The sequence below is a fragment of the Desulfonema magnum genome (genome assembly GCF_017377395.1).
Classification (GTDB): domain Bacteria; phylum Desulfobacterota; class Desulfobacteria; order Desulfobacterales; family 4be13; genus Desulfonema_C; species Desulfonema_C magnum.
Map to the genome: position 1 here is coordinate 7,151,266 of NZ_CP061800.1, position 57,671 is coordinate 7,208,936.

A 57,671-nucleotide genomic window follows, 5' to 3' on the forward strand; every position below is an offset into this window, starting at 1 on the left:
CATAGAAACGCTTTGCAACTGCGTCCACATAATCATCATCATTACCGAACTTGGGGGCATTCCAGAAATCCAGCCGCATTTCCTCATAGCCTTCCCAGTTCGCGTCCAGCGCGTCCATAAGCTGTGTCATTGTGTATTTTTTGTCATCAAAGACCAGCTTCTGAATGGCCGCGATGGAATCAATCACCACCACGCTGCCGCCAATGAGGTTATGCCAGGGATTGGGAATCTCAGCGAGGTCATTCGCATCCATTCCTTTTTCCACGCATCCGTCATCAATGCTGGAAATAAAGGGACAGCACAGGAACTTGGCTTCCATGACCCGGCCGATATCTTTGGAACGCAGACTCAGTTCAATGCCGAAACGCAGCTGTGTCTTCAGGGCTTCCCATACCTGATCAATACTTGTAAAGTCTCTTCCGTTTCCTGTCCGGGGTCCCAGTTGCATCCCGGTAAAAAAGCTGTCAAAACCGTCGTTCAGCGCCACTTCAAGACATTTGGCCGGATAAATGTCTGATCCGCCTTCGCTTCTTGTCTTCTGGGTTCCTCTTCGTCCTGTGACCCCGGGAGACATACACAGGACCAAAGCCCAGTCCCGAGCGATCTCTTCCGGCACATTAAAGTATTTCATGAGCTGTTCGGTGTTGAGCTCGTCATTTTTAATGGAGGGAAAGCCGAATCCTTTTTTGATGCAGTTGAACACCCGCTGCTTTGTCTCCACCCGTCCTTTTTCATTCCACCGGAATGCAATGGAAGGCTCTGTGGTGACGATGCTCTCTGCCGCGTCAAGGATGACATCGGTACAGTCATTACAGCCATCACTGCCGTCAGAATTGACGCCGCCCAGGGTGAGAATAAAGAGGTCGTTCGAACCGGCAAAGAATTCTCTGAGCTGTCTGCCTTTGGTGCTTCCGTGCTCGGAGACCTTGAGGCGTTCGCACTCCACAATTTCCTGAGCCTGGTCCCTTGTCATGGGCTGGTGGGTTTTGTCAATGACGCTTCTCTGATAGAAAGGCCACAGGACTTTATCTTCTTTGTGACCGTATCCGCTGCTGTACCGTTCAATTGAGTGACAGAGCAGATAGGTAAACCATTTGGACTGCATTGCGTCCCAGAATCCTGTGGGAGGTTCGGCAGGCACTCTCCGACAAATATCGGATATTTCCAGCAGCTCTTTTTTTCTTTCTGAATCGCTTTCAAAATTTTCTGCAATGATTTTGGCCAGACGGCTGTATCGCTGGGCCCAGGCAATAACGGCCTTATCAGCGATGATCATGGCTTTCCACTGATCAATCTGATGCAGCAGCGGAAGATTTTCCGAGGCATTCCAGGGTGAACTCCTCAGCGATTTGTTTGCCTCCTCAATATTTGCTTCAATGATCTCTATTCGCTTATTCAGACCGTCTTCCAAAACCGTTTCATAATTCGGAACAATGCTGCTGAACGCGGTGACAAACATGGGGGGCTGAACCGTAGTGGCCGAATACATGATATCCAATTCTTCTTCTGTGAAATACTGTTCACATCGGCTCTGAATACAGTAAGGGCGCCAATATTCAGCAATAGCCTTCATTTCTTCTTTTTCTGTACAGTACTGACTGTCTGCCATGTCAATGGTGGAGAAATAGGAAAGTTCCGGATACATGGGAAAATAACTGGGATGTTCCGTGTTCGCGCCCACAATCAGTTCGTCTTCCTGAATGTGGATGGTCATTTTTTTCAGAATATTCTCAAGACCCTTTGCCCTTACAATTGCTTTGGGCTGGCCGATACTCTTTCTATGAGCTTCTGTGACATAGCGTGCTCTTTCAACCCCTGCTTTTACAGCGGGATCCACATATTCGCCACCCGCCACATGTTTAAAACGACATCTTTCTTTCAGCCTTGCAGTTCTTTCTGTAATTGGCATAGTATTTCTCCTTGCTTCCCTTGGTTATATGCAGAACATCTCATTCCCGCTGCATTGAAATTGCTTATCTTTTTTGTTCCATTTTGGAACACGCTTCATCGCTTTCAAACACAGGTTTGGATAACCAGAATTTTCCTTTTTCATCCTGTTGTTCCATCACACAGTCGCCTTTACCTTGCTCATAATCAAGATCACCCTCCGGAATCCTGAAAAAAAAGGCACAGTCTGCACATTTGGACATTTTTTTCTCCTTTTATGATAAATGAGGTTAGCGTTTACTAAACTATCTGACGCGTCTGCTTTTTACAAATTCGGATTGTAAAAAAGTCGGACATTTTTTTTCCTGATGTGTCAGAAATCTTAATCAAATTTCATATACTGAATTTCATTCAGTAAAATAAATATAAATAACAACTCGGAAACCCGCTGATTTGTCTGAAGAAATCGAAATTTCGGATTCAGGTGTTTCCGCTGAGATCAGAGAACTGTCTCGCCGAAACAGCCCCCCTGAAGAGGAAATTCCAAATTTTTATACTCTGCTGATAATAGACAAGCCCTGTTTTTGTCAAGCATTTTTATATAATAGTAATCGTTACTATTATATATTTTTTGAAAAATGAAGTATTTTTAAGTAATTCTGTTATTCAAAAAATTAAAATAGAATATGACATGATCAGTTCTGTTTATTGAGTGTAATTTAAACAGATAGCAGGGAATGTTGTCAAGTATTTTTTTAAAAAAAATAAGCCTTTCTCAAAAAAAAACGACTCACAATTCCGTTAACATGCTCTATTTTTGAATTCATTTTTTATTTTCATATACGCGCTTTGAAATAGCCACGGGTATCCTTTTCGGACGCATTTTTTTTCAGATATTAAAGAAATATTTCTGAATAAATTATCTTTTTATCGAATTGTATATTTTAGGTGATATCAAATGAGGGGCATTTGATTAAACCACAGGGACGCTGACAGGTGATTCAGAATTTATTCAGGAAAAATGAACTACATTATATTTAAAGCAAATAGTTGTTCTTTGACAGATTTGTTATCAAATATCCAGGCGAATTTTTTTTGTAAAATAACCTGTATATGCCTCAGTTTTTACTTGACTCCAATATATTTTTTAGTATTCTGTGTTTTGATATCTGTTTGTCATGCCTGCATAAAAAATTATAAACTCCCTTAAATAGCAAGAAATTTCTGTGAAAAACAGTGCTGTGGAAAGGGCTTTCTTATATATCGAATAAAACTCAGAAAATTTTTACAGATGAACAGATATCTTTGACAAGCAAGAATGGTTTTGACCGGGACTACGGAGTTCACAGAAAATCATCAGGCTCAGGGCAGCGCAGGGTCAGAATCGCTATTCAGGCTCAGGTGATGACTATCAGATTTGGAAATTCTGTTAATTTAAGGAGGATATTGTGGGGGAAAATCATAAAAAACAAGTAATTCTTGAATCCGCAAAGGAGATCATTTCCGAGAACGGACTGGTAAAGTCCAATATAGCGGAAATTGCCAAAAATGCGGGAGTCGCTGATTCAATTATCTATCATTATTTTAAAAATAAAGAAGACCTGCTTTTTTGTGTATTAGGTGAACAACTGAAGGCAGTAAGAAAGGAATTGTTGTTTCATTTTGAGGGGATTATGGGACCTGTGTCCAAACTGGGAAAGATGATATGGTTTCATCTGGCTGTGAGTGATCTTAAATATAGCAATGCCAAGATTATGAAAAATCTGCTGTTTGAATGCCGGGCCAATAAAAATTTCTATCATCATGAAGGATATCAGGAGTTAAGGAAATATACAGGTATTATGCTGGGTATCCTGAAAGAGGGGGTCAGTGAAAATTATTTTCGTGATGACCTGAATCTGAATCTTATCAGAGACATGATATTCGGATTATTAGATGAGGAATCTGTCAACTGTCTGGCATCCAAGGAAGTTGAAGAGACCAGCCGGGATTTTGAATCGGTTATGTCATTGGTTCTGGCCATGATTTCCAAAAAAAATCCCAATGCTTCCTCTTTAAGTGAGGAATCTGATAAGACCTCGAAAATACTCAGAGCGGCCATATCTGTGTTCGCTGAAAAGGGGTATAACAAGGCAACCATGCTGGAAATCGCCACCCGGGCCGGGGTGGCAGAGGGAACCATTTATGAATATTTTAAAAATAAAAAAGACCTGCTTTTCTGTATTCCCAAAGAGCAGTTCAGAAAATTCAGAGATTCCCTGGAAAAATTGAATACATCCGAACATCCCGACATTAAGTTCAGACGTATGATTTGTAATCATTTTACTCTGTTTATGTCTGACCAAAAATTTCTGAGAATTTTTTTAACTGATATTAAGCTGAACAAGGAATTTTATACCTCAGAAGCGTATGACTGTTATTCAACCTATTATAATGACATGCTGAATGCTCTTTTGGAGGAAGGGAAAAAAACCGGTGTCTTTCGTTCAAATATTAACAACAGGGTCTTCAGAAACCTTTATATCGGCACATTTACGCATTTGGCTGTGAGATGGTTTCTTCTTGGTAAGACCACGCCCATGGAGATGACAGAAGAATTCGGACAGGTCACGGCGCTTTTATGCCGCGCATTGGCCAGTGATCCTTCTTTATTATGAACTGCCCCTGCCCCTTGGCTGAAACACCGTCTCCGGTACGTTCTGTTTACTGTTCTGACGCAGGTGAATATAATTCAGCGTCGCCCGGCATGACAGGCCGATTGAATCCGCCTCAAATAAATGCAGAAGATCATCAGTTTCTCCAATCTCTTTAAAACAGGGTTTTTATAACCGGAGACCGTAACTTACACCGATGACACAGGATATTTTGTTCTTTTTATGTCATATTTTTTTATACCATTAAAATCTTTATGTTATAGTATTATTATATTATTTTCAAAAAAGTGTTGACAGAGGAATGATCTTATGATTGAATCTGCCTCAAATTGAATTTGACTCAATGTATTCTTCTAATGAAATATATCTTACTATTTTATATAAACATAATCAATCTATTGAATTTATATAGTTTTATAGTATTGAAACAATATCTCGGAATCGTATGAGCAGGCTAAAAATACGATTGAGAGTATAAAATTTTATAAATTGATATAATCCTAAAGTAACTAAGGAAAGGAGAGGCAAATGGCGGAGGGAAAAAAGAAAAAAAAGGAAAAAGAACCGGATATCACTTTTTTTCATCCTGACCTTTTAGAGGTGCCGGAAGATGGTTCACCTCCGTACCTGAAGGGTTACAAATGTAAAAAGTGTGGAAAACTTGATTTCCCCAAATTAAGTCCCTGTCCCACGTGCTGGGGAGAAGAATTCGAAATGATTCCGTTGAGCAGAAAGGGAATCTTGTACAGCTTTGCTGACATCTATATCGGACAGCCCGGGATGGATACCCCCTATATTGTCGGTTACATAGACCTTCCGGAAGAAATAAGGATATTTGCCCAGCTTGACGGAGAAGTGGAAAGCTTCAAATGTGATGAAGAGGTGGAACTGACAACCGGTCCCATCCGAATGAATCAGGACGGCTTACCCATTATCAGCTATAAGTTTAAAAAAGTATCAGCATAGTTTTCGGGAAGGAGTTATTATGAAGCTGCAACGAGAGGTATATATTGCGGGTGTAGGAGAGACCGTATTTGGCAAACATAAATTGGATTATGACGCGCTGGGGCGGCAGGCAGCCTTTCAGGCCATAAAGGGGTCCAACATTGACCGTCCGGATGTGATTCAGAGCGCGTATGTGGGAAACGCTCATAATGGTATTGTCACCGGCCAGACCATTTTAAAAGACCTGGGCATGTGCGGCAAGACACCTGTTATCAACGTGGAAAGTGCCTGTTCAGCAGGAGCCATGGCGGTGCATCTGGCCATCAAGGATGTTGCCACCGGGCTTACGGAAGTGTCCATGGGCGTGGGCGCGGAAAATCATACGCTTCGCAGACAAAGCGGGACAGCCTTCATGCCTGCCATGAATGATATTGAATCGGTTCACGGCGGTGTTATGACCGGAAAATACTCCATGCGGGCCACGCGGTATATGCACGACAGAGGCGCGACCATCGAAGACTTTGCCATGATCACGGTAAAAAACAGAAAACACGCCACCCATAACCCCCATGCGTGGTTCAAAGGTGAGATCAGTGTTGAAGAAGTTGTCAATTCACGGATGGTCGCCTATCCCATGACCCTGCATCAGTGCTGCGGTATTGCCGATGGTGCCGGCGCGGTGGTGGTCTGCTCAAAAGAGATGGTCAGGAAACTGGGGATTGAACAGCCGGTAAAAGTCGCAGGAACAGTTGTCACCTCAGGGCCTTATCACAACGGCCCCAGGGATATCACCGGTGATGATATTACAGAAATGACCAGTGAGATGCTTTATGAAGAATCCGGCATCGGCCCGAAGGAAGTAAATATCCTGGAACTTCATGACGCGTTCACCATTGCCGAACTTCTCTATTACGAATGTATGCAGTTATGTGACAAAGGCGACGGACTGAAATTCCTGAGAGACGGCCAGTCCACTTATGGCGGACAATGTGTGGTCAGCCCCAGGGGCGGAATGCTTTCTTACGGCCATCCCATCGGCGCATCCGGCGCGGCTCAGATTGCAGCGAATGTCAAGCAGCTGAGAGGACAGTGCGGCGGTTATCAGGTGGATCCGGTTCCGAGAGTCGCCATGTCCCATGTCACCGGCGGCGGACTGTCAGGAACAGAACATGCGGCCTGTACCATGCATATGCTGGTCAGAGACTGGTAAAAAAAATGTGTTCAGCAGTATGGGTAACACGGACTGAAACCGAAGGTATCTGGTAATTTATTAAAGTAAGGAGGACGGATTATGGAGATAGTTAAAGATAGGGTTGTGCTTATCTCCGGCGCCACAGACGAAGCCGGTCAGGCAATGAGCCTGAGGTTTGCGAAAAACGGTGCAAAGGTTGTTGTCACGGATACGGATCAGGGAAAAATAGATAATCTCGTATCAAAAATCAAGCAGGAAGGGGCAGAGGCTCTGGGCATTGTTGCCGCTCCTGAAAAAGCTGACGAAGTGAAAAAGGTCGTGAGCGAAGCTGTGTCCAAGTTCGGTAAAATTGACGTGCTTGTGAACAATGTGGATACTTCCGAAGGCAAAGGGATCGCTGACCTTTCAGATGATGACTGGCATAAATCCCTCACCACAAACCTGGACCCGATGTTCTTCTTCTGTCGTGAGGTGATTCCTCAGATGCGTCAGAACAAATATGGGCGGGTAATCAATATGGGAAATCTTGAGTATATCGGATGGCCCGGAAAGGCCAACTATTCAGCCTCCAAATCCGCTATCTTCGGCTTCACCCGATCCCTGGCCCTTGAAGTGGCAAAAGACGATATTACAGTAAACTGCGTGGCAAAAGGCGGTGCGTTTGAATCGCCGGATATGTCCGAAGAAGACGCGGCAAAGCTGGCCAAGGGTATGCCCGTTCAGCGACTTGGTAAATCTGAGGATATTGCCAACGCTGTAGGCTTTTTTGCTTCGGACACCTCTCCGTACGCGACCGGACAGACCTTGTTTGTCTGCGGCGGAAAGAGCATGTATTTTTCCATGTCAATTTAGGAATCCGGCAAATTATCGTTTTTAAGGATTAAGTGGAGGTTAAAAATGGGAATTGAAAACAGGGTTGCCCTCGTCACAGGGTCAGCAAGCGGAATTGGAAAGCAGACCGCCCTGAGGATGGCGGAAAATGGTGCCAAAGTCGTCATTAATGATATTGTCGCTGACAAGGTCAATGAAACAGTTGAAGAATTCAAGCGCCAGGGCTTTGATGCTATCGGAAAAGTGGCTGATATCTGCAATAAATCCTCGGTTGATGAGATGATCAAAGACACGGTGGACACCTTCGGCAGCATTGATATTCTTGTCAACAACGCGGGGATGGAGCGCGCAGGCGCGCTGAGAAAGCTTACAGAGGCGGACTGGGATATCACCATCAATGTCAACCTGAAAGGCGCGTTTTTGTGCAGCCAGGCCGCGCATAATTATATGGTTGAAAGAACCCACGGACGCATTATCAATATTGCATCCCGCGCATGGCTGGGCGGCCCCGGACAGGCCCCTTATGCTTCGGCAAAAGCTGGCGTGGTGGGATTAACGAGAACCCTTGCGCTTGAGCTGGGAAGAAAAGGCATTACCTCAAACTGTATTGCCCCGGGACTGATTGAAACCCCGCTGTGGTATGAGCTTCCTGAAAAGAACAGAAACTTTTTGCTGGGAAAACAGCCCACCGGAAGGCTGGGAGAAGTGGATGATATCGCCAACGCAGTGATGTTTCTTGCAGATGATGAGACTTCTTTCATTACCGGACAGGTTTTGTATGTGTGCGGCGGAAGAAGCCTGTTTTCCGGCTGATATTTCAAAAAGCAGGACAAGCTTTTTCAGTTGCGGACTCATAAAACATAAACCAGAGCTTGTGCTGCTTTTCTGACTGAAAGGAGATTTAAACCAATGGGAAATGATGGGAAATCCTTATCTGATGTGAGGGTGATTGACTTCACAGGAGAACTGGGACCCTACGCAGGAAAGATGTACGCGGGCCTGGGAGCGGATGTAATTCATATCGAGCCGGTCACCGGGAATCCGCTGAGAAATATCGGTCCGTTTTACGAGGGCATTCAGGACAGGGAAAGAGGGCTTCAGTTTCTTTATTATAACGGCGGTAAAAGAGGCATGGCTCTGGATATCAGGCAGGAGAAGGCCAGGGATATCTTCCTCAGACTGTGCAGCACGGCCGATCTTCTGCTGGAAAGTTTCGCACCGGGCTATCTTGACAGTCTGGGGCTTTCTTACGACATATTAAGCGCGGTCAATCCGAAACTGGTTCAGACATCCATTACCCCTTTCGGACAGTTCGGTCCCTACGCGGATTATCCGGGGTGCGATCTGACCTGTTCAGCATTGGGCGGATTTTTATTTCTGGCGGGTATTGACAATGACAAGCCGGTCCGGGCATGCGACAACCAGGCCTATCGGATGGCGGACGCATACGCTGCCGTGGGCAGTTCTATCGCGTTGCTTTTTGCAAAGAAAACAGGCATCGGTCAGTTTGTTGATGTATCAGCTATGGAAGCCACGGGAATGGCCCTTGAAAACGCCGCCCAGTACTGGGATCTCGAGGGAAAAAACCGCAGAGGACGGGGAAAAGAAGCCGGTTCCGCGTCTGTCCATCCGTGCAAAGACGGATTTATTGCCATTGTCGCGATCATGGGCAAGAACAAAGTCATGTGGGATCCCTTTGTGAAATGGATGCAGGATGAGGGGGTCGAAGGATGCGAAGTTTTTGACGATCCCAGATGGATTGAGCCGAGTTACCGATTGTCAGCAGAGGGATATGAAACATTCTGCCGGGTGTTTGAGGGATTTACCATGCAGAATGAAAAACTGGCCCTGTACGAACGAGGTCAGGCTCACCGCGTCGCGATTTCACCTGTAAGCAATGGCAAAGACCTTCTGGAGAATCCCCAACTGAAACACAGCAATTTCTGGCAGACCATACACCATGATAATTTGAACGGAGAAGTGACTTATCCGGGTGCGCCCTACACATTTGGAAATTTAGAATGGCGGTTCGGGAATCCCGCGCCAACCCTTGGTCAGCATTCTGCCGAGATACTGAGAGAACTCGGATACGAGGAAGACGAGATCAATACGTTCGCAAAGGAGGGCATTATATATGTTGGCTAATATGAAAAGAGCCCTTGAGGGGATTGTTGTATGCGATTTTTCATGGGTCGGTGCGGGTCCTATCACAACAAATGTTCTGGGACAGTGCGGCGCGGAGATCATTAAGATTGAAAGCACAAAACGTCCTGATATCCTCAGAAAAGGAGGCCCCTTTAAAGACGGAGTTGCCGAGGGATTGGAACGCAGCGGCTATTTTGCAAACCGGAACCCCAATAAAAAATGTATCTCATTAAACATGAGTCATCCCAAAGCCCGTGATGTCGCGATCCGTTTAATAAAGAAAAGCGATATTATCATTAACAACTTTCGTGTGGGCCAGATGGAAAAATGGAACCTGGGATGGGAGGATGTCAAAGAAATGAATCCTCGCATTATTTATGTGACCATGAGTCTCCAGGGGATCACAGGGCCTCATAAAGCCTATATGGGCTACGGAGTCAATCTGAATGCCTTGTGCGGGCTGACCGAGCGGGCAGGCATGCCCGGGGAAAACCCCTTTGGAACCGGCACAAACTATACAGATCATGTCATGGTCCCGGGTCATACACTGTTCGGCATCATGGCCGCGTTGCTGCAACGCGAGCAGACCGGGGAAGGACAGACCGTGGCGGTATCCCAGTTGGAATCTGCCATCAGCATGAAGCCCACGGATGCCATGGCTTACGCGGGCAGCGGTGAGATTTTAGGGCCTCTGGGATATGGGGATCCTGATGCAGCTCCTCACGGGGTCTATACCACCCTCGGGTACCGGAAATGGATTGCCATCGGTGTTTTCAACGAAGATGAGTGGTTCTCACTTAAAAAAGTGATGGGGAATCCGGAATGGGCCGAAGATGAGAAGTTCTCAACTTTTGCCAGCCGTAAGGAAAATGAGGCAGAACTGAACGCAAATATTGAAGCATGGACCAGAGACAAATACTCAGACTGGCTCATGAAAGAACTGCTTCAAAATGGCGTAAAAGCTGGCGTTGTAAATGACTCCCGAAGTGCTATTGAAGACGATCATATGCGGGAGCGCGGATTCTGGTCCTATCTTGATCATCCTGTTGTGGGTTCCGCACTGTATAACCGGGCCCCCATCATGTTTTCCAAAACACCGATAGAGATGCGGACTGCGGCCCCGTTGCTGGGCGAGCATACCAAAGAAGTTCTGACCGGACTGCTGGAGTACTCAGAGGAAGAAATTGAGCAGCTCACAGCCGAAGATGTGCTGACTTAAAAAGGGTGTTAGGTGTCAGGTGTCAGGTGTTAAGTTTTCTGTCATCCAAAAGCCGGACAGCAAATTCGGAATTTGGAATTTATAATTTATTTGATTAATTAGGGAGTCTTATATATGGATTTTGCAGTTCCTGAAGAATATATGATGCTGAAAGAGGCCATGCGGGAGTTCGTGAAAAGAGAAATGATGCCTCTGGAAAAAACCCTCCTTGAACGGGATATGAGTTTGTGGACCGAGCCGGGCCCGCTGATTCCCAAAGATGACAAAGAGCGGTTGTTGGCAAAGTCAAAAGAATTAGGTTTCTGGGGACTTGAGGTTGAAGAGAAGTTTGGCGGACAGGGCCTGGGAATGCTGGCAAAGACCATGGTCATGGAAGAAATGAGCAAGTGTCTGGTGGGATTTTCTCCTCACGGGTTCATGCTGCCCCCGGATGCGCCCAACCTTTATTATTTGCATGCGTGTTGCCAGGAAAGCCAGCGGGACAAATACTTTGTGCCTTACTGCAATAATGAGCTTGACTCTGCCATGGCAGCCACGGAACCCGGAGCCGGATCCGATGTCAGCGGCCTGAAAACAACCGCGGTCCGTAAGGGAGACAAATGGGTCATCAATGGCACAAAAACTTTTATCAGCAAATGTGACAAATCCAATGTGTTTTTTATTCTGATTGCCGTAACAGACAAAGAGGCTTCCACAAGGGATAAATTTACAGCCTTTATTATTGACAAAGACATGCCCGGGGTGAGAATCGGAAAAGAGATTCCCGTCATCGGCGCGATGCCGACCTGGGACCTGATCCTGGAAGATGTCGAAGTCGGAGATGAGGCGATTTTGGGTGAAGTGGGCAAGGCTTTTATTCCCTTACAGAACCGTTTTGGCGTAAGGCGCATCGAACTGGCATCCCGCTGCACAGGCATGGCCGAAAGACTGATCCAGATGATGATTGACCAGGCCAATACCCGTACCACATTTGGCAAACTTCTGGGCGACCGTCAGACCATACAGAACTGGATCGCGGATTCCACCATGGAGTTGGAAAGTACCCGGCTGCTGCTTTACTATGCCGCGTGGAAATCCGACCAGGGTTACACAGACCTTCGTACCGAAGGCTCCTCCCTCAAAGTGCTGGCAACTGAAATGCTCTCAAAGGTGGCGGACAGAGCAATCCAGATGCACGGCGGCGTAGGGCTTTCAAAAGAACTGGGGATCGAGTATGTGGCCAGAATGGTCAGAATCTGGCGGATATTGGAAGGACCTTCGGAAATCCACAGATGGACCATTGCACGATCATTGTTGCGGGAGAAAAAGCCGTACAATATTTTTATCATGGAAAAAGAGCAATAAAATTGTTAATCGCTGATGTTCAGGATTGTCCTGTCATTCCTACGAAAGGGGGAATCCCTCTTCTCTTTAAGGATTCCTGCTTTCGCAGAAATGACAGGTCCGAAAGCCTGAACATCGGGTAACACAAGGATAAGGAGCATAAAAAATGGGTGTAGATTTCAAAAAAGAGAATCATGTCGCGTACATCACACTGAACCGGCCCGAGGCCATGAATTCTTTAGACCCTGAATCTGTTGACGCATTGTTCAATATTTGGACAGAAGTGAAAAATGATGATGATATCCGGGTGGCTGTACTGACAGGAGCCGGTGAAAAATCCTTTTGCACTGGCACAGATATGAAAAAGACACCGCCGCCCGAAGAGTGTATGGCAGCGATTTATCTTCGGGACGGACAGCCCATTGTTCCGCATATGAAAATGTGGAAGCCTATCATTGCCGCGATTAACGGTTACGCCATTGGCGGCGGACTGGAAATGGCCCTGGCATGTGATCTGAGAATATGCAGTTCCAAGGCGAAATTCGGTCTGACAGAGGTGAAAGTGGCAAGTCTGGCAGGATTGAACGGGACACAGTGCCTCCCTCGCGCAATTCCCCAGGCTGTGGCCATGAAAATGCTTCTCACCGGAGAAATGATTGACTCACAGGAAGCCCATCGGGTCGGACTGGTCAGTGATGTGGTGGAACCGGACGAACTCCTGAATCTGGCCACGAAATATGCGGAGCGAATTGCAAACAACGCACCGTTGAGCGTAAAGGCTGCCAAACAGGCCATCGTCATGGGTCTGGATATGCCGCTTGAAAACGGAATTGCCTTTTCCCATCTGCTCTGGGGTGTGCTGAGAGATACCGAAGATCGGAAGGAAGGATTCAAGGCATTTGGTGAAAAGAGACCTCCGGAGTATAAGGGGAAATAAATTGTTTCCTTTGTTAAAAAGTGTCCGAGTTGTTAGTTGTTAAGTTGTTAGTTGTTAAGTTGTTAAGTGTCTGTGAGTGTCCGGAGGTCTTGTCTGAAACATCCGGACACTTCTTCCTAAAAGAATGGGGGGTTATATGCATATTGCGGTGTTGGCGAAAGTCGTACCCGATTATGAGGTCCCGGCAGGGGATTTTGAGTTATCAGATAATCGGGCGCACAGCAGATACACGAGAATGATGGGACTGTACGATGAAAATGCCATAGAAACAGGTGTACAGTTAAAAGAAAAATATTCAGCCTCGCTGACAATCATATCCTACGGCGCGGAAGACGATATTCCGGTTCTGAGAAAAGCCATTGCAATGGGAGCCGAGAAACTCGTACTGGTTACGGGACAGTCAGATGATGCGTCGGTGATTGCCGCGAATCTCAAAATGGCCATTGACAATCTGGGCGATGTGGATCTGATCCTGGCAGGCCAGCAATCCGCAGATATGGACAGAGGGGTTGTCCATGGCACCTTAGCTGAAATGCTGGGCCTCACCTTCATTCCCCAGGTCAGTAAGATCGAATCTGAGAACGGCGGATGGAAGATCAGCCAGCTTACAGAAACCGGGAGCCGCGACTTGCAGTTCAATGGCAAAGGTGTGTTCTCCATTACCAGTATCCCGGAGAATGTGCCTCGCATCCCCGCGGTTCGGGCTATTTTTGCCGCAAAGAAAAAACCAGTGGAGAAAGTCGCGGAAGTTGAAAGTAATGCCATGGGAATTGAAGAAGTTTCCGTGGAAATCCCAACAATGGATTCGGTATGTGAATTTTTGCCGGTGGAAGATGTGGGAGAAACCGTAAAAACATTACTGACAAAACTGAGGGAGGAGCGATATCTATGAAAACACTTATTGTTGAAATCATTGAACCCAAAAGACTTGGCGAATTGGTTACGGTCAGTAAGGAATTTTGTGACACGCCGGATATCGTTGCGCTCGGGGCGGGAGATGTTCCGGGAGTCTATAACAAAGCGTGGCAGACTGAAGAAACCATATCCGCAAATCTGGTCCCGGCCATTGCCGAACTGATTCAGAAAGAAGAATACCAAGTCGTTCTGTTCAGCGCCTCAACCGTGGGAGCAGGACTTGCCGGACCTGTCGCAGCCAAACTTTCAGCGTCCGTTGTTTCCGAGGTGATCGGCATTGAACCTGATCTTGTGGTCAGGCGTCCCATGTACGGCGGCAAGGCTGTGGCAACATATAAGATTACCGCAACGCCCGCGATTCTCACCATAAGAAGAAAATATTTTGAACCTGCCGAATTGGAAGGAACAACAGCGGCTGAGACGCTGACCATTGCAGAGCCTCTGGTAAGCCTGATTGCGGAAAAGCAGGAAAAATCAGAAGGTGTCCCCCTTGAGGACGCGGAAGTGGTTGTCTCCGGCGGCAGAGGCATGGGCGGCCCGGATAATTTTTCCATGTTGCAGGAGATGGCGGAGATTCTCAAAGGCGCGGTCGGTGCGTCAAGGGGTGCCGTGGATGAAGGCTGGGCTGCTCCGACACTCCAGATCGGTCAGACCGGAAAGATCGTTGCCCCGGGTGTCTATTTCGCAGTCGGAATATCCGGCGCAAGCCAGCATCTGGCAGGTATTGCCAATGCCAAATGTGTGGTGGCGATTAATAAGGATGAGGAAGCCAATATCTTCAAGCGCGCCCGCTTCGGAATCATCGCTGATTATAAGAAGATTATGCCCGCGCTGAATAACGTACTGAGAGAGGAGTAATAAATGGGACGGATTCCCTATTGGAACATCAGCTATGGCATTCTGATTGATGCGTTCGCGATTCCGTTTGTCGCGCTTTTTGTTTATGGGATGTATCGCTGGTGGAAACTGATACGCCAGGGAAGGGCCAGAATCAGGCCGGATTTTCCTGGCAAACTGGGTCCGATATATCTCCGTGCGTTATTTACAAAAGGAATTCTGGGGACAAAAATATATAAGAAGCCCTATACGGGCATCGCCCACGGCTGCCTGTTCTGGGGAATGGTTCTCCTGTTTATCGGGACGGCGCTGGTATTTCTTAATGTTTTGTTTGGTGTGCCTGTCTTCAACGGAATCTTTAACCGCTGGTTTATGTCATTTACGCTTGACCTCGCGGGATTGGCCGCACTGGGCGGACTCCTTTTTCTGCTGATCCGAAGAGGCTTTTTTTCGCCGGAAAGATTAACTGTTCCTAAAGAGCGGAACGGATTCATTTCCATTGTCATTCTGCTGGGACTTATTCTTGTTACCGGTTTTCTGGCCGAGGCAGCCAGAATCGCCTATAACGGAACCGATCCGGGAGCATTTGTGGGGAACTGGCTGGCTCAGAACACGCCGCTTGCCCATCTCGCTGCCGGCAGCATTACCCCGGACGTGATTGCCGGAACCTGGTTTCCGCCGCTGTTCGGAGATACGCAGGGCTGGCTTGTTTTTCATCAGTATATGTGGTGGATGCATGGTCTGCTTGCTCTGGCATTTATTGCATATATTCCGTATTCTCCCTTGGTGCATGTTGTCCTGGCTCCGGTCAATGCGGCCCTCGCGGATCCGCTTCCCGGACCCAAAATGGGCGTGATGGATTTCTCCTCTTTTGAAGACGAAGAGGCTGAAGATACACCGCCGCTGGGCGCGGCCAAGCTCACGGATTTCACTTATAAACGACTGATTGATTATACCACATGCCTCTGGTGCGGAAGATGTCATGAAGTCTGTCCTGCTGCCCAGACAGGAAAAACGCTTTCCCCCAAAGGGGTGATGGTCACACTTGCGGAATACCTGCAACAGGGGAAATTAGAGGACGAATCTTTGGTGGACGCGGTCTCCAGTGACGCGGTATTCAGCTGTACCACATGCGCAGCCTGTATGGAAGCATGTCCGGTCTGCATTAATCAGCCAAAGACCATTATGAAACTGCGGCAGCATCTTATTATGGAACGGTCCGAAATTCCCGAACTCATGGGCAAAGCGCACAGCAGCCTTGAACTGAGACAGCATCCCTTTTTCGGAACCGGTGCGGGCCAGAAAGACTGGCGTAAGGACTTGGAAGTCCCGATCTTTGAAGCCGGAAAAACAGAATATCTCTTGTGGATCGGATGCTCAGTCACATATGAGGAACGCGCCCAGAAGATTGCGCGGGAAATGGTGAACATCCTGGACCATGCCGGCGTTTCTTACGGTATTCTTGAAGAAGCACGCTGTACAGGCGATCCTGCCAAACAAATGGGAAACGAGTTTCTGTTTAACGAACTTGCAGAACAGAATATTGAAGAGTTCTCAGAACTCGGGGTAAAGAAGATTATCACCTTATGTCCCCATTGTTATAACAGTTTTGTCCGTCATTATTCCAAACTGGGCGGTGTATATGAAGTCACGCCGCATTCTGTATTTATAAAAGTGCTGATGGAGTCAGGAAAACTGAACCTTACAAAAAGCACAAAAACGATCTGCTATCACGACCCATGTTACCTGGGAAGGCGGAACAACATCCTTGATGAGCCGCGTGAGGTTGTTTCTTCCATCGGAGAACTTGTTGAGATGCCCAGAAACAGAAGAGAAAGCTTTTGCTGCGGCGGCGGCGGCGGCAACTACTGGGCAGAAGAAGAAGGAACGAGAATCAATCAGGTCAGAACCAGAGAAGCACTTGACACAAACGCTGATGTTATTGCCACAGCCTGCCCCTTTTGTCTTCTCATGATCACCGATGGTTCAAAAAAGTTTACAGAAGAGCAGAAGGCGTTTGACATTGCGGAATTGGTCAGTATGCAGTTGAAGGATGATTAAAAAAAGGTGTTAGGTGTTAAGTGTTAGGTGTTAGGTGTTAGATGGTCGGAGCTTATTTTTCCTAACACCTAACACCTAACACTTTCATAGTTGACAAAGCAACAACTTTTAAGATAATGTTTGTCCGAGCAAAAAGAGGGCAGGGTCTTTCCGTATATAAGAAACACTTTGAATATACAAAAAAATATATGGAAAAAACCCTTGCGCTTCTGTGGATAATCTTTTTCTTGAAGTCTATAATTTAAGATAATTTAAAGCGGAGGCAGATATGGGAAAAAAAGTAGGTGTTTTGTTGTCCGGTTGCGGCGTTTTTGACGGGGCTGAGATACATGAGGCTGTTTTAACCCTTCTTTACCTGGATCAGCAAGGGGCAGAGGCCGTATGTATGGCGCCGGATATCCCTCAGGCCCATGTGATCAATCATCTCACACAGGAAGAAATGAATGAGACGCGGAACGTGCTGGTTGAATCCGCCAGGATTGCAAGAGGTGAGATTAAAAACATAAAAGAAGTAAAGAGCAACGATATTGACGCGCTGATTCTGCCCGGAGGATTCGGGGCAGCGAAAAATCTGAGCGAGTTTGCATTCAAAGGCCCCGAAGGGGAAGTAAATCCCGATGTCAGACAACTGGTCAATGACATGGTGAACGCGGGCAAGCCTGTGGGCGCGCTCTGTATCGCACCGGCCACGCTTGGCATGGCCGTAAAAGAAAAAGCCCCGGAAATGACCATCGGAAAAGAAGAACAGGTCATCGGCGCATTGAACGCCATAGGGGTTAAACATAAAGTCTGCGCGGTGGATGAAATCGCGGTGGATGAAAAAAATAAAATTGTGACAACACCCGCTTATATGCTGGGACCTGGTATAAAAGACGTGGCAAAGGGCATAGAGAAGGTGGTCACACAGATTCTCTCCATGATCTGATAAGGCTTTAGGCTTTATCATCAGATATTTTTTGGCTCATTCCTTTCCGTGCCAACCTGAAACTGGAAACTGGAAACTCGGAACAGCGACATAAGTATATATGAAGCTTCTCTGAACATCCGGATAACCGATTTCAAGTTTCCAGTTTCAACTTTCAAAGGAGAACTCTCGTGGTTGATCCCAATATTCTAAAATCCATTCCATTTTTTGAAGAATTATCAGATGAAATGATTGAAAGACTGGTTTCTGTGGCCCAGCTGCAAAAATATGAAACAGGCGATTATCTGAATAAGAGAAAAAAAGCTGCTGATTATTTTTATATCATTCTGGAAGGCGAAATAAGCCTTCAGATGGAAAGTCTCACAGGCAAAACGGTTCGGCTGGAGACAATTTCAGTGGGAGGAGCCATTGGATTTTCATCCTTAATTGAGATGGAGAAAAAGGCATATCTCAGTGATGCAAAAACGTTGACACCGGTTACAGTGCTGCGTTTCCTGGCCGATGATCTCACACTCCTTTTTTATCAGGACTTTGAACTGGGCTTTCTGATTATGAAAAAAATAGCATTGGTTGCAAAACGCAGACTGATGTACAGAACGCATCCGATACCGAAAGTATAGAAATTTGTCCGGGAGCTTAAAAGTCAGGCACACTGTCAGACAGACTTTTTTCCCGTGTTGCAGTCCTTCCCCGCAGATATTGATCTCATCATCTTTTCCGTCATCATAAACAACAAACCCCGTCTGTCCGTCACCTGAATAAGTACCTAACCATAAGTTTTCGATATATTCCCGGGAAAGAAACCCGGGGTTTTTCCCGGAATGATCCGCCTCCGGTGAGGGAAAAACCCGGGCTTTTCCGCGGTTCACGGAAAAAAAGATGTATAAAAAATTTTTGATCGGGTACTTATCACTCGATGATGTTCAAGTTTTTTGACCCGCTTCGATTAAAAACCCTGTCATTCCTGCGAAAGCAGGAATCCATTCTGGGCAGAGGCCACGCTTCCGGAAGCAGTGGATTCCTGCTTTCGCAGGAATAACAAAAAAACTTGATTATCGAGTATAAAAAATTTTTGATCGGGTACTTATCATTCAACTCACAGGTTCTCTTATGGGACTTACCCCCGAAATCCAGGAAAAAGCGGATGAATTTTTATTTAAGGCTTGCGGCAAACATTGGGATGAAATGACAAAAGATGACTGGATTGACCCAACAATATGGGAGACATTCATGGCTGATACTGTTCGGAATCAGAGGGGGGAGTGTCGCACAAATTACATGCGTCAAAAAAGGCGATGGGGTCTGCCAGTATCATATTACCTGGTAAAAAATAGTGTTTAGTGTTTAGGTGTTATATTCCTGCATAACACTTAAACACTTAAACACTTAAAATCAGACAAAAGAACTTACTTCTTATTTATTCTTGTCTTTATATTCCTGAATGGCCGTGTAAACCCGTTCCGGTGTGAGCGGCAATTCCCAGATTCTCACACCGATGGCGTCATAAACAGCGTTGAGGATGGCGGGGATGGTGGGCATGATCGCACCCTCTCCGACCTCTTTGGCACCAAAAGGTCCGTTGGGTTCATCGCTTTCCACGATGATGGTCTCCATATTGGGCATATCCAGAGCCGTGGGGATTTTGTACTCTGCCAGATCGGAATTAATGACTTTTCCCTTGTCATCAATCTTGACCTCTTCATACATGGCCTCACCCACTCCCATGGAGAGAGACCCGTGCATCTGGCCTTCCACGGATGTGCGGTTGATGGCACGGCCGCAGTCATGTGCGTCGGTCATTTTATCAATCGTGACTTTGCCGGTCCCTTCATCCACGGTGACTTCCACGATCTGTGCGGAACAGCCGTAAGCCGGAGAGGTCCCCACTGCAGCGCCTTTGAACTTGCCGCCAAGCTGCTGCGGTCTGTACTTACCGGTTCCCACGATGCTTCCTTTGGCAAGATACGCGATACGGGATGCTTCTTTAAAGGAGAGTTCGTCTCCCTCTTCCGGATTATCGGTCCAGCCGCGGTGTTCTTTGATGTAACGGACTCGCATTTCACTGAAATCCGGTTTATCTTTTTTGAAGATGACCACGCCCTTCTTGATATCCATATCTTCCGCGGGAATCTTCAGTTCTTCCGAAAGCACCGCCAGCACCTGCTGTTTCACATCTTCGGCTGCTTCCTTCACCGCATGGCCGGTCATGAGGGTCTGCCGGCTGGAATACGCACCCAAGTCAACACCGAAATCTGTGTCACCGGATTCCACTCTCACGCTGTCCAGCGGAATGCCCAGGGCCTCGGCCGCGATCATGGAGAAGGTCGTCTCACATCCCTGGCCGATCTCAGCGCATGCGGTATAAAGCAGGGCTGTTCCTCCGTCCTCGGTCAGTTTGATATAAGCGGTGCTGTGATAGGTCTCAGAGCGATAGATGGGATATCCCGCGCCGGAAACGAAAAACCCGCAGGCCATACCAATGCCTTTACCCTTGGGCAGGCTATTTTTCTTGTTGTTCCAATCAGAACCTTCTCTTACAGCCTCAATACATTCCTTCATCCCCAGGCTGCTCATGTTGAGATCGTTACAGGTGGTGTCTCCCGCAACCATCATATTCTTCAGCCGCATTTCCAGGGGATCCATTTCCAGCTCTTCCGCGATCATATCCAGCTGCTGTTCCCAGCAGGCTCTGGCAGCCACACCACCGTGACCCCGCTGTGCGCCGCAGGCAGGCTTGTTGGTGTAAATCCGGTACCCGTCATATTTCATGTTGGGCATTTTGTAAGGTCCCCCGAGCAGGGAACCTGCGTAATATACTGTGGCAATTCCGAAGCTTGAATATGCGCCGCCGTCCAGATAGCATTGGTGTTCCAGTGCCATGATGGTACCGTCTTTTTTCACACCGGTTTTCATGGTATGTGTGAACTGATGGCGTGCGCGGCCGAACATGAAGACCTGTTCTCTGGAATAGTTCATCTTCACCGGCTTTCCGGTTTTCATGGAAAGGAGACATGAGATGATTTCCATGGGGTTGGTCCCGGCTTTGATGCCGAATCCTGCGCCCACATAAGGCTTGACAACTCTGACTTTTCCCACAGGAAGCTTGAGAACCATGGCCAGAATTCTCTGAACATAATGGGGAACCTGGGTGGAAGTGTACAGCGTCAGGTTGCCCAGAAGATCATAATTGGCAAGACAACCCTGGGTTTCGATAAACGCCGCATCCTGGCGTTTATTCTTAAACGTCGTTTCTTTAATGATGTCGCATTCTTTGAATGCGGCTTCCACGTCCCCGAATTCCTGATGCACTTCCGCACATAAATTTCCGGGATATTTATCGTGAAGCACCGGAGCGCCTTCGGCCATAGCTTCATCAATGGTCAGCACGATGGGAAGGTCCTCATATTCCACTTTTATGAGAGAAACAGCTTCCAAGGCTGTCTCAAGGTCTGTGGCGGCTACTGCGGCAATCTCGTCTCCCACGTATCTTACTTTGTCGTGGCAGAAAATGGTTTCATCATACCGGGCAGGGCTTACGCCGTACTGAACCAGGCCAGCTTCTTTGGAAGTGATAACCGCTTTCACCCCCGGAAGTTTTTCCGCTGCCGACGTATCAATATTAACGATTTTCGCATGGGCCACCGGGCTTTGCAGAATTGCTCCGTACAGCATCCCCGGCATACTCATATCGTCCACAAAAACTGCCCGACCTGTGGCTTTGGCAGGGGCATCCACTTTGGGGGCTCTGCTATTAATCACGTCATATTCGCTCATTTATTTTCTCCTATATCAGTTGATAATTGATAATTGATAATTGATAATTGATAATTAATAATTGATAATTTTCAATTTTCAATTTTCAATTCTTTACTGATTACTTGTTCACTGATTCTACGGCTTCTACGATTTTCTGGTATCCTGTGCATCGGCAGAGGTTTCCTGATATGGCGCTTCGGATTTCAGCTTCGTTCGGGTTGGGATTGCGATCCAGCAGGGTTTTTGCGGAAAGGATCATGCCGGATGTACAGAATCCGCACTGAACCGCGCCCTTTTCCACAAAGGCTTCCTGAACCGGGTCAAGTCCGTCCTCTGTTTCCAAGCCCTCAATGGTCGTGATATTTCTCCCCGCGGCCTGCATGGCCAGCACAAGGCATGAGTTGACTGGTTTCCCGTCCATGATCACTGTACACGAGCCGCAGTCTCCTGTCTCGCATCCCTTTTTGGTCCCGGTCAGGCCGATATCATAACGGATCACGTCCGTCAGGGTCTGATTCGGCTCGACAGCCACTTCATATTCTTTGTCATTAATAGTCAGATTAATGAGTTTTTTCATTTAAATTAATCTCCTTCTGAGAATTTGGGAAGTTGGGAATTTGGTATGTTCGGTAAGTTCGGAAGTTCATTCCCCGGTTTCCCAATTATCCGCGATCTTTTGCTTCTTTCAGGGCAATGCCGAGGGTTCTTTTTGTCAGCACACCGACCATAGCTTTCTTATACTGTGCGGAGCCTCTGAAGTCATCAATAGGGGTACAGTCTCCCATGGCAGCCTCACCGGCCTTTTCAAACAGTTCATCCGAAGGTTTTTCGCCGATGAGAAGTTTTTCAGCAGACGACGCTCTCAGATGCGTCGGGCCTACGCATCCCATCACGACCCGTGCGGACTGAATGGTTCCGTCCGGACCGTCCAAAGCAATATAAGAAGCGACATTTACCAAATTACAATCCTGAGCCTGCCGAATGCCCAAGTTGATATAACCGGCTCCCGCGTGGGGAGGCGGAACATCCACACGGATCTCCGTGAGAATCTCGTCAGGCTGTATTTCGGTCACTCCGGGTCCCTTGAAAAAGCTATCCAGGGAAACTTCTCTCTCACCGGAACTCTTTGTCAGAACCACTTTTGCATCGTAAACCATGAGAGAAGGGGGAAGATCAGCCGCGGGCCGGGCTGTTCCCAAATTTCCGCCAATGGTGGCACGATTTCGCACCAGAGGAGATCCCAGTGCGCGGGCACCTGTCCGCAAAGCACTCAGTTTCTTACCGATTTCTTCCGATTCAGTGATCTCCGCAACCGTAAAACAGGCCCCGATTTTTACGGTGCTGTCTGACAAATCCAGTTTTTTAAGATCGTCAATTCTTGAAAGGGAAACCACATGATTCGGCGATATGACCTTGTGTTTCATGTTGACCATCAGGTCTGTACCGCCCGCAATCAGCCTGGCTTCTGAGCCGAATTCTGCCATCATCTGGCAAGCTTCCGCTATTGTTGCAGGCTCATGAAAATCAAACTTGGGTAAAAGCATTTTTTTCTCCTTGTCTTTTTGTATGAAAATAACGAGTTTTTTTCTGAACTCATTACGGGCATATTAAAAGTTAAGAGGGATAATAGAATTATAGAAAAATTAACCTACCAAATTAATAGCTACAATTTAGCTATTTAGCTATTTTTTGTCAATACAAAAACCATCTGAGCTATATTTTTTTTGTATTTATGAAAAAATTTCTTTTCGTATATATATAAATACAATGAAAACAATATGATATAAAACATTAAGACGTAAAATTACATGACAGACATATCCTTATGAAATAACAAATCTATCAAAATTAATTGGCTCAGATATTACCTCTGTTTATGGGTTCGTATTTATTTTCGAGGAAGCAAAAAAAACTGATTTTATCAGAACGGAAAAAGGGAGTCTGTGACTGTTGTCATAGAAGGGCAAAAAAAATCCGTTTTATTTCTCTGCCACCCTGACAGTGTGACAGTCTCAGCAGAGATGAAAGATTGTTTAATTTCTCCACGAATTTCTCCACCGATTGCAGGAGGGAATGCTGGCCTGCCATGCAACCGAGAATAAGGAAACTATTTTTTTGTGTAAAAAGCAGCTTCTGTATATTTCAGTAAAAAATAAAACTGTTTCATTTTATGGAAATCGTTTTTTTTGAGTAAAATTCAGATATCGGGTATGTCAGTTTTAACTAAAGTTTATCGGCTTTATAATTCTACCTATTGTATTTTCAGTGGGTTACGGACCATATTTCAGGCAATTTTAATGCAAGTTACTTATTTTAAATGATATATTAATATTTGCTTATTTTACGGACAGTTAAATTTGAAACAGCCCCGGATGAAAATCCTGAGATTTTCCTCCGCCTTTTTCGTCCGGCGGACTTCGAATTACTCATACTTTACTTACAACACACGGTGTTTTATAAAAATATCTTTTATTTACAATAACATATTTATGATATGGCAGCAAGTATGAGCAGTAATCATAAAAATTTGTCGGAAAGCCGAAAATTTTCTCTCAGATGTCCGAATTATGCCATGGCTGATCCGATAAAATTTCAACCTTATGATTTAATTATATTAAAAAATAAAAACAAATATTATCAGAAACTTGCATCAAATCTGCCTAAAATATGACCTGTAAATTGTTGATAATACAACAGGTAGAATTAAAAACCTGTTATACTTTAGAGTTTTAAGTACCCGATCAAAAGTTTTTTATACATTTTTTTTCTGCGAACGGCCGAGAAACCCGGCTTTTTCCTTCAGAGCCGGCGAATCATTCCGGAAAAAAAGCCGGGTTTCTTCCCCGGGCAAATATCGAAAACTTATGGTTAGGTACTTATAATTTTCTGGTTAAAAAAAGGTGTGTCCCTCATTTTAGGCGATTTTTTGGAAAAGAACACACCCGGCATATCTCAGTTCAGTTCGCAGTTCAGCGTTTAGGCAGTGTGAGACTGCCTAAACGCTGAACTGCGAATTGAAAAATGTGCGGTGCGGTGCGAGACCGCCTAAACGCGGAACTGCGAACTGAAAAATATGCGGGTGTGTTCTTTCCGGAGATCGCCTAAAACAGGCAATGCGATTATATCAGATTATCGGCAGATTGTTGTCAAAGAGAACCGCTTAATTCAGGTGAAATTAAATCAATGAGTCGGACAGTACCGGGTATATTTTTTATTTGGTGTTCCCTAAGCAGATATGCTTACACTAAGTACCTGGGGTGATGAAAATTAGCTATATTCAGAGAGATTTCTTTTATAAAAATGTTGTGATTTTTGTTCCGTCATATGATTGTGTTTTAAACTGACTTATGATATTATCTGCCAGTTTGTATAAAATAAGAAAAAAAGGAGGGCAAAAAAAATGAGAGATGCGCAAAACGGAGAAAAAATTTATAAAAGCCCCCGAAGAAAGCTGGTCAGATTTTTTGAGAAAAGTCGCGATCAGTGGAAAGAGAAATGCCGTTACGCCAGGGTGAGGAACAAACGTCTCAGCAACAGAGTCCGTTTTCTGGAAAAAGGCAGGGAGAAACTTAAAAATCAGGTGAGATATCTCAGGGCGGAACTTGCCCGGATAAAATCGGAGGAACGGAAAAGAGAGAAAGAGTATGAGACATTGAAAAAAAAAGATGACGGGAAGGCAGATATGCCGGGATATGCCGAGGAGTTTGACATTTTTCCTTCCGGCCACAGTTATTCTGTTGCCCACATTTTCCTCTTTGTCTCTCTGGTTCTGTCATCGGCGACATGTCTCCGGGGCGCGGCCCGCGCCATTGAGATATTCATCTCGTTCCTCCGTCTTCCGATGTCTTCTCCGTCATGGTATTCCGGCAGACTGTGGCTGCTCCGCCTGGGATATTACAAGCTCACAAGACCGAAGACGAAGGCGGCGAAGTGGGTATGGATAGTCGATCACACGATTCAGATCGGAGCGGAGAAGTGTCTGGTGATCCTCGGCATCCCTCTTTCCTCTCTGCCATGCCCCGAAAGATACGTCAGCCATGAGGATGCGGAGCCGATTTCCCTGCTTCCGGTGACAAAATCGGACGGAGAGATCGTCTGGCAACAGCTCGAACATGCCGCGAAAATAACCGGAGTACCGAGAGAAATCATAGCGGATCGCGGAACTGACCTGAAATCGGGAATCGGCAAATTTTGCGGGAAGCATGAGGAAACCTGTTTCATATATGATATAAAGCATAAGACCGCCGCCGTTCTGAAATGCGAACTCGGGAATGACAGTGAATGGTCGGAATTTGCAGCGTCGGCGTCGCAGACGAAGAAGGAAATTCAGCAGACGGCCCTGGCTCCGCTGTCGCCTCCGTCTCAGAGAACAAAATCGCGGTACATGAATACGGATATCCTTATTAACTGGGGACGGAACATGCTCATCTTTTTTGAAAAACAGGAGACGGAGACAAGTGAGGACTATGATCCTGAAAAAGTTGAGGAGAAACTGGGATGGGTGAGAGGTTATGAGAAGCAGATCGGGGAATGGGAGGAAATTCTCCGCCTTGTGAAAACTGCGGAAAGTTTTGTGAGAAAGGAAGGTATCTGTAGCGGAACTGCCCGTGAACTCGGGGAGCTTCCGGATTTTCAGGCCCGCACGGACCGTTCCGAGAAAATACGCAGAGAACTTCTTGTTTTTGTGGCGGATGAGGGACTGAAAGTCAGACCCGGCGAGCGGCTCCTCGGAAGCAGCGAGGTGATCGAATCGGTATTCTGCAAACTGAAAAGGATGGAACAGGATCAGGCAAAAAGCGGTTTCACATCGCTTCTGCTCAGTGTCGCCGCCATGGTTTCCGTGACGACTGCCGAAGTTGTTCAGAAAGCCATGGAAAAAATTCCCACGAAAAAAATTTCCGAATGGTGCGGAAAATTTCTTGGAAAATCCGTTCAGACGAAAAGAAGAGAGGCATTCTCATCTCCCAAAAAAACGGAACAAAAATGGGATCGGTTTCAGGATGCTGCATGAAGCTTCTTTTCATCAGACTAGTTCCGATGCCAGTTCTCTGTTTTTTCGGTCCAGCCATTTCATATTATCCCGATGTTCCTGCGGGCAGCACTTGGCGGGCCATAACGGTAATTTCCGTTCTGCACCTTTCATCAGTTCCCTCTGACACTCCGACACAATCCTCTGAAGCGCGGAAAGGAAGGATTTTCGCACTGCCCTCTGAAGATCATGATTGACAGGCTCGCCGCCGCTCCTGATCTTGGTAATAATATGACAAATCGCGTGATCATTCAGATTTCCCGCCGCGATATCCACAACAAACGCTGCTGCCACACCTGCCGCAGTGATACCGTCCACCATTCTGACACCTCCTTGTTTTTTAAGGGTATTTATCGCTCTTACACATCTGTCTGTATCATCTTTTACAGAATCAGTCAATTATGCAGTATTAATGAAAACTTTGTTGACAGTATTCCAAGTCTGGATATAGCCCCATATTTATCAAACATATCCCGAAGGTTATATGGCTGATATCCAAAACTGGAACACTCCCAAAGTACAGGGAAGAGAGATAAGAAAAGGAAAAAATTCCTCTTCTTATCTTATTTCCCTGTACTTTTGTTCTTGTCTTGTTTCAACAAAAATGCTATTAAGCGTAAAAGGGTAGTGTTCTAAAACTGGACTTGAACCGATATTTCCTAAATTGATTCAAATGGTTAAGATTTTTAGCTCCAGTTTTGGAACACTACCCGTAAAAGTACAGGGAAGTCGGATAAGAAAAGGAAAAAAATTCCCCTTCCTATCTGCTTCCCTGTACAATGCCAGAAACTCTGAACGAAAAATTATCCAAACCCTCATGGGAATGGTTGTCTTTGAAAAGGGAAAACCTGACAAGACTTCATATCGGAAATACAAAATCAGAACCGTCACAAAACAAGATGACTACGCTTATATGGCCGAAGTCCTGAAAACACGGTATGGCAAAGGAGAAAAATCAGACCTCCGGCCCGATCTTCTGCTGGTTGACGACAGCAAGGGGCAGTTGAATATTGCTGTGTCGGTCCTGAAAGAACTGAATATTGAGGGAGAATTTGAGGTGATCGGCATTGCCAAAAAAGCTGAGAAAAACGGAGAAACCGAGGATAAAATTTACAAACCCGGAAGAGCCAATTCTGTAAATATGGCAGAGAAAATGACCTGCTTTTCCTGCTTCAGCGGATAAGAGATGAAGCCCATGGTTACGCGCTTTTCACCGCAAACGCTGCAAGCAAACCGCCATCATTTCCGTTCTTGATACGGTTCCGGGAATCGGCAAAAAACGAAAACAGACGCTCCTTCAACACTTCGGGAACATCCAAAATATTCGGACAGCAACACCCGAAGAAATCAGCAGGCTTTCCGGAGTGAATCACAAGCTGGCGGAAGCGGTGAAAGAAAAATTGAAAACAGAGAATTAAGTACCTAACCCTCGATGTTCAAGTTTTTTTGTCATTCCTGCGAAAGCAGGAATGACAGGCTTTTTATTCGAACCAGGTCAAAAAACTTGATCATCGAGTAACCATAAGTTTTTGATATTTGCACGGGAAAGAAACCCGGCTTTTTCCCCGGAATGATCCGCCGCCCCTGAAGAAAAAAGCCGGATTTCTCCGCTGTTCACAGAAAAAAAATGTATAAAAAACTTTTGGTCGGGTACTTACTTAACTCGATGATCAGGTTTTTTTCTGTCATTCCGTTCGGCGTGAACTCAGACTTCTGCGGACTCAGTCGGATCGTCGGACGAAATGACAGGCTTTTTGTCCGAAATGGGTCAAAAAACTTGATCATCGAGCGTGAAATACTAAATTTGAAAATATGAAAAAAAAACTTCTCATCACCGGTGCCAGCGGTTTTCTGGGCTGGAACATATGTGTGAACGCGGCTTCGGAATGGCATGTGTTCGGCGTGTGCAACACGAATTCTGTAAATGTGGGACGCGTAACGAGTATAAGACTGAATCTCATTGATTATGCGGAACTCAGAAATGTGTTTTCCGATATTCGGCCCGATGCGGTGATACATGCGGCCGCTTATTCCCAGCCGAATTACTGCGAGCGTAATCCTTTGGAAACACGAAAAGTAAATGTTGAAGTTCCGTCAAACATAGCAGGGTTATGCGCTGATTTCAGGGTCCCCTGTGTATTCACCTCGTCTGACCTTGTTTTTGACGGACTGAAACCGCCTTATGCCGAGACAAGCGAGGTAAATCCGATATGCGTGTACGGTGAACAAAAAGCTGAGGCAGAAGAGGCAATGTTGCGGCGTTATCCTGAGACGGCGATATGCCGGATGCCGCTCATGTTCGGATATACAGAAGGGGCAGGCAAAAGTTTTGATCCGCAGATGATACGCACTCTGCTTGAAGGAAAACGCATTCGGCTCTTTTCGGACGAATACCGGACACCAGTGGATTCCGAAAGCGCGGCAAAGGGACTGCTCCTCATGCTCAGTAAAGTGAGAGGAATCATTCATCTGGGCGGGCGCACCCGTATTTCAAGATATGAGATGGGACAGATCGTTGCAAGGCTTCTCAATATTGACAAATCGCTGATCAAACCTGTACTTCAGAACGACATTTCCATGCCTGCGAGGCGTCCTCCGGATGTCTCACTTGTCAGCTCAAAGGCTTATACCATCGGCTATGATCCTCACGATATTGAAGCCGCTTATCAGGAGATACTCATCAGATCAAAATTTTTATCCGGAGTGCAAAAATAGAGCGAAGCGGTTTTTTGCATCACCCGGCTGACCGAATTTTTTTTATCCGGAGTGCAAAAATAGAGCGAAGCGGTTTTTTGCATCACCCGGCTGACCGAAATTTTTTTTTCCGGAGTGCAAAAATAGAGCGAAGCGGTTTTTTGCATCACCCGGCTGACCGAAATTTTTTTTTCCGGAGTGCAAAAATAGAGCAAAGCGGTTTTTTGCATCACCCGGCTGACCGAAATTTTTTTTTCCGGAGTGCAAAAATAGAGCGAAGCGGTTTTTTGCATCACCCGGCTGACCGAAATTTTTTTTTCCGGAGTGCAAAAATAGAGCGAAGCGGTTTTTTGCATCACCCGGCTGACCGAAATTTTTTTTTCCGGAGTGCAAAAATAGAGCAAAGCGGTTTTTTGCATCACCCGGCTGACCGAAATTTTTTTTTCCGGAGTGCAAAAATAGAGCGAAGCGGTTTTTTGCATCACCCGGCTGAACGAAATTTTTCTATCCGGAGTGCAAAAATAGAGCGAAGCGGTTTTTTGCATCACCCGGCTGACCGAATTTTTTTTATCCGGAGTGCAAAAATAGAGCGAAGCGGTTTTTTGCATCACCCGGCTGACCGAAATTTTTTTTTCCGGAGTGCAAAAATAGAGCGAAGCGGTTTTTTGCATCACCCGGCTGACCGAAATTTTTTTTTCCGGAGTGCAAAAATAGAGCAAAGCGGTTTTTTGCATCACCCGGCTGACCGAAATTTTTTTTCCCGGAGTGCAAAAATAAAGCGAAGCCATTTTTTGCATCACCCGGCTGACCGAAATTTTTTTTTCCGGAGTGCAAAAATAGAGCGAAGCGGTTTTTTGCATCACCCGGCTGACCGAAATTTTTTTTTCCGGAGTGCAAAAATAGAGCGAAGCGGTTTTTTGCATCACCCGGCTGACCGAAATTTTTTTTTTCCGGAGTGCAAAAATAGAGCGAAGCGGTTTTTTGCATCACCCGGCTGACCGAAATTTTTTTTCCCGGAGTGCAAAAATAGAGCGAAGCGGTTTTTTGCATCACCCGGCTGACCGAAATTTTTTTTTCCGGAGTGCAAAAATAGAGCGAAGCGGTTTTTTGCAATTTAAGTCTGTCCCTGATAATCATTAAAAGCAAACCCTATGACAGTGACATCATCCTGTCTTTCATTCTCTCCCTGGTATTCATTGAAAGTCTGGAGAAGCATTTCTCCCTGCTTTTCAAAACGCTCCCTGCTGATTTGCTCTGCGAGATTTCTGAAACGTCTGGTGCCGAACCGACGGTTCTTTTCTCCGCCCAGCTGATCAATAAACCCGTCGGTCAGCATATAAAAGCTCATTCCTTGTTCAATACTGATGGTCTGGTTTGTGAAGTTAAAATCTGTATTGGATTTTCGATATCCGAGACTTTGTCTGTCCCCCTTGATAATATGTGATGTATCATTGTGAACATAAACTAAAGGCAGTCTTGCCCCGGCAAATACGAGGGTTTTTTCTTTTGTGTTTACAAGACAAATCGCAGCATCCAGACCATCATCGGAAACAGCATATTCTGTATCCTGCTGGAGAGATGTCTTGACCGTAAAATTCAGTTGTTTAAGGACCTGGGCAGGGTCATGGCACTTTTCGTTTCTTATAATTCTTGTCAGTCCCGAAGACGCTATCATCGTCATAAAAGCTCCGGGAATGCCATGTCCGGTGCAATCGAGAACAGCAATGACAAAACCGTCATCAAAGGAATCCGTGAAAAAAATATCTCCGCTGACGATATCCCTGGGCATCCATACGAAAAAGCTGTCAGGAAGATAAATCTTAATCATGTCCAGGTTTGTGAGCATGGACCGCTGAATCATTTTGGCGTACTGAAGACTGTCCATAATCTTCTTATTGGCTTCCTCGACTTTTTCGAGCGTCTTGTTTAATTCGGCCGTGCGTTTTTCCACCAATTCCTCAAGATGATAATGATGCTCGCTGATGGTTTCCAGCATGTCATTAAAGGCAAATCCCAGTTCCGCTATTTCATCTCCGGAACCAGAGGAGAAACGTGCCTGATCATTTCCGGATTTAATTTCTGTCACAACCTCCGACATCTGCCTGATCGGATTCACAATGGTTTTGGCAATAATATTGATAATGACTAATAGTAAGATAAACGCGATACCTGCGGAAACCAGAAACCAGAGATGCAACGTGTCCCGCAGCCGTTTTCCGGTTGATATTGCCTTTGTTGAAAGTTTTTCCGCACTCTGGGATATATTCGAAAACAGACCTGTCAGCCCCATGCTGATCTCATCCAGTCTTTTGTAAATCAGCCGCATTTCTTTTTCCAGCATGAAATCACGGGTAGCGGAATGTTCGAGATTTGCGAAATCGGATTCCACCCGGGCATTCATAAGGTTTTGCTTCTTAAACTTCTCTTTTAATAATTCAAAGACAGTTCTGAAGGCCTGATATTCCGGATCCCCCCGGTTTTTCTGGTGATTTGCTGTAAATTGTTCGATGCTGCCAAGTAATCTGTAAAAATCAGCCTCGTTGTTCGCCTGAATAACAGAAGCCAGGGCATTATAACTCGAGTCCGTCTGAATCCGGTTTGCCTTCTGATCTGCCTCATACTGCATGAGCTGGTCAAAAGCGTTTTTGTATTCGACAATCAGACGGAATATCTGAAGGGTTTTCCCTGATAACTGCTCTGTAAAAAGTTTCGGATTAAGGAGCAGCAGTCTTTTTTTAATCTTTTCAATGGTGATTCCGAACTGCTTTTCCGCGTTCGGATGGTTCCGGGTGTTAACGACTTTTTCCCAAAACCTCAGCTCCCAGAAATCTTTTTCTAATTTTTTGATATCCTTGTTTATGGTTGCATATACCTGCACAGTTTCCGAACTGGTCCTGAGCTTATTGAGGAATACGGCAAGTTCGGCATATCCGACGCAAACCAGAAGAATCAGAACCCCTACGATAATATGAAATTTCTGTTTTATACTCTTAAACAAAACCATCTTTTTAATCGTCAGTTTTCAACTCTCAGTTTAAGAAATTGGTTTAGTAAAATCTCAATTGCCTTGTTCATTGCTTTTGAATCTTTAAATTTTGAGACAAAAAGCGGCGACCATCTGTAATAAAGCCTGATAAACACTCTTCCCAAATGATAATTCTTTAATATTGTATCTCTGAATTTTCTCAGTGCCAAAACCTCGGGCGATTCACTGTCACCATAAACCATGGTAGCAATATAACAGCATTTTTCTTTCTCATCGGACAATGCCTGCTGATGTTTATCAGCGGAACCGGACGTCCGGAGCGCATTCATTATTTCATGTTCTCTTTTATGATGCAGGAATTCATTATTTTTGTCATATTTTTCTTTTATCTGAGGTGTCATGTCCAGCGTGCCGATGTCTTTCATCACGTTTATTGTCTTTTCATATGCTTTGGTCCGGCTGGCATATGCCATACATAAATCCGACGCATTGTTTGCCACAGCACTGCTTAATTTTAAATACTCAGGGTTGTCTGATCCGAGATATTCTTTGATTATGATCAGTTTATATATACAACGCTCAAACAGATTTTGAACAATAATCGGCAGTTCATGAAGTTCCGAGGCTGAAATTGTCTCTGAAAGGCTGCTTAATTGTTCTGCAATGTCGTCACCAAGGATCTGTATTTCCTTTTGCAGCTCTCTTTCAGACTTTGCTTTTATCCAGGTTTCCATGACTGAGCAATTTTCTTTAATTCTGCTCTTAATTCTTTCACCCGCGGCCACAGATGCGCTGTACATTGCAATTGTTAATGCCTTTTTCCCGGGATAATGAGCCGCACCCTGTTTTATTGATGTATTGAAATAATCAATCGCACATTGGAGTATTTCATTTGCCAGCTGATCAGCAATGATCTGATATTGAAACGCGGACGCTCCCGGATATCCCGCGTTTTGAATATGTCTGAGTTCTTTAAATATCACACGCTTCAGATAAGTCAAATCGTTCCGGGTATTTTTATAAAGCTTTTCCCCGTACTGATCCGAATGAAAGGCATTCTCTGTTCTTTGTTTCCTGATTTTTTCAATTTCGGTTTCAATGCGTCGGATCGGCCTATCTGTAAATTTCCCAGTCAGATAAGAGACAATTTCATCAGGAAAGGACGTGAAACTGTGCAATAATGCCTGTATGGTGATCCTGTCTGTTTTATCCGGATAGTTTTGGAAAAACCGAAATACTTCATCAGCAAAAGACTTGTTTATTTTTTCTTTATCCAAGGAACAGTCCGCCCCTGCGACAGCGCGGACATACGCTTCTGACAGATCATTATTGAATACGTTACCGCCAAGGTTTATCCCTTTTAAAAAAAAATCCTGTTTTATGGGAGACGGGAGATGATCATTCGCGGCCAGTCCCAGATATAACACGAAAAGGTTTCTGATATTTGAATAATTTTCAGAGGATATGTTTCCGACATGAACACATTGCGCCCATACATCTGCGGCTTTTTCAACGTCGCCGTTCTTTAACAAATCAAAAGCCACTTTGTCCGCATTGTTATGTTTCCAGAACCAGAACAGGGCATGAAATATTTTGTTTTCAGGCTGTTCAATACGAGCGGAGGCTTCCCTGATTGTTTCAGGAGTTCTTTGAAAACTCGAAAGAAAAAGAAAATCCGTATCATAAGTTTTGGATTTACCCATCTCAGCAAAAATGGTCAGATCAGATATTCTTTTTGTGATCTCTCTTTCCGAAGCTGTGACAGGCAAACCTAAAATGCGGAAAGGGTTGTTCAGAATAAAATTCATTTCAGAAAGTTACGTTTAGAAATCAAAAAAACAGCCTGCATTTTTGGGGGAGCATTTTTTTCTGGAAAACGCACAAAGGCTAAAAAAAACAGGTCATATTCCCAAATCGGTTTTATAAGCATATTTATTTAATTGTTTAAAATGGTTATATGGATTTATGTCCAAAACTGACACACTGCTGTTATTTTATTACAAATTTAAAATTATGTCAGAATCAGAAAAATTTTGCAAGCATTTTCCATGTGTTGGTTGATTTTTCCCAGCAGTCCTGCCTGTGTTCATGTGCGGGGAAGTCCGTTGAAATGCCCGGCATACGCCTGTCTGAGCAATTCCTCAGTTGCGATGGCTTTTGCGTGTTTACTCGTACAGATAACAAAGGTGATGCGATGGTTCGGCGGTCTTCGGAATGATAAGTACCTGTGCAAAAATTTTTTACACTCATAACCAAATTTTTTTGTCATTCCTGCGAAAGCAGGAATCCATTTCTGGCAGATACCGCACTTCCGGGAGCTATGAGTTCCTACTTTCGCATGAATGACCGGCGGTTATCCCGGAAAGAACCGGGTTTCTTCCCGTGAATATATGGGCTGACGATCTCGTGGTAAAAAAACAGAAAAAGGGTTGGAAAACGTTGTACAGAAAGTGATAAGGATAAAAAGAAACCTGCCCATGAAGGCACATGATATTCGCGATGAGGTATTGTGCGGACTTCTCATTCTGCTATGGCAGGAGCTTACAGATGAGGCAGCGGAATATTTTTCGCAACACGGAGGAGAGCCTGGAGAAGCACACCGGGAGTCTGCAATTTACCACGGATCAGTTCCAAGGCTCAATCACCACTTTGACAGGAATCTCCTTTTCCTCACCGGCTGCCATCCGAACCGCCTGTTCCGCATCTTTGAGAGGAAAACGATGGGTAATCATTTCTTCAAAAGGGTATCGGGCCTGGCAGACCATTTTTATGGCAGCTCGGACAGATTGGAAATTCTGGGAATACGCGCCGAATATTTTTATCTCATTCAGCACCGCGTGATCCAGATTCAGTGTTGCCTTTTTGCCTTTGTAAATGCCGGGCAGCACGACTGTGGCTTTTTTCCCAGCCAGTGAGAGCGCAAGTTCGGCCCCGGCAGGATTTCCGCTGAGGTCCGTAACAACGTCAGCCAGTCTGCCATGGGTCTCATCAGAAATAACTTTCCAGGGATTCTCCTCATCCGCGTTTATCGTTCGGTGCGCTCCGAAACGTCTTGCCATGTCCAGCCTGTCCTTATCCCGTGAGAGGCCAATGACATAAATGGGGTTTGCTCCTGATTCCCTTGCCACAGCGGCTGCCGCGAGTCCCTGCTGGCCCGGGCCGATAATAGCCACCGTATCGCCGACGGATACACCGCCGATCCGCCTTAACCATCGGATGCCATTGCCCAGCACCGCACAAATGAGAACGCCGATCTCAGGTGAGATTTCATCGCCGATTTTATGAACTTTGGCCTGTGGGTGGATATAGAGATATTCACTGTATGCGCCAAACAAATGCGGCGATTCCAGGCATGAGATCATGGATCCGTAGAAATACTTGTTCTCGCATGTTGAATATGCGCCCGTGAGACAGGACTCGCACATTCCGCAGCCAAACGCATATTCAATGACCACACGGTCTCCTTCGGCAACTCCCAAGCGTTTCTGTGCGGTTTTTCCCATCTTGGCGACTCTTCCCACGATTTCATGCCCCATAATAAGAGGAAATGGCCGGGGACCGTGAGTGGGCACACCTCGATAAATTCCGGGATCCGAGCCGCAGACTCCCGCGAGTTCCACCTCAAGCAGACCGTCATTCTCGCCGATTTCCGGCAGATGAAATGTCTGCATCTCCATCTTACGGGGACCTGTGAGTACCATTGCCCGGGAAAATTTCTTCATCTTACCTCCTGATTATGATTTTCGCGCCTGTTGTCTGACTCAGGACTGTCGTGTCGTGGCTGGTAACGTAAAGAAAACACAAAAAAAGTCGCATCTGACGGCTCATTTTTGCGCTCCAAAGTTCGTAGTTCCGCCTTTAGGCGATGACACACCGCCTAAAGGCGGAATTACGAACTGATTTAAATTTGGGGAAATCCCTTATGTGAAAGCAGGTGGTATATGATAGCGGGAATACGCCGGCATAACCTCTCCTGCTTTGAACACCATTCTGGGTTCTAACAAAACTTCGCCGTGCAAAGTCTCGCCATTTGTACCGTCCCTGAAAATATAATTTCCTTTGGTCAGTTCCATCACCGTAATATCAGCAGTCATGCCGGGTTTTAAACTCCCGCGCTTTTTTTCCTCTCCCAGGGCTTTGGCCGGCTGAATGGTGGTCATCTCAATGACCTGATCCAGACTCAGCCCCAGGTGAATGAATTTGGACATCACCACCGCAAGCGACGGCGCTGATGATAAAACCGGTGAACAAAGATCCGTGCTGATGACTGTGGGAATCAGCCCTTTGGAAATGGCATGGCGGGCAACGGTGAAACTGAAATGGTTGAGTCCGTGGCTTGAATCAAGTATCACCCCACGTTTCCGGGCCGCCTCAAGTTCGGGATAAACCGTTCCGTCCGCTAAGATCATGCCGCCCGGCTCCCATGTAAGATAATGACTGAGAATATCTCCCTTCTCAAGCAGTGAAACTGCTGCACGCGAGAAATCATCCATCTTATCGTCGCTGACCCGGGGCCTGGTTTCGCCCACATGCATCATAAGGGGAAGATTGGCATCGCTCGCCAGTTTTTTCGCAAGCTCTATTCCTTTTATCCCGGGTCCGTGAGCCAGGGGTTCGACGGCCCTGACCTTAACGCCCCTGATAATATCCTTGTTCGCTGAGATCACGTCCCGGGCTTCTTCAATATCTGTATCGTTTTCAGTACGAATTTCAGGGAGTCTGATCAGCCCCGCGCTTGCCAGATTCAGAAAACACAAAATATCTGTGTTCGCGGGATTAACGATGAACAGACGCATGGCCTCGAAATTTGCTGATCCTGCGGTTCCCGCGTCACCTAAAAGAGTGACACCTGATTTTAATCCGATCTCCTCTTCCGGAACCCCGATACTGGCAAACCCTGCGGCCGGATGACAATGAAGGTCTATAAGCCCCGGAGTGATAATTTTGCCCTCCATATCAAACACCGTCATCATCTCCGTGTCAGAGACATCCTCTCCCACCGAGAGGATTTTTCCGTCACGGATCACTACGGAGCCTTTTTGGTGAATCTTTTGAGACGGATCAATAATCAGGCCATTTTTCAGGAGTATTTGCGATATGCCTTTGCACATTTTATAATTTCCTGTTGAACTGAAGCATCTCTCTTGTCAATTCTCAATTCTCAATTTAGTTGAAGCCTCTCTCTGACTTCGTCGGGTGTCGCGGGCTCTTTTTCCAAGAGGCGGAGAATGGTTACGGCTTTCTCCACCAATGGTTTGTTGCCGGAGGCTCGTCTATTCTTTTCCATGTACAGGTTATCCTCCAGCCCCACGCGTACATTTCCCCCCAGAAGTGCGGACTGAGTCATCATGGGAAATGAGGCTGCTCCGATACTGAAGGCTCCCCATATCGCATCCTGAGGCAGGGACTGTTTCATACTGATCATATTTTGCGGCGTTGCAGGCGCGCCCCATTTGATGCCCAGGCAGAGTTGAAAAAGGGGCGGCCCTTGAACGATTCCTGTTTTCAGAAGATGATTGGCGATTTCGATATCTCCCAAATCAAAAATCTCCATCTCAGGTTTGACACCGGCCTTTTGGATTTGTTCCGCCATTTGTTCCACATGCGGCAGGCAGTTGACAAACACATGGGAGCCGAAATTGACAGAACCGAGATCCAGGGAACATATCTCAGGCTTTAATCGCACCACATGATCAATGCGTTTTTGCGGCGAACATAAGGTGGACTCCGGCGCAAAGCCTACGGGTTCCTGATCATCCGGGGCAAAACGGGCCCCGGCTCCTGTGGTGAGGTTGAGAATCATGTCCGAGCGGTCCCGGATGCGCTGAACCACTTCTTCGTAAAGCTCAAAAGCCATGGACGGCCTCCCTGTGTCCACATCCCGGACATGAATGTGGGCAACAGATGCGCCGGCCTCATAAGCCTCAAGCGCGCTGTTGGCGATTTCCTCCGGTGTTATGGGAAGGGAAGAAACAGAGCGATCTCCGAATGAACCGGTGACCGCGGCCGTGATAACGATTTTATTTGAATTCATAAATGATGTTCCATTCTAAACTGAGCGATCAGTTTCCGATTTTCGCTTTCCGGATGTTATGAGGAAACAGCATCTTGTCTCTGACTCCGGAGTGCCAAACTTGCAGTTTGGCAAGATTTCACTCCGGAGTGCCGAACTTGCAGTTTGGCAAGATTTCACTCCGGCGTGCCAAACTTGCAGTTTGGCAAGATTTCACTCCGGCGTGCCAAACTTGCAGTTTGGCAAGATTTCACTCCGGCGTGCCGAACTTGCAGTTTGGCAAAATTTCACTCCGGCGTGCCGAACTTTCAGTTTGGCAAAATTTCACTCCGGAGTGCCAAACTTGAAGTTTGGCAAAATTTCACTCCGGAGTGCCAAACTTGCAGTTTGGCAAAATTTCACTCCGGAGTGCCAAACTTGCAGTTTGGCAAAATTTCACTCCGGAGTGCCAAACTTGCAGTTTGGCAAGATTTCACTCCGGCGTGCCAAACTTGCAGTTTGGCAAGATTTCACTCCGGCGTGCCAAACTTGCAGTTTGGCACTCCGGATAATCTTTTTCTTAAAGCCTATAAGAGCTGAAAAGTGATCGCTCATCTGTAAGATCAAATTTCCGGAATTTTCAGCACTTAGGCAGTCTTTATGGACATACTGAAATTATGTAAAGCCTCCCCCAAATCCTTTATAATCAGTCAATTATCAGTTATCTTCTTCATCAAGCTTAAAAAGCTTTCGTGTCATATCAAGATAAGCGGACTTATCCCCGTGACATTCGTTGCCATTCTTTAAAAAAAGCGTGGGATTATGGAGGATTTTATTGATAAGCGCATCCGTCATTCTGCTGATGGCCTGGCAGTCATGCTCTGGCAGATGACTTAAAGAATTCAGAGTTTTTTGCACCTCTGTTTTTGCAATGGCATCTATTTTGTTTCTTAGCGCAACAATGGTCGGCACCGCTTCCAGGCTCTCATGCCACTGATGATAACTGATCACAGCTTCATCAATGATTCTCTCGGCTTTGATCGCTTCCCTGTTGCGGTCCTCAATGTTTTCTTCGATCACGCCTTTTAAATCATCAATGTCATAAACATAAGCATTGGACAGCCGGTTGATTCCCGGGTCAATATCACGGGGAACGGCAATATCAATAAAAAAAAGCGGACGGTTTTTTCTGACACGCATACGCCCTTTTACCTGGTCATGTCTGATAACGTAGTCCGCGGCCCCTGTTGAACTGATGATAATATCCGCAAGTTTGAGATATTCTGTAATCTCTTCAAACCGGATGGCTTTGCCATTGAATTTTTTTGCAAGCCCCAGGCCGCGTTCAAAGGTTCTGTTGGCGACAAAGATATCACCGGCCCTGTTTCGGATCAGGTGTTCCACTGCAAGCTCGGCCATTTCGCCTGCCCCGATCAGCAGCACTTTTTTTCCTTCAAGCGTGCCGAAAATTTTACGTCCCAGTTCAATGGCCGCATAACTGATTGAAACCGCATGATCTCCGATGCCGGTTTCTGTCCTGACCCGTTTTGCCACAGAAAATGTTTTATGCAGCAGCCGGTTTAAAACAACACCGGATGTTTTGGTCAAAGTGGCCGTCCGATAAGCATCTTTTATCTGTCCCAGGATCTGAGGTTCTCCCACCATCATCGAATCCAGGCTGGACGCAACCCTGAAGAGATGCCTCACAGCTTCGTCCCCGTTATGGATGTAAAGGCTCCCTTCAAATTCATTAACAGGTATGTTCTTGAATTCGGAAATATAGGTTCTGGCTGCTTCCACGGCATCGGGGGCGCTCTCTGTCGTTATAAGAATTTCCACACGATTACAGGTCGAAAGAATAATGGATTCTATAATAGAGGGGTGTTCCTGAAAGGCTTGCAGTGCGACAGCAGTTTCATCTTTTGAGAACGCAAGGCATTCCCTGATTTCCACCGGCGCTGTTTTATGATTTAATCCCAATAATACAATATCGAACATAAGTCAGCTATTAGTTGTCAGTGGTCAGTGACCACTGTTTTTACCATTTTGTAAATTCTCCATGGTGCCCTTCCAAAAGAAAATTGACGCCAAAGAAAGTAAATAAAAGGACTGCAAATCCGATGATAGCCATAATTGCCGATTTGCGGCCCCGCCATCCCAACACAAGGCGTTCATGGAGCAAAACCGCATACAAAAGCCATGTGATGCCGGACCATACTTCTTTGGGATCCCAGCTCCATAATCTGCCCCAGACCAGTTTGGCATATACAAAACCGGTAATAAGCCCCAGCGAGAGCAGGGTGAAACCTGTCGCAATACAGGCATAGCCTGTGCTGTCAATCAGCTCCAGCGAAGGAAGACGTTTGAAAAAAAAACCATGATTTTTGTTTTTTATCGCATTTTCCTGAATAAGATACAGCACTCCGGCACCGCAGGCCAGGGCAAATGAGGCCTCGCCGATAAAAATAATCATCACATGAAGGATAAGCCAGAAACTGTTAAAGATATTTTTGACCTGTGACGGTTCCCTCGGCAACTGAGATGAAATGACTATCACAAGGGTTGCAAGCGGGGCAGCGTATATGCCAAGTACTTTCAGGTTGAATTTATACTGGACCATAAGAAAAACACCGGCAATGGTCCATCCGACCAGCAAAAGGGTTTCATGAAGATTATGAACAGGGAGAAGTCCTGATGTTGCAAATTCGTAACCAATGAACACTGAATGGCAGACGAAGCCGACTCCCAGCAGACAGAACCCTGATCTGTGCAGATAATTTTTCTGAAGAAAAAGGTATGAAAAATATGCTGCCGTACTTAGCATATAAAATAAAATCGTAAAAATAATGATAAGTTCCACTGATCATACTCTGTTTGCAGGTATGGAGATATATCCGATGACGGATAAATCTGTACTTACCCCACTTTTTTTGTTAGTGATTCAAATTCATATCCCTTGCCAAGAACCTGAACAAGCAGATGGTCTGTTTCTTCTTTTTTGCCGTCCCGAATCATTTCAAGCAGGCCCTTTTTTATCAGCTTTTCAAAAACAGGCTTATGGTCGTCGGGCGCGTGATGATCTTGTATTAAAAGTTTTTTCCGTATGGCTCCCATCAGATGAAGAAACTCAGCATATTCCTCTCCGAACTGTTTTTCAAGATCTTCCCGCAGTTTTTTCGCAAAAGCCGGACTTTTTCCGGAAGTGGAAATGGAAAGAATCAGATCTCCCTGGCTGACAACAGACGGAAGAATAAAATTACAGGCTTCGGGACGGTCAGCAATATTGCACAGTTTGTTCATCCGTTCCGCATCAACATGGATCCGCCAGTTCAATTCTTCTTTGTCTGTCGCGCCGATAACAAGGAACGTCCCGACAAGATCGGCTGTCTGGTAATGCCGTTTTTTTAATGTGATTGATTTGCTGTCGGCAAGTTCTATGAGTTTTTTTGTGGCCTCAGGGCTGACAACTGTCACCATGGCGCCGCACTCCAAAAGTGTCATCACTTTCCGAGTGCCCACTTTTCCGCCCCCCACCACCAGACATCTTCGACTTTGTACATCAAGGTTTACAGGGTAGTATTTCATATTGGTTCGATTCATTTTGTTATTTCATTGTTGCCTGCTGACCATCCGGCCTGCTGATGACCTTAAACCGTTCCGAGGGAATCATCAGCTTAACAAATGGTTATTTTCATCATATCCTCTGCCAAAGCCAACTGTCCGGTATAGGTTTTACGACATTCTTTTTCAATATCCGCGTGTTCACATTCAGGATAAAAATGGGTAAGCATCAGTCTTTTCACATTTGCCTGTGTCGCAATCTCACCGGCCAGACACGGTGTCAGATGCCCTCTGACCTTCAAGTTATCCGGCAGCGCGGATTCGCAAATAAAAAGTTCCGCATCCCGGGCCAGTTTTATAAGATTTTCGCTGAAATCCGTATCCCCGGAATAAACAACCGATATTCCGCCTGAACTGCTGATTTTGTAGGCAAGGCTTTCTTCGTTGTGTTCCACGGGAGCGGATTCCACTGTGAAATCATTAAATTTGTAGCGATCAAAAGCCCTGTTGTCAAGTTCGATAATCTTAAAAAATTCCGGATCAGGTTCTATCCAATGACCATAGACGTTTTTCAGTTTGTTATAAAATTGGAAAAATCCCTTTCCTGCCACAATGGTAAGTGAGGTTTTCCGCTGTTTTCCTCCGGAGTATTTGTTGGAAAACAAAAACGGGACCAGCTCACCTGAGTGGTCAGGATGAAAATGGCTGAGAAAAATAAAGGCAATATCAAAAATTGTGGTATCTGCTTTCAGAAGCTGTCTCATGGTTCCGGGGCCCACATCAAACAGCAGCTTTGTTTTGCCGATTTCCATCAGGGCAGCGCATGCGCTCCGTGTGAGCGAAGGAACGCAAGTGCCTGAGCCAAGTATGGTGACAGATATTTCCTTTTTCGTATCCAAACTCATCAATATTGTTTCTCTTTTTTTCCATCTGCCGGCAATGGCCTGACAGGCTGAAACAGCAGTTTCTGCTGAAAATATACGCTACAGATCAGTATCAGAAAAACAGCATATCAGCCAATGGTATGCACCACCTCGGAAGCCGGAACAAGCCGGACCTTTTTCCTGAGCAGCGGCAGCATCTCATGCAAAATCTGATAGGTCACCATATGGGGATGTCCTATTCCCACGGCCTCACCGTAATTATTGGCAACACGGATCAGGTGTTTTATTTGCCTGCGGATGACATCCGGATGCTGAATATGATCCAGAAACACATCTCTTTGTGCAAAAGGAACCTGTAATAAACGGGCTGAGGATTTACAAATGCTGTCCATTGTTGTGAAACTGTCAATAAAAAAAAGTCCTCTTTTCTTCAGCACAGATAAAATCTGATACATCTGATTTGAGACAGTGGTCATCCTGGATCCCATGTGATTATTGACACCTTTGATAAAAGGAACCGTGTTCAGGTTTTTTTCAAGCTGGCTCACGATCTGCTCCGGCGACATTGAGGTAAGCAGCGCTCCCGGTCCGGGGTCAACCACGGGATATTCCATGGGTTCCATGGGCAGATGGAGCATGATATCGTTTCCCTTTGCTCTGGCCATCCTGATAATTTTTTTCTGAAACGGGCTGTAAGGGAAAATGGAAAATGTGATGGCCGCGTCAAGATCAATAAATTTTTTAGCGATAACGCTGTCATATCCCATGTCATCTATGATAATAGCCACTTTGGGCAAAAGAGGACCTGGTTTGGGAATCCGTGTCCGGGGAACAACCGCCTCTTTGGGATAGATTTCAAATGTCGGCGTGTTGTGAGCCAAGGGTTCTTTTTTAGCATAAAATGAACAATGGGAAATATATCCCAGAAGAACAGCCAGCAACAGCAAAAGCGGCAATCCCGGGACAAACCTTTTAAAACAGGTTCTTAAAACAGGTTTTTTTTCTGTCCCTTCTTTTTTTTCAGCCATTTGAAATTATGAGTACTCATCATTTTTCAGCTAATAACCAAGTTCCGCCAAAATAATTCTGACGGGTAATATACCAGACCTGCGAGGTTTTGAAAACCTCGCAGATCATCGAAAACAACTCATCAGAGTCAGTACGATCACGCACTAATAACGACTTTCCTTGAAAATACCATAACCGACCAGTATCTCAAGCGCACGCATAATCTGGTTGTCTTCCTGAAGTCCTTCGATGTTAAGAGGCCCATACCTGTAGTCAGTTTTACGCTTCTTTGACTTCTTTTTACCCCCGTCCTCTTTATCATCAGGTTCAGATTCTGTCCCCTCTGTTTCTTCCTCCTCAGGATATGCTTCAAGATGGTTTTTGAGATCTTTTTCTTTCAGCAGGCCATCTTCCTCCTCGCCATTTTCCTCCTCTTCTATGAACCTGGTTTTTACTTCAATATCAGGCTCAATGCCCTGGGCCTGGATAGAACGTTCATTGGGGGTGTAATATCTGGCAATTGTGAATTTAAGGCCATAGCCATCCCGTAAGGTTTCCACCGTCTGGACAGAGCCTTTGCCAAAAGAGGTTGTTCCGAGTATGACGGCCCGCTTATGATCCTGCAACGCGCCGGCAACAATCTCTGATGCGCTGGCACTTCCGCCGTTAATCAGGGTGACAATGGGATAATTGCGTTTGTGTCTGTCGCGACGTGCCTTAAAAACCTTTGTATGTTTTTTCAGCCTGCCTTTGATAGAAACAATGGTTCCCTTTTCAAGAAAAAGGTCCGAAACCCGGATGGCCTGGTTAAGCAGCCCGCCCGGATTGTCCCGAAGATCAAGAATAAGCCCTTTTAACGGGGTATTCCCTGACTCAAGTTTATCCAAAGCTGCTTTGAGGTCTTCAGCTGTGTTTTCCTGGAAATTGGTAATTCGGACATACCCGTATCCGGGTTTTAACACAAGATGCTTCACACTTTCAATGGGAATATTATCCCGAATCAGATTGAAATCTATGGGTTTGGCCTCTCCTTTCCGAACAATGGTGATGGTCACCGGCTCTCCTTCGGGGCCTCTCATCTTCTTCACAGCTTCCCACAGCATCATATCCTTGGTTGACTCACCATCCACCTTGATAATAATATCCCCGGCCTGGACCCCTGCTTTGTAGGCAGGTGTTCCCTCAATGGGCGAAATGACTGTAAGAACCCCCTTTTGCATGGTGATGACAATGCCGATGCCGCCAAATTCACCTTTGGTATCAATCTGCAATTCTTCAAAGGCTTCCGGCGGAAGCAACTGGGAATGGGGATCAAGGCTGCTGACCATTCCCTGGACCGCCTTTTGTATCAGCTCTTTTGTGTCAACCGGGTCAACATAATTTTTTTCAACCAGTTCAATCACGTCGGAAAATATTTTAAGGCCCTTGTAAGTCTCATCATCGGCCGAAAGATCGCGGTAAAAGCCTGACCCTACGGTACAAAATAATACGGCAATTCCCACCACCAGCCAAAGCCTGAAATGTTGTCTTTTTTTTCGAACCATCCTGTTTCTCCTTGTATTTATTGAATATTGAATATCTGAAATTGAAAACTGACGCTTCAGAAGACAAACTTATATCTTAGCCTGTTCATTGTCAATTGTCAATGCTTCCTTACGCATTGCTCATCCTTTTTTAAGCCATTTCATAGGATCTATTGCTTTTCCGTAATGGCGCACTTCAAAATGCAATCCGGCCCCTTTTACAGAACCTGTGTCTCCCACAGTGGCGATCACCTCCCCTGTTTCTGCATGGTCTCCCTCTTTTTTAAAAATATCTTCGATATGCGCGTAAAGGGTGTAATAATGATCTCCGTGATCAATGATGATCATGTTGCCGTATCCTTTAAGCCAGCCGGAATAAATGACCTCTCCCTCACATACCGCCTGAACAGGCTTTCCTTTTTCTGACTGAATGTCAATCCCTTTTTGAAAATTCTTCACATTAAACTCAGGATGTTTGTACGGGCCGAAAAAAGAAATGATCTTGCCGTTAACAGGCATTTTTAGTGAGCCTTTGAAAGAAGGGAATTTTCCCGATGAGATGGTCTGGGATGGTCTGATTTTGTCTGGTTTTTTTAATCGCCGAGTTTTCCGAACCAGCAGACGTTGAATTTTCTGGTCCAGGTCCTTTGCAGATGCTTTTAAAGACTTAATGGAAGCCAGTGTCAGTGATTTTTTTTCACGGATATTCGCAAGGAGTTTTGAGCGTTCGGCTTTTTTACGGGACATTATACGGACTTGTTTCTGATGAGCAGCTTCAAGAGAGAGCTTTTCTTTTTTCTGGGCGTTCAGATGGTCCAGCACATGCTGAAGGTCGGCTTTGTCTTCTGCAAGCGTTTCCAACAGATGCTTATCATACGCAAGAATCCGTTCCAGGCTTGTTTTGCGTTGAAAAAAGTCAGTTACGGAATTTGCGGACGCGAGCAGATGGATTTTGCCCAGATAGCTGAGTTTATAAAGGGCAGTCACGCGCCGGGATGCGTAATCTTCCCTGATTCTAATTTGTTCCATAAGCTTCCGGGAGGCCTCTGTGGTCTTATTTATTTTGTTTTCCAATCCGGTCAGTTCGGATTGAAGCGAGCGAGCCTGTTTTCTGGCTTTGTTAATGGCCACCCCGGTTTTATTCAGGCTGTTTATGATGGCATTCTCTTTTTGGGCAATCTTTTCTATTTCAGCTTTGTTCTTTTCTATTTTACGATCTATTTCATGGGCTTGTTTTTTGAAGCTTTCGATTTTAATATCTGTCTGAGATCCGAAAGTTCCGACACCGTAAAAAAATATCCCGACAAAAATTATAAAGTTAAAAATTGTGATTCTTTTCAAAAACGATAGCCCTCCTTCGATAAGGGATTTTCCAAAAAAATAAAATACCTGAAATCTCGATGTTCAAGTTTTTTTCTGTCATTCCTGCGAAAGCAGGAATCCGCTGCTTCCGGAAGCGCGGCCTCTGCCCAAAACGGATTCCTGCTTTCGCAGGAATGACAGGCTTTTTAGTCGAACCGGGTCAAAAAACTTGAACATCGAGTGAAATGCGGCAGGGGGCGCGGCATTTTCCATAAGTTCCCGAATCGGATATATTATTTATTCGGAGTTCCCTGACATCATAATTTTAAAAACTGTCTGAGAGAGAGGTGACATCCCACCCATCCGACAAACATGCTCCCCGCGAGTATACCGATGCAAATCTCAGGGGAAAGAAACCGGATTTGAAAATCTGAAATGGGAAATCCGAAATTAGGGTTCATTTCCAATTTCCAGCCCCAGATATCCACTATCCAATCTCCGATGACAAACTTAAAACCAATAAATAGCACGCCAAGACCGATCATGCCGCCCACGCTTCCCTGTATCAGGCTCTGAATATAAAAAGGGTCTTTGATAAAACTCTCAGAAGCCCCGACCAGACGCATGATTTCAATTTCCTCATGTCTTGAATAAAGCACAAGCCGGATGGTGTTTGCCACAAAAAACACCGTTGCCATGAAAAACAGGCAACTCATTGCATAACCGGTCAATCTGAATAGGTTGAAAATATTTATAAATTTTCCAAGCCATTTCTGACCGTATTCCACTTCTGCCACTGACGGGAGTGATTGGATTTGTTGTGCCAGGGCCTCAAATTTTTCCCAGTTTCGGATAACGGTTCTGCCGTGTATTTCAAATGCATTTGGCAGGGGATTTTCATTCAGATTGTCAATCAGGGAGGCCTGCTCCTTCATCTGGATTCTGAGTAATTCCAGGGCATCTTCTTTTGAAATGAACCGGACATCCCGAACCCCTTCTGTTCTCTGAATTTTCTGTTTTATCTCTGAAATTTTTTCATCCGGAATATCTGGTTCAAGGTATGCCATTATCCGTATGCCTTTTGTCCAAAAATTTATGACTGCGTTTGCATTAATAAAAAAAAGCGCAAACGCGCCAATGATCAGCACAGACAGCGCAATGGAAATAATGGTCACAGTATTCAGGAATCTGTTTGCCAGGATATCTTGTATGGCTCTTTTAAAAAAACGCAGCATCAGATCAACTCAGCTTGGGAATGATTGTGGACATTTTCAGACGTCCCTGTTCAAGAAGGACCACCCGCCCCCCTGTTCTGCGGATAAGTTCTGTATCGTGAGTTGCGATAATTACGGTGGCTCCCCGGGTATGAAGTCCTTTGAGAAGATCAAAAATAATGCGGGCGGATTCAGCGTCCAGACTGCCGGTAGGCTCATCAGCGAGTATTATTCCGGGATTACCTGCAATGGCTCTCGCAACTGCCACGCGTTGCTGCTCGCCACCGGACAGTCCCGGGGGGAAGGCTTTCAGCTTTTCTTCCATGCCCACCGCTCTCAGCACACTTTTCACCTTTTTTTGGATCAGCCGCTTTTTTGTGCCTACCGCTTCCGCTACAAGCGCAATATTATCAAAGATATTTTTGGTGGGAATAAGCTTGTAATTCTGAAAGATGACCCCGAATTTTCGCCTTAAAAAAGGTATCTGCCTTCGGGAAATCCTTGACAGACTTCTTCCGCCCACGAGAATCTGACCCTCTGACGCAGGCTCTCCCAAGTAAAGCAGCTTTAACAACGTTGTTTTTCCTGCTCCTGTGGGACCGGTGATAAAGAGAAATTCATTTTCAGAAATATCAAGGTTGATGTCAATTAAAGCGTTTTTTGACGCATAACGCTTGTAAACATGAAACATCCGAATAATAAAGCCGCTGTCATCATTGAATTTCAATCGGATTTTTACTCCTCAACAGTCCGGACATTATCGGAAATCAGCAGCCACCTCCGGAGTGCCAAACTTGCAGTTTGGCAATCATCCACATCACATCCGGAGTGCCAAACTTGCGGTTTGGCACTTCTTATTTTCGATTTTAGCTGTAAATTTATTTCCGATGACATCTTCTTAAACGAATTGGTTAAGAAAATATTATTATCTGTTTTGTTCTGATTCAGACTGTTTTAAAAAAAATAAAATTAATTTGTTATGATCAAAACGGGCATGACCTGTCAGTCACAACGAACCATGAAAGCCGAGGCAGAGGACAAATTACAAATTGCAAATCACAAATCACCGATGACTTTCATATAAACTCCCATGTCCTGCCGGTCACAACGAAGTATGAAAGTTTTGCAGTTTTTTCTAACACTTAACACTTAACACCTGACACTTTCATATAAACGGCCATGAACTGCCGGTCACAACGAACGATGAAAGTTTTACAGTTTTTCCTGACACTTAACACTTAACACCTGACACTTTCATATAAACGGCCATGATCTGACGGTCACAAAGAGGCATGAAAGTTTCTGCAAAAAACCGCTTCGCTTAATTTTTGCACTCCGGACTTTCATATAAACGGCCATGAGCTGCCGGTCACAACGAACGATGAAAGTTTTATAATTTTTCCTAACACTTAACACTTAACACCTGACACTCTCATATAAAAATAATAGCACCCTTCTGCTGAAAAAGCAAGTCTGTGGGAACTGCCTGGGAAAGAATCAGCAGATGGGAAATATTTTGTAAAAGTCCTGAAAAGGCGTACTTATACAGCCCGGGGCAAGCCCCCGGATCAGGGTGCAAAAAAACGCCACTGCCGCAGTTATGGATATAAGCTATATAACGCTCTGAATCAGTTTGATAAATATGGGACAATATCCGAATTTGGAACACTGCCGAAATATAAAATTTATAATCGGAACGTTTCACTTTTCACTTCCACAGGAGATTCACACATCGGCGGAGGGAGTATCTGAAAGAAAAAGGAATGCCCGATTTTCCCTCAGAACACTCTGACAGGCATAAACCCATAAAAAGTGTTTTAATTATCAGATGATTCAGGGGAATCGGGCATTATTTTTTTTTATAAACCAGTACCCGTTCCGAAAAGGGCGGGCAACTCATCTCTTAATCAAAGCAATCAATATCAGGGGAAAAAGATACAGTTTTCATTATTTGTAGAAACCAGCGCCGACAAACACATCATCATTCACTTTCAGGACATAGCTGATTTTCTGTGATGGTTTTTCTTCACCAGGTTTGGTCCACATATAATCAACCCATCCGGAGCCTTTTTCTTTGGCAAGACTGGCGAATTCCTTACAAAATTCCTTACCGACTTTATCCTTTATGGTGATGAGGTTTTTGCCGCGTAAAGACTCATTCATGGGATGTCCCAGCATGGTACCGTCCATTTTCTGCACAAAAACATAAGTCACATCTGAAACATAGGCTGCATCTTTAGCATTGACTTTCGCAACTACGCCGTCAAGTCCGTCTTTCAGGATCGCTGCTTTGACTGCCTCACATTTTGCGATACATTCCGCCTTTGAGGCTGCCTCATCAGCAAAGGCATTTCCGACAATACAAAGGCCAAACAGCACTGCCAAGGCCACTATCATAAGTTTTTTCATATTATTCTCCTTTGAATATTGATACTTATACGGCAAACGAAACAAATTCGTTGTTCCGCATCTGATTAGCTGACTCGCTATGATTAACCTCCTTCCCCTTTGATCAGCCTGATTGCATTAAGAGATTAAGCTCCTGCTTCTTTTATCACATATTTTAATGAATGCAAGAAAATAATAAAAACATTCCGAATGTGGCGTGATAATCAACAACTTATTAGTATTGTTATATATAATTATTTTATAATAAAATCAACGGACCGTTTGGTATTAAAAATTATCTGAAAAACTGTAAAATTTTTGTTTTGTACACACTCGATATTCAAATTTTTTCTGTCATTCCGTTCGACTGATTTCACGCCGAAGCCTGCAAAAACAGGTACCCACAGCTCCCGGAATCGCCGCATCGGCCAAAAACGGATTCCTGCTTTCGCAGGAATGACAAATTTTTTGTTCAAATCAGGTCAAAAAACCTGATCATCGGGCGAATCAGTGTCTGTCTCCCCCGAATAAACCAAAAAAAGTTTATGACTAAGTGTTTTTTATTGATTTGTCTGATATAGTTATTATAAGAAAATAAGGCAGTCTTCATTTGCCAGTTCACACTTTACGGCAACCATTTTTATAAATTTTTCCATAAGCCGGAAAAAGTGTAAACTGCTTTTCAGATTCTGTGAAGGGTGTCCATTTTTTTACCATAAAAATACATTCTGAAAAGTCGGGTTTTTTATCTGAAAATATTTTTATGACCAGGAGGCGAAAAACCCGGCTTTTTCATCAGTGTTTATTGTTATCTATTGATATTTGAGTAGTGTCTCAAATCCGGATATTCCACCATATGTACCAAGCTGATTCGGGGGGGTCATATGGCTCATATTCAGAACGGGAACACTGCCGGAGGAGTTTAAATGTTTGATTTCACGGTTCATCAGGAAGTGACTTGTGTGGCAAAAGGGGAGGGGCAGTTTTTTTCCAAGCTGGGATCCATGGTGGCCTATCAGGGGGAGTTTAAGGCGGAAAAGATTTTGTTAGGCCCGAACCAGGGGGTTTTGGATTCTGTGATAGGGTTTGCAAAAAGAAAGCTTACCGGAGAAAATATGCCTCTGATGAAGGTGAGCGGCCGCGGTATATATTACATGGCAGACCGCGCACAACATGTGAGTGTGATCACCCTTCAGCCGGGACAGAGTATCGGGGTTGAGAGTGAAAATCTGCTTTCATTTACAGAGGATTGCAAATATAGTGTCCGTTTCATCGGCGTCGGGGTTGTATCGCAAAAAGGTTTGTTTACCTCGGAACTTACCGCGCGGGGGGAAAAGCCCCAGGTCGCGGTGACCACGGACGGAAATCCCATTATTCTGGAAACGCCGTGTGCTGTTGATCCGGACGCTGTTGTATGCTGGACCGGCCGGGATCCCAATTTCAAAACCGACATAAGCTGGAAAACTTTTCTCGGACAGTCATCCGGTGAATCTTATTATCTTGAATTTACCGACCCTGGTGAAATTGTCATTGTCCAGCCGTCTGAAAGGGAATCCGGTGTAAGTCTCAGTATTGATTAAAATTTGAGGGGAAACAAATCATGGGTTTGGTGATAGATACAGGGAAACGTACATCCCAGCCCCGTAAATACGGCAATCTGGCTGTTGATACGGGAGATGTGACAATACATACGGGCAATATTGTTCTGGGAGACCCGCTTCCTGATACTCGGCAAAACAGAGAAGAGCCGGAGGGGACAAATGTTCCCATACCTGACATAAAACGTAAAAAACCAGATGATATAACAGATACAGCCGGTTCCCTTGAGATGAAAATGGGACAGAAAATCAGCCTGAATCAGAAAGCTTCGGACATTTCAAGACTGATCATAGGGCTGGAATGGGAACTGAATAACACTGGAAATCAGGATATTGCTCTGGATGTGTCCATTTTTATGGTTGACTCGGCCAATAAAACAGAAGAGGATAATTTTATTTTTTACAACAACCCCGCGAGCCGGTGCGGGGCCATAAGCCTCGGGAGTGATCATCATATCGGGATAAAGGAATGCTATGATGAAGTTGTACAGCTTGATCTGAACCGGGCACCGTCTCATATTCAGACATTGGCGGTGACAGTGACCATTGACGAGGCTGATGAAAGAGGCCAGAACTTCGGACAGGTCTCAAATGCGTATTTGAAGATCATTGATGCGAATACCCGGAAAGAACTTCTCTTTTACAATTTTGCGGAACACTTATCTGCTGAAACCGCAATTGTCGTAACAGAAATCTATCGGTATAAAGATGAATGGAAAATCAATGCCATCGGACGAGGGTTCAAGGGAGGACTGGCAGCGTTGTGTGATAATTACGGAATTGAAACAGAGTAAGCAGGTCTGGGAATTTCGGGGACACCTTATTTAATTATTGACAAAAGCCGACGCAAAAAAGAAAGATAAGTAAGGTGTCCCCAAAATTTCGGAACTTTTGATCGGAATGAGGATAAAACATGGCAACTAAACTCAGTGACAAAAAAGGAGACTGAAGATGAAGCTTAGAAAAGTAGTCTTTCTTTTTTGTATGATATGCTGTATCATTGGATGCAAAGAAAAGTTTAATAATAAATACCAAAAAAAACTGGCCGGAAAAAATTTGTCCGATGCCAACCTGCCCGATAAGAATCTGTCCAAAGCCGACCTGTCCGGAGTTGACTTCTCCAGAGCCAACCTGCTTAGAATCAACCTGACCAAAGCCAACCTGTCCGGTGCCAACCTGTCCGGTGCCAACCTGTCCGGTGCCAACCTGATCAAGGCGGACCTATCCGGAGCCTACCTGTTCGGAGCCAACTTATCCAACACCGAGTTAATTAAAACTATCCTGATCAGAGCCGATCTGTCCGAAGCCAACCTGTCCGGTGCCTGTCTGTCCAAAGCAGACCTGTCCGGAGCCGACCTGTCCGGAGCCTGTCTGTCCAAAGCAGACCTGTCCGGAGCCAACCTGTCCAAAGCAGACCTGTCCAAAGCAGACCTGTCCAAAGCAGACCTGTCCGGAGCCAACCTGTCCAAAGCCAACCTGTCCAAAGCCAATCCGTCCGGAGCCAATCTGATCAATGCTGACCTGTCCGGAGCCAGCCTGTCCGGAGTCAGCCTGTCCGGAGCGGATCTGTGCGGAGCGAACCTGGCCGGAGCCGACCTGGCCGGAGTCAGCCTGTGCGGAGCGAATCTGGCCGGAGCCAATCTGATCAAGGCGGACCTGGCCGGAGCGGACCTGGCCGAAGCCTTCCTGATCGAAACCGACCTGTGCGGAGCCAACCTGTGCGGAGCCAACCTGATCGGAGCCGACCTGTTTGGAGCAAAAAATCTAACTTTTAATCAGCTATTCAAAGCCCAAACACTGTACAAAGCTAACTTAGACTCGGAACTTGAACAACAAGTAAGAGAAAAGTATCCTCATCTGTTAGGAGGTCCGGGGACACCTTACTTCATTATTGACAAAAATCAACGCAAAAAAGCCATGTAAAGTGGGTATAAAATGCCCGCCTTTTCTCTGTTCAGAATATTTCACCCTGCTCCGGCCCGACCAATTTTATATAGTTACGATGACTTTGGAAACAGATTGACAAAAAGCGGTTCCGATGGTACGGTCACTTTGCCGGACGGGGTTTAACCCCATATGCATCAGGCTAAGAATGCGGGACGGCTGCCGGACGGGGTTTGCAACCCCGTCCGAAACGTTTGCAGGCGGCGATCCGGAAAATATTCCGGACGGGGTTGCAAACCCCGTCCGGCAAAATCAGAGTTAATAAAAACAGTAGGTTGTAATCTTAGCCTGATGCATATGGGGTTTAACCCCGCCTGACAAAAATATGCCTGAACATCCAAGTTTTTAAACACTTTTTAAAAGGAAATTTTATTATGGCAATAAGTCTGAAAAAAGGGCAAAAGGTGGACCTGACCAAAACAAATCCGGGACTGAAGAAAGTTTTGGTGGGATTGGGATGGGATACAAATAAATATGACGGCGGCCATTCTTTTGATCTGGATGCGGCCGCTTTTCTGACCGGGGAAAACGGCAAGGCGGGATCCGATGCTGACTTTGTTTTTTATAATAACAAAACCCACGCGTCAGAATCTGTGATTCATATGGGAGACAGCCTCACAGGAGAGGGGGCAGGTGATGACGAACAAGTTATTGTTGAGTTGGATAAGGTTCCGGCAGAGATTCAGAAGATATCCTTTACTGTGACCATTCATGAAGCTGCTGAAAGAAGTCAGAATTTCGGACAGGTTTCAAATGCCTTTATCAGAGTTGTCAACGAGGCATCCAATGAAGAGCTGATTCGATATGACCTGGGGGAAGATTTCAGTATTGAAACAGCAATTGTCGTGGCTGAATTGTACCGTCATAGCGGTGAATGGAAATTTAACGCGGTCGGAAGCGGATTCGAAGGGGGCCTGGCTGCGCTTTGTAAGAATTTTGGCATAGATGCCGGCTGATTTGAAACTTGAAACTCGAAACTTGAAACTCGATACTCGAAACTTGAAACTCGAAATTTGAAACTTGAAACTTGAAACTCGAAACTCGAAACTCGAAACTCGAAACTTGAAACTCGAAACTTGAAACTCGAAACTCGAAACTCGATACTTGATACTTGATACTTGATACTTGATACTCGATACTCGATACTCGATACTTGAAACTCGATACTCGGAACATTTATATATGCATACATGAAAATTTGCAAAACATCCGGATTTCAAGTTTCAAGTTTCAATTTACAGAGGAGAATGTCATGGGTATAAGTTTACAGAAGGGACAGCGAATAAGCTTGTCAAAAGATAATGCAGGCTTGTCCAAAATTATGGCAGGACTTGGATGGGACCCTGTAAAAAGCAGTGGTTCACAAATAGATTGTGATGCTTCCGTACTGATGCTGAATGCAGAGGAGAAGTTGGAAAGAAAAGAAAATATTATCTATTTTGGTAACTTATCCAGTAAATGCGGCAGCGTGGTTCACAGCGGAGATAATCTTACAGGTCAGGGAGAAGGGGATGACGAGCAGATAATGATTGATCTGCCTGCTGTTCCTGAAAATATTCAGAAGCTTGTCTTTGTGGTCAATATTTATAAATGCGTGCAGCGAGAACAACATTTCGGGATGATAGCAAATGCGTTTATTCGTATTGTAAATGTTTCGGATAATACGGAAATGGCCCGGTTTGCTCTGACAGAGGATTATTCAGGCTGGACATCTCTGATCGTGGGTGAAATTTATCGTCATAATAATGAATGGAAATTTGCGGCAATTGGTCAGGGAACCAAGGATGCCTCTTTAGAGGAAATTGTCAGGAATTATAAATAATCTGTATGCTCATTATTGAAATGCAGGGTGGGTAAAGCAAATATAGGTTTTAAGAATAAAATACCCACCCTACATTACCAGATCAGCGTTATTTTTTTCCAACTGCCCGAATTAGCAACTCAATAATTTCCGGCAGCCCCACTTTTCCGTCATCGTATATGTCACCATCCATTTCATCAGGACCGGGACCTGTTCTGTCAAGTCCCGCCAGTGCCCTTAAACTCTCTATGACCCTTTGCAGACAATCAGCACAAGGCGGTGTTCCCTCGGATGAGTTGTTGTGATAGACTTTGGTGATCTTTTTTTCGCCGTCATCCCCGGTTAAGAGGATATCAGGATACCCGTCTTTGTCATAATCTCCCCAGACAGCGGAACCATTGCTCACCCCCACCAAATCAACTTCAACATCAATGAATTTTCCTCCGCCGTCATTACGATAAATTTTGGAAATCTTACTTACCTCATCCTCCCCGGTGTCTCCGGTCAGGAGAATATCCAAGTCTCCGTCATTGTCATAATCGTCCCACGCGGCGGAACTCTGATAAACCCCTGTCAGATCGGCATTTATATTCTTAAAGCTTCCGTTATTATTCTGATAGACTCTGGCGATTTTTGTTGTGCCATCATCTCCGGTCAGGAGAATATCGGGATACCCGTCTCCGTTGTAATCTCCCCATGCGGCAGCCCCGCTGCTCACCCCCGGCAGCCCGATGTTAATATTTTTAAAGGTGCTGCCGTCATTGCGATAGAGTTCAGATGATTTAAACAGGCCGTCATTTCCCACCAGAAGAATATCCGGTTTTCCGTCTTTGTTATAATCTCCCCACGCGGCAGAAGCGTAATAAACCCCGGTCAGACTGGCCTTGGTATCTGTAAAACTGCGTCCGCTTTCATTGCGATAGAGCCTTGCCACGGTCTCTTCTTTTTCATAATTATATCCGGCCAGGAGAATATCCAGGTCTCCGTCCCTGTCATAATCCCGCCATGCCACGGCGCTGTGATGAACCCCGGTCAGATCAGCGTCCCTGTCTTCGAGAAAACGCCCGTCATCATTCTCATAGATTTTGGAAATGCTCTCTGATCCGTCATATCCGGTCAGAAGAATATCCAAGTCTCCGTCTTTGTCATAATCTCCCCACGCGACCGCGCCGAATTCAACACCGATTAAAGCGACAGCTTCATGAAATCGGCTGTTTTCATTGCGATAAATTCTGGTAATTGGCTCCAGGTTGTCATTATCATATCCGGTCAGGAGAATATCCAAGTCCCCGTCATTATCATAATCTCCCCATGCGGCCGAACTTCTGGAAACACCGTTTAAATTGGCGGAAATATCAGAAAACAGCGGGATAACACTGAATGTCATCTCTGTTTCGGAGATTTCATTATCTCCCTCGTCTTCCAGTGACGCTCCCACGGAAACATAATACGTCTGCCCATGATTCAGATCAGCATTCGGTTTTATTTCAATTGCGGTTTTATGACTGTTCACTGTCGCATCAAACGGAATGTCAATACCGCTGGACCAGTCCTCCCTGAACGTTATCAGCTTGTCCACATTTGTATTTGTAATCTCGCTGTTATTAAGTAAGCGAACCCGTTCACTAAACATTATTCTGATGGTCACATCCGGCATCACTTCTGTATCGCCATCTGCCGGAGAGAAGGTTATGATGGGCGGATCTATATCTTTTGTGGTAAATGTGATGCTTACCGATTCTATGGTATTATCAGCATTATCTTCCATTCCTCCGATAGCCACATAATATTTTTGCTTGCTGTCAAGCCAGCTATCCGGAACAATGGTGATTTCTGTTTTTTCAGTATTAATTGTGGCTTCATAAGGCACATCCGTGCCATGATCATCTTCTTTTCTGAATGTTATCAGATCATCAATATTTATATTTGTAATCACGCTGTCATCTGTGCGTCTGACCGGTTTGGTAAAACGGATGATAATATTTTCCTCTATTGCCACATTTGTTTCCTGGTCCGCCGGAGAAAATGCCACATCAGGTCTGGGAATAATCGTTACGGAGAAGGATTTTTCATAGGTTTCTCCGTCATTATCCGTGGCTCGGACACGGATGCTGTAGCTG

General features: G+C 45.3%; 49 protein-coding genes (2 of these 49 only partly in view). 24 read left to right on the forward strand and 25 right to left on the reverse strand.

All coding sequences use genetic code 11. From position 1 onward, the window contains the following. On the reverse strand, positions 1-1,909 hold the 5' portion of the coding sequence (locus dnm_RS27405; RefSeq protein ID WP_207680063.1) for a glycyl radical protein. Its footprint begins 527 nt before the window's first position; the window shows 1,909 of its 2,436 coding nt (coding positions 1-1,909); the start codon lies at positions 1,907-1,909; its stop codon lies off the left edge, out of view. A gap of 64 nt (positions 1,910-1,973) precedes the next feature. Next, the gene (locus tag dnm_RS27410; protein ID WP_207680064.1) at positions 1,974-2,150 is read right to left on the reverse strand and encodes a benzylsuccinate synthase gamma subunit family protein; all 177 of its coding nucleotides are present in this window, start codon (positions 2,148-2,150) and stop codon (positions 1,974-1,976) included. A gap of 1,185 nt (positions 2,151-3,335) precedes the next feature. Between dnm_RS27410 and dnm_RS27415 the strand changes: the two genes are divergently transcribed. The 14 genes from dnm_RS27415 to dnm_RS27480 all read left to right on the forward strand — a co-directional run bounded on the left by dnm_RS27415 (position 3,336) and on the right by dnm_RS27480 (position 18,491). Next, entirely contained in the window at positions 3,336-4,544 is a 1,209-nt protein-coding gene (locus dnm_RS27415) for a TetR/AcrR family transcriptional regulator (RefSeq protein WP_246556112.1), read from the forward strand. 525 nt (positions 4,545-5,069) lie between these two features. Next, positions 5,070-5,507, forward strand: coding sequence for a benzoylsuccinyl-CoA thiolase subunit BbsA (gene bbsA / locus dnm_RS27420; protein ID WP_207680065.1), 438 nt, complete (start codon positions 5,070-5,072; stop codon positions 5,505-5,507). Positions 5,508-5,526: 19 nt separating this feature from the next. Continuing rightward, positions 5,527-6,696 carry a benzoylsuccinyl-CoA thiolase subunit BbsB gene (gene bbsB / locus dnm_RS27425; protein WP_207680066.1) on the forward strand — a complete coding sequence of 390 codons (1,170 nt, stop codon included), beginning with the start codon at positions 5,527-5,529 and terminating at the stop codon, positions 6,694-6,696. 81 nt (positions 6,697-6,777) lie between these two features. Then, on the forward strand, positions 6,778-7,530 hold the full coding sequence (locus tag dnm_RS27430; RefSeq protein ID WP_207680067.1) for an SDR family NAD(P)-dependent oxidoreductase: 753 nt from the start codon (positions 6,778-6,780) through the stop codon (positions 7,528-7,530). A gap of 45 nt (positions 7,531-7,575) precedes the next feature. Further along, complete coding sequence (locus dnm_RS27435; protein WP_207680068.1) at positions 7,576-8,322, forward strand: SDR family NAD(P)-dependent oxidoreductase; 747 nt, start codon at positions 7,576-7,578, stop codon at positions 8,320-8,322. Positions 8,323-8,418: 96 nt separating this feature from the next. Then, the gene (locus tag dnm_RS27440) at positions 8,419-9,654 is read left to right on the forward strand and encodes a CaiB/BaiF CoA transferase family protein (RefSeq protein ID WP_207680069.1); all 1,236 of its coding nucleotides are present in this window, start codon (positions 8,419-8,421) and stop codon (positions 9,652-9,654) included. Further along, complete coding sequence (locus dnm_RS27445) at positions 9,644-10,873, forward strand: CaiB/BaiF CoA transferase family protein (protein ID WP_246556114.1); 1,230 nt, start codon at positions 9,644-9,646, stop codon at positions 10,871-10,873. Before dnm_RS27440 ends, dnm_RS27445 begins: the two co-directional genes overlap by 11 nt. Positions 10,874-10,987: 114 nt before the next feature. Beyond that, on the forward strand, positions 10,988-12,217 hold the full coding sequence (locus dnm_RS27450) for an acyl-CoA dehydrogenase family protein (protein ID WP_207680070.1): 1,230 nt from the start codon (positions 10,988-10,990) through the stop codon (positions 12,215-12,217). Between the two features lie 145 nt (positions 12,218-12,362). Beyond that, positions 12,363-13,133, forward strand: a complete 771-nt coding sequence (locus tag dnm_RS27455) for an enoyl-CoA hydratase/isomerase family protein (protein WP_207680071.1) — start codon at positions 12,363-12,365, stop codon at positions 13,131-13,133. A gap of 136 nt (positions 13,134-13,269) precedes the next feature. Beyond that, positions 13,270-14,025: an adenine nucleotide alpha hydrolase family protein gene (locus tag dnm_RS27460; protein ID WP_207680072.1), complete on the forward strand. Its 756-nt coding sequence runs from the start codon at positions 13,270-13,272 to the stop codon at positions 14,023-14,025. Continuing rightward, a complete protein-coding gene (locus tag dnm_RS27465) occupies positions 14,022-14,906 on the forward strand; it encodes an electron transfer flavoprotein subunit alpha/FixB family protein (RefSeq protein ID WP_207680073.1) in 885 nt (294 codons plus the stop codon). The genes dnm_RS27460 and dnm_RS27465 overlap by 4 nt, the downstream gene beginning before the upstream one ends. A gap of 3 nt (positions 14,907-14,909) precedes the next feature. Beyond that, positions 14,910-16,946 carry a heterodisulfide reductase-related iron-sulfur binding cluster gene (locus dnm_RS27470; RefSeq protein ID WP_207680074.1) on the forward strand — a complete coding sequence of 679 codons (2,037 nt, stop codon included), beginning with the start codon at positions 14,910-14,912 and terminating at the stop codon, positions 16,944-16,946. 268 nt (positions 16,947-17,214) lie between these two features. Next, positions 17,215-17,871 carry an isoprenoid biosynthesis glyoxalase ElbB gene (gene elbB / locus dnm_RS27475; protein WP_207680075.1) on the forward strand — a complete coding sequence of 219 codons (657 nt, stop codon included), beginning with the start codon at positions 17,215-17,217 and terminating at the stop codon, positions 17,869-17,871. 170 nt (positions 17,872-18,041) lie between these two features. Continuing rightward, positions 18,042-18,491 carry a Crp/Fnr family transcriptional regulator gene (locus dnm_RS27480; protein WP_207680076.1) on the forward strand — a complete coding sequence of 150 codons (450 nt, stop codon included), beginning with the start codon at positions 18,042-18,044 and terminating at the stop codon, positions 18,489-18,491. A 793-nt stretch (positions 18,492-19,284) separates the two neighbouring features. Here the strand turns inward: dnm_RS27480 and dnm_RS27485 are convergent. The 3 genes from dnm_RS27485 to dnm_RS27495 form a co-directional block, all read right to left on the reverse strand. After that, positions 19,285-21,645: a xanthine dehydrogenase family protein molybdopterin-binding subunit gene (locus dnm_RS27485; RefSeq protein WP_207680077.1), complete on the reverse strand. Its 2,361-nt coding sequence runs from the start codon at positions 21,643-21,645 to the stop codon at positions 19,285-19,287. Between the two features lie 100 nt (positions 21,646-21,745). Continuing rightward, positions 21,746-22,204, reverse strand: coding sequence for a (2Fe-2S)-binding protein (locus tag dnm_RS27490; protein WP_207680078.1), 459 nt, complete (start codon positions 22,202-22,204; stop codon positions 21,746-21,748). Between the two features lie 85 nt (positions 22,205-22,289). Next, the gene (locus dnm_RS27495) at positions 22,290-23,171 is read right to left on the reverse strand and encodes an FAD binding domain-containing protein (protein WP_207680079.1); all 882 of its coding nucleotides are present in this window, start codon (positions 23,169-23,171) and stop codon (positions 22,290-22,292) included. A gap of 1,856 nt (positions 23,172-25,027) precedes the next feature. Between dnm_RS27495 and dnm_RS27500 the strand changes: the two genes are divergently transcribed. Next, a complete protein-coding gene (locus dnm_RS27500; protein ID WP_207680080.1) occupies positions 25,028-26,638 on the forward strand; it encodes a hypothetical protein in 1,611 nt (536 codons plus the stop codon). Between the two features lie 12 nt (positions 26,639-26,650). On the opposite strand, the gene dnm_RS27505 is transcribed toward dnm_RS27500, so the two are convergent. Next, positions 26,651-26,977, reverse strand: a complete 327-nt coding sequence (locus dnm_RS27505) for a hypothetical protein (protein WP_207680081.1) — start codon at positions 26,975-26,977, stop codon at positions 26,651-26,653. A gap of 352 nt (positions 26,978-27,329) precedes the next feature. Between dnm_RS27505 and dnm_RS27510 the strand changes: the two genes are divergently transcribed. The 3 genes from dnm_RS27510 to dnm_RS27520 all read left to right on the forward strand — a co-directional run bounded on the left by dnm_RS27510 (position 27,330) and on the right by dnm_RS27520 (position 29,371). Beyond that, complete coding sequence (locus dnm_RS27510) at positions 27,330-27,839, forward strand: hypothetical protein (RefSeq protein WP_207680082.1); 510 nt, start codon at positions 27,330-27,332, stop codon at positions 27,837-27,839. Positions 27,840-27,924: 85 nt separating this feature from the next. Next, the gene (locus tag dnm_RS31730) at positions 27,925-28,074 is read left to right on the forward strand and encodes a helix-hairpin-helix domain-containing protein (RefSeq protein ID WP_435051590.1); all 150 of its coding nucleotides are present in this window, start codon (positions 27,925-27,927) and stop codon (positions 28,072-28,074) included. Between the two features lie 394 nt (positions 28,075-28,468). Continuing rightward, positions 28,469-29,371 carry an SDR family oxidoreductase gene (locus tag dnm_RS27520; RefSeq protein ID WP_207680083.1) on the forward strand — a complete coding sequence of 301 codons (903 nt, stop codon included), beginning with the start codon at positions 28,469-28,471 and terminating at the stop codon, positions 29,369-29,371. On the opposite strand, the gene dnm_RS27525 is transcribed toward dnm_RS27520, so the two are convergent. From dnm_RS27525 to dnm_RS27555, 7 genes are all read right to left on the reverse strand, one after another. Next, a complete protein-coding gene (locus dnm_RS27525) occupies positions 29,323-30,273 on the reverse strand; it encodes a hypothetical protein (RefSeq protein WP_207680084.1) in 951 nt (316 codons plus the stop codon). The two genes, dnm_RS27520 and dnm_RS27525, sit on opposite strands and share 49 nt — an antisense overlap. A 191-nt stretch (positions 30,274-30,464) precedes the next feature. Then, a complete protein-coding gene (locus dnm_RS27530; RefSeq protein ID WP_207680085.1) occupies positions 30,465-32,348 on the reverse strand; it encodes a SpoIIE family protein phosphatase in 1,884 nt (627 codons plus the stop codon). A 17-nt stretch (positions 32,349-32,365) separates the two neighbouring features. After that, complete coding sequence (locus dnm_RS27535; protein WP_207680086.1) at positions 32,366-34,144, reverse strand: CFI-box extended C-terminal domain-containing protein; 1,779 nt, start codon at positions 34,142-34,144, stop codon at positions 32,366-32,368. A gap of 278 nt (positions 34,145-34,422) precedes the next feature. Then, positions 34,423-34,605, reverse strand: coding sequence for a hypothetical protein (locus dnm_RS27540; RefSeq protein WP_207680087.1), 183 nt, complete (start codon positions 34,603-34,605; stop codon positions 34,423-34,425). A gap of 355 nt (positions 34,606-34,960) precedes the next feature. Then, positions 34,961-36,058 (reverse strand): zinc-dependent alcohol dehydrogenase, encoded by a 1,098-nt coding sequence (locus dnm_RS27545; protein ID WP_207680088.1) that lies wholly within the window; start codon positions 36,056-36,058, stop codon positions 34,961-34,963. Positions 36,059-36,256: 198 nt separating this feature from the next. Beyond that, complete coding sequence (locus tag dnm_RS27550) at positions 36,257-37,447, reverse strand: amidohydrolase family protein (protein ID WP_207680089.1); 1,191 nt, start codon at positions 37,445-37,447, stop codon at positions 36,257-36,259. Between the two features lie 50 nt (positions 37,448-37,497). Continuing rightward, on the reverse strand, positions 37,498-38,370 hold the full coding sequence (locus dnm_RS27555) for a beta-keto acid cleavage family enzyme (protein ID WP_207680090.1): 873 nt from the start codon (positions 38,368-38,370) through the stop codon (positions 37,498-37,500). Positions 38,371-38,514: 144 nt separating this feature from the next. Between dnm_RS27555 and dnm_RS27560 the strand changes: the two genes are divergently transcribed. After that, positions 38,515-38,928 (forward strand): hypothetical protein, encoded by a 414-nt coding sequence (locus dnm_RS27560; RefSeq protein ID WP_207680091.1) that lies wholly within the window; start codon positions 38,515-38,517, stop codon positions 38,926-38,928. A gap of 117 nt (positions 38,929-39,045) precedes the next feature. Here the strand turns inward: dnm_RS27560 and hemA are convergent, their stop codons facing one another. The 11 genes from hemA to dnm_RS27610 all read right to left on the reverse strand — a co-directional run bounded on the left by hemA (position 39,046) and on the right by dnm_RS27610 (position 50,229). Further along, positions 39,046-40,326: a glutamyl-tRNA reductase gene (gene hemA / locus dnm_RS27565; RefSeq protein WP_207680092.1), complete on the reverse strand. Its 1,281-nt coding sequence runs from the start codon at positions 40,324-40,326 to the stop codon at positions 39,046-39,048. A gap of 40 nt (positions 40,327-40,366) precedes the next feature. Beyond that, on the reverse strand, positions 40,367-41,188 hold the full coding sequence (gene ccsB, locus dnm_RS27570) for a c-type cytochrome biogenesis protein CcsB (protein ID WP_246556116.1): 822 nt from the start codon (positions 41,186-41,188) through the stop codon (positions 40,367-40,369). Between the two features lie 56 nt (positions 41,189-41,244). Then, positions 41,245-41,928, reverse strand: coding sequence for a precorrin-2 dehydrogenase/sirohydrochlorin ferrochelatase family protein (locus dnm_RS27575; protein ID WP_246556118.1), 684 nt, complete (start codon positions 41,926-41,928; stop codon positions 41,245-41,247). A gap of 74 nt (positions 41,929-42,002) precedes the next feature. Then, entirely contained in the window at positions 42,003-42,794 is a 792-nt protein-coding gene (locus dnm_RS27580; RefSeq protein ID WP_207680093.1) for an MBL fold metallo-hydrolase, read from the reverse strand. Positions 42,795-42,901: 107 nt separating this feature from the next. Then, a complete protein-coding gene (locus dnm_RS27585; protein WP_207680094.1) occupies positions 42,902-43,801 on the reverse strand; it encodes a divergent polysaccharide deacetylase family protein in 900 nt (299 codons plus the stop codon). Between the two features lie 19 nt (positions 43,802-43,820). Continuing rightward, positions 43,821-43,946 carry a hypothetical protein gene (locus tag dnm_RS31420; protein WP_276571832.1) on the reverse strand — a complete coding sequence of 42 codons (126 nt, stop codon included), beginning with the start codon at positions 43,944-43,946 and terminating at the stop codon, positions 43,821-43,823. Next, the gene (locus dnm_RS27590) at positions 43,946-45,325 is read right to left on the reverse strand and encodes a S41 family peptidase (protein ID WP_207680095.1); all 1,380 of its coding nucleotides are present in this window, start codon (positions 45,323-45,325) and stop codon (positions 43,946-43,948) included. The genes dnm_RS31420 and dnm_RS27590 overlap by 1 nt, the downstream gene beginning before the upstream one ends. Positions 45,326-45,445: 120 nt before the next feature. After that, a complete protein-coding gene (locus tag dnm_RS27595) occupies positions 45,446-46,645 on the reverse strand; it encodes a murein hydrolase activator EnvC family protein (protein WP_207680096.1) in 1,200 nt (399 codons plus the stop codon). A 278-nt stretch (positions 46,646-46,923) separates the two neighbouring features. Continuing rightward, on the reverse strand, positions 46,924-47,841 hold the full coding sequence (locus tag dnm_RS27600) for a cell division protein FtsX (protein ID WP_207680097.1): 918 nt from the start codon (positions 47,839-47,841) through the stop codon (positions 46,924-46,926). A 4-nt stretch (positions 47,842-47,845) separates the two neighbouring features. Further along, the gene (locus dnm_RS27605) at positions 47,846-48,547 is read right to left on the reverse strand and encodes a cell division ATP-binding protein FtsE (protein ID WP_246556120.1); all 702 of its coding nucleotides are present in this window, start codon (positions 48,545-48,547) and stop codon (positions 47,846-47,848) included. A gap of 1,220 nt (positions 48,548-49,767) precedes the next feature. Further along, on the reverse strand, positions 49,768-50,229 hold the full coding sequence (locus tag dnm_RS27610; protein ID WP_207680098.1) for a cache domain-containing protein: 462 nt from the start codon (positions 50,227-50,229) through the stop codon (positions 49,768-49,770). Between the two features lie 905 nt (positions 50,230-51,134). Here dnm_RS27610 and dnm_RS27615 point away from each other — a divergent pair. From dnm_RS27615 to dnm_RS27635, 5 genes are all read left to right on the forward strand, one after another. Continuing rightward, positions 51,135-51,788: an AIM24 family protein gene (locus dnm_RS27615; protein ID WP_207680099.1), complete on the forward strand. Its 654-nt coding sequence runs from the start codon at positions 51,135-51,137 to the stop codon at positions 51,786-51,788. 20 nt (positions 51,789-51,808) lie between these two features. Continuing rightward, complete coding sequence (locus dnm_RS27620) at positions 51,809-52,600, forward strand: TerD family protein (RefSeq protein ID WP_207680100.1); 792 nt, start codon at positions 51,809-51,811, stop codon at positions 52,598-52,600. A 157-nt stretch (positions 52,601-52,757) separates the two neighbouring features. Further along, positions 52,758-53,729, forward strand: coding sequence for a pentapeptide repeat-containing protein (locus dnm_RS27625; RefSeq protein WP_207680101.1), 972 nt, complete (start codon positions 52,758-52,760; stop codon positions 53,727-53,729). A 395-nt stretch (positions 53,730-54,124) separates the two neighbouring features. After that, positions 54,125-54,706, forward strand: a complete 582-nt coding sequence (locus dnm_RS27630; protein ID WP_207680102.1) for a TerD family protein — start codon at positions 54,125-54,127, stop codon at positions 54,704-54,706. 296 nt (positions 54,707-55,002) lie between these two features. Continuing rightward, positions 55,003-55,572 carry a TerD family protein gene (locus dnm_RS27635; protein WP_207680103.1) on the forward strand — a complete coding sequence of 190 codons (570 nt, stop codon included), beginning with the start codon at positions 55,003-55,005 and terminating at the stop codon, positions 55,570-55,572. An 88-nt stretch (positions 55,573-55,660) separates the two neighbouring features. On the opposite strand, the gene dnm_RS27640 is transcribed toward dnm_RS27635, so the two are convergent. Continuing rightward, positions 55,661-57,671: the 3' portion of an FG-GAP-like repeat-containing protein gene (locus dnm_RS27640; RefSeq protein WP_207680104.1), read on the reverse strand. Its footprint extends 1,568 nt past the window's final position; only the last 2,011 of its 3,579 coding nucleotides appear in the window; its start codon lies beyond the right edge, outside the window — the gene reads right to left on this strand; it ends in the stop codon at positions 55,661-55,663.

Excerpts from the sequence above, each read along its gene's own strand:
- dnm_RS27410 (WP_207680064.1), bottom strand. The coding sequence starts at position 2,150 with ATGTCCAAATGTGCAGACTGTGCCTTTTTTTTCAGGATTCCGGAGGGT.
- bbsA (WP_207680065.1), top strand. The coding sequence starts at position 5,070 with ATGGCGGAGGGAAAAAAGAAAAAAAAGGAAAAAGAACCGGATATCACT.
- bbsB (WP_207680066.1), top strand. The coding sequence starts at position 5,527 with ATGAAGCTGCAACGAGAGGTATATATTGCGGGTGTAGGAGAGACCGTA.
- dnm_RS27430 (WP_207680067.1), top strand. The coding sequence starts at position 6,778 with ATGGAGATAGTTAAAGATAGGGTTGTGCTTATCTCCGGCGCCACAGAC.
- dnm_RS27435 (WP_207680068.1), top strand. The coding sequence starts at position 7,576 with ATGGGAATTGAAAACAGGGTTGCCCTCGTCACAGGGTCAGCAAGCGGA.
- dnm_RS27440 (WP_207680069.1), top strand. The coding sequence starts at position 8,419 with ATGGGAAATGATGGGAAATCCTTATCTGATGTGAGGGTGATTGACTTC.
- dnm_RS27445 (WP_246556114.1), top strand. The coding sequence starts at position 9,644 with ATGTTGGCTAATATGAAAAGAGCCCTTGAGGGGATTGTTGTATGCGAT.
- dnm_RS27450 (WP_207680070.1), top strand. The coding sequence starts at position 10,988 with ATGGATTTTGCAGTTCCTGAAGAATATATGATGCTGAAAGAGGCCATG.
- dnm_RS27455 (WP_207680071.1), top strand. The coding sequence starts at position 12,363 with ATGGGTGTAGATTTCAAAAAAGAGAATCATGTCGCGTACATCACACTG.
- dnm_RS27460 (WP_207680072.1), top strand. The coding sequence starts at position 13,270 with ATGCATATTGCGGTGTTGGCGAAAGTCGTACCCGATTATGAGGTCCCG.
- dnm_RS27465 (WP_207680073.1), top strand. The coding sequence starts at position 14,022 with ATGAAAACACTTATTGTTGAAATCATTGAACCCAAAAGACTTGGCGAA.
- dnm_RS27470 (WP_207680074.1), top strand. The coding sequence starts at position 14,910 with ATGGGACGGATTCCCTATTGGAACATCAGCTATGGCATTCTGATTGAT.
- elbB (WP_207680075.1), top strand. The coding sequence starts at position 17,215 with ATGGGAAAAAAAGTAGGTGTTTTGTTGTCCGGTTGCGGCGTTTTTGAC.
- dnm_RS27485 (WP_207680077.1), bottom strand. The coding sequence starts at position 21,645 with ATGAGCGAATATGACGTGATTAATAGCAGAGCCCCCAAAGTGGATGCC.
- dnm_RS27490 (WP_207680078.1), bottom strand. The coding sequence starts at position 22,204 with ATGAAAAAACTCATTAATCTGACTATTAATGACAAAGAATATGAAGTG.
- dnm_RS27495 (WP_207680079.1), bottom strand. The coding sequence starts at position 23,171 with ATGCTTTTACCCAAGTTTGATTTTCATGAGCCTGCAACAATAGCGGAA.
- dnm_RS27500 (WP_207680080.1), top strand. The coding sequence starts at position 25,028 with ATGAGAGATGCGCAAAACGGAGAAAAAATTTATAAAAGCCCCCGAAGA.
- dnm_RS27505 (WP_207680081.1), bottom strand. The coding sequence starts at position 26,977 with ATGGTGGACGGTATCACTGCGGCAGGTGTGGCAGCAGCGTTTGTTGTG.
- dnm_RS27510 (WP_207680082.1), top strand. The coding sequence starts at position 27,330 with ATGGTTAAGATTTTTAGCTCCAGTTTTGGAACACTACCCGTAAAAGTA.
- dnm_RS27520 (WP_207680083.1), top strand. The coding sequence starts at position 28,469 with ATGAAAAAAAAACTTCTCATCACCGGTGCCAGCGGTTTTCTGGGCTGG.
- dnm_RS27525 (WP_207680084.1), bottom strand. The coding sequence starts at position 30,273 with ATGCAAAAAACCGCTTCGCTCTATTTTTGCACTCCGGAAAAAAAAATT.
- dnm_RS27535 (WP_207680086.1), bottom strand. The coding sequence starts at position 34,144 with ATGAATTTTATTCTGAACAACCCTTTCCGCATTTTAGGTTTGCCTGTC.
- dnm_RS27540 (WP_207680087.1), bottom strand. The coding sequence starts at position 34,605 with ATGACAAAAAAATTTGGTTATGAGTGTAAAAAATTTTTGCACAGGTAC.
- dnm_RS27545 (WP_207680088.1), bottom strand. The coding sequence starts at position 36,058 with ATGAAGAAATTTTCCCGGGCAATGGTACTCACAGGTCCCCGTAAGATG.
- dnm_RS27550 (WP_207680089.1), bottom strand. The coding sequence starts at position 37,447 with ATGTGCAAAGGCATATCGCAAATACTCCTGAAAAATGGCCTGATTATT.
- dnm_RS27555 (WP_207680090.1), bottom strand. The coding sequence starts at position 38,370 with ATGAATTCAAATAAAATCGTTATCACGGCCGCGGTCACCGGTTCATTC.
- hemA (WP_207680092.1), bottom strand. The coding sequence starts at position 40,326 with ATGTTCGATATTGTATTATTGGGATTAAATCATAAAACAGCGCCGGTG.
- dnm_RS27575 (WP_246556118.1), bottom strand. The coding sequence starts at position 41,928 with ATGAATCGAACCAATATGAAATACTACCCTGTAAACCTTGATGTACAA.
- dnm_RS27580 (WP_207680093.1), bottom strand. The coding sequence starts at position 42,794 with ATGAGTTTGGATACGAAAAAGGAAATATCTGTCACCATACTTGGCTCA.
- dnm_RS27585 (WP_207680094.1), bottom strand. The coding sequence starts at position 43,801 with ATGGCTGAAAAAAAAGAAGGGACAGAAAAAAAACCTGTTTTAAGAACC.
- dnm_RS27590 (WP_207680095.1), bottom strand. The coding sequence starts at position 45,325 with ATGGTTCGAAAAAAAAGACAACATTTCAGGCTTTGGCTGGTGGTGGGA.
- dnm_RS27600 (WP_207680097.1), bottom strand. The coding sequence starts at position 47,841 with ATGCTGCGTTTTTTTAAAAGAGCCATACAAGATATCCTGGCAAACAGA.
- dnm_RS27610 (WP_207680098.1), bottom strand. The coding sequence starts at position 50,229 with ATGAAAAAACTTATGATAGTGGCCTTGGCAGTGCTGTTTGGCCTTTGT.
- dnm_RS27615 (WP_207680099.1), top strand. The coding sequence starts at position 51,135 with ATGTTTGATTTCACGGTTCATCAGGAAGTGACTTGTGTGGCAAAAGGG.
- dnm_RS27620 (WP_207680100.1), top strand. The coding sequence starts at position 51,809 with ATGGGTTTGGTGATAGATACAGGGAAACGTACATCCCAGCCCCGTAAA.
- dnm_RS27625 (WP_207680101.1), top strand. The coding sequence starts at position 52,758 with ATGAAGCTTAGAAAAGTAGTCTTTCTTTTTTGTATGATATGCTGTATC.
- dnm_RS27630 (WP_207680102.1), top strand. The coding sequence starts at position 54,125 with ATGGCAATAAGTCTGAAAAAAGGGCAAAAGGTGGACCTGACCAAAACA.
- dnm_RS27635 (WP_207680103.1), top strand. The coding sequence starts at position 55,003 with ATGGGTATAAGTTTACAGAAGGGACAGCGAATAAGCTTGTCAAAAGAT.